55 protein-coding genes and 1 tRNA gene are annotated in these 55,653 nt (G+C 67.4%); 19 read left to right on the forward strand and 37 right to left on the reverse strand.

Features of this window, described 5'->3' with window-relative positions; genetic code table 11:
• Together H556_RS0111065 and H556_RS0111070 are read left to right on the forward strand one after the other, a co-directional pair.
• A partial coding sequence (locus H556_RS0111065; protein WP_029673549.1) for an OmpA family protein occupies positions 1-356 on the forward strand: 356 nt, incomplete at its 5' end.
• 175 nt (positions 357-531) lie between these two features.
• On the forward strand, positions 532-1,848 hold the full coding sequence (locus H556_RS0111070; protein WP_024354488.1) for a UDP-glucose dehydrogenase family protein: 1,317 nt from the start codon (positions 532-534) through the stop codon (positions 1,846-1,848).
• A gap of 10 nt (positions 1,849-1,858) precedes the next feature.
• On the opposite strand, the gene H556_RS16740 is transcribed toward H556_RS0111070, so the two are convergent.
• Positions 1,859-1,981: a hypothetical protein gene (locus H556_RS16740; protein ID WP_272866969.1), complete on the reverse strand. Its 123-nt coding sequence runs from the start codon at positions 1,979-1,981 to the stop codon at positions 1,859-1,861.
• Positions 1,982-2,103: 122 nt separating this feature from the next.
• A complete protein-coding gene (locus H556_RS0111080; RefSeq protein ID WP_024354490.1) occupies positions 2,104-2,778 on the reverse strand; it encodes a YiaD family glycine zipper/OmpA-like lipoprotein in 675 nt (224 codons plus the stop codon).
• Positions 2,779-3,001: 223 nt separating this feature from the next.
• Here H556_RS0111080 and H556_RS0111085 point away from each other — a divergent pair, with 223 nt between their 5' ends.
• Together H556_RS0111085 and H556_RS0111090 are read left to right on the forward strand one after the other, a co-directional pair.
• Positions 3,002-3,424 (forward strand): Hsp20 family protein, encoded by a 423-nt coding sequence (locus H556_RS0111085; protein ID WP_024354491.1) that lies wholly within the window; start codon positions 3,002-3,004, stop codon positions 3,422-3,424.
• Between the two features lie 59 nt (positions 3,425-3,483).
• A complete protein-coding gene (locus tag H556_RS0111090) occupies positions 3,484-3,738 on the forward strand; it encodes a DUF1150 family protein (RefSeq protein ID WP_003169641.1) in 255 nt (84 codons plus the stop codon).
• A 54-nt stretch (positions 3,739-3,792) separates the two neighbouring features.
• Here H556_RS0111090 and ptsN read toward each other — a convergent pair whose 3' ends face one another.
• The 11 genes from ptsN to rplU form a co-directional block, all read right to left on the reverse strand.
• The gene (ptsN, locus tag H556_RS0111095) at positions 3,793-4,257 is read right to left on the reverse strand and encodes a PTS IIA-like nitrogen regulatory protein PtsN (protein ID WP_024354492.1); all 465 of its coding nucleotides are present in this window, start codon (positions 4,255-4,257) and stop codon (positions 3,793-3,795) included.
• A 79-nt stretch (positions 4,258-4,336) separates the two neighbouring features.
• Entirely contained in the window at positions 4,337-4,984 is a 648-nt protein-coding gene (gene hpf, locus H556_RS0111100) for a ribosome hibernation-promoting factor, HPF/YfiA family (protein WP_024354493.1), read from the reverse strand.
• 76 nt (positions 4,985-5,060) lie between these two features.
• Complete coding sequence (gene rpoN / locus H556_RS0111105; protein ID WP_024354494.1) at positions 5,061-6,578, reverse strand: RNA polymerase factor sigma-54; 1,518 nt, start codon at positions 6,576-6,578, stop codon at positions 5,061-5,063.
• 112 nt (positions 6,579-6,690) lie between these two features.
• A complete protein-coding gene (gene lptB / locus H556_RS0111110; protein ID WP_024354495.1) occupies positions 6,691-7,491 on the reverse strand; it encodes an LPS export ABC transporter ATP-binding protein in 801 nt (266 codons plus the stop codon).
• A gap of 6 nt (positions 7,492-7,497) precedes the next feature.
• Complete coding sequence (locus tag H556_RS0111115; protein WP_024354496.1) at positions 7,498-7,995, reverse strand: LptA/OstA family protein; 498 nt, start codon at positions 7,993-7,995, stop codon at positions 7,498-7,500.
• The gene (gene lptC / locus H556_RS0111120; RefSeq protein WP_024354497.1) at positions 7,992-8,654 is read right to left on the reverse strand and encodes an LPS export ABC transporter periplasmic protein LptC; all 663 of its coding nucleotides are present in this window, start codon (positions 8,652-8,654) and stop codon (positions 7,992-7,994) included. Before lptC ends, H556_RS0111115 begins: the two co-directional genes overlap by 4 nt.
• 22 nt (positions 8,655-8,676) lie before the next feature.
• Positions 8,677-9,291 (reverse strand): ribonuclease D, encoded by a 615-nt coding sequence (locus H556_RS0111125; protein ID WP_024354498.1) that lies wholly within the window; start codon positions 9,289-9,291, stop codon positions 8,677-8,679.
• A gap of 175 nt (positions 9,292-9,466) precedes the next feature.
• Positions 9,467-9,553 (reverse strand) — tRNA-Leu (locus H556_RS0111130).
• Between the two features lie 124 nt (positions 9,554-9,677).
• Positions 9,678-10,211, reverse strand: a complete 534-nt coding sequence (locus tag H556_RS0111135; RefSeq protein ID WP_024354499.1) for a GNAT family N-acetyltransferase — start codon at positions 10,209-10,211, stop codon at positions 9,678-9,680.
• Positions 10,212-10,388: 177 nt separating this feature from the next.
• Positions 10,389-10,673, reverse strand: coding sequence for a 50S ribosomal protein L27 (gene rpmA, locus H556_RS0111140; RefSeq protein ID WP_024354500.1), 285 nt, complete (start codon positions 10,671-10,673; stop codon positions 10,389-10,391).
• A 96-nt stretch (positions 10,674-10,769) separates the two neighbouring features.
• On the reverse strand, positions 10,770-11,258 hold the full coding sequence (gene rplU, locus H556_RS0111145; protein ID WP_003169630.1) for a 50S ribosomal protein L21: 489 nt from the start codon (positions 11,256-11,258) through the stop codon (positions 10,770-10,772).
• Positions 11,259-11,552: 294 nt separating this feature from the next.
• On the opposite strand from rplU, the gene H556_RS0111150 reads away from it, so the two are divergent.
• From H556_RS0111150 to H556_RS0111165, 4 genes are all read left to right on the forward strand, one after another.
• Positions 11,553-12,221 carry a hypothetical protein gene (locus H556_RS0111150; protein WP_024354501.1) on the forward strand — a complete coding sequence of 223 codons (669 nt, stop codon included), beginning with the start codon at positions 11,553-11,555 and terminating at the stop codon, positions 12,219-12,221.
• A gap of 86 nt (positions 12,222-12,307) precedes the next feature.
• Positions 12,308-13,294, forward strand: a complete 987-nt coding sequence (locus tag H556_RS0111155; RefSeq protein WP_024354502.1) for a cation diffusion facilitator family transporter — start codon at positions 12,308-12,310, stop codon at positions 13,292-13,294.
• 49 nt (positions 13,295-13,343) lie between these two features.
• A complete protein-coding gene (locus H556_RS0111160; RefSeq protein WP_024354503.1) occupies positions 13,344-14,438 on the forward strand; it encodes a CobW family GTP-binding protein in 1,095 nt (364 codons plus the stop codon).
• The gene (locus H556_RS0111165; protein WP_024354504.1) at positions 14,435-14,644 is read left to right on the forward strand and encodes a DUF2093 domain-containing protein; all 210 of its coding nucleotides are present in this window, start codon (positions 14,435-14,437) and stop codon (positions 14,642-14,644) included. The genes H556_RS0111160 and H556_RS0111165 overlap by 4 nt, the downstream gene beginning before the upstream one ends.
• A gap of 60 nt (positions 14,645-14,704) precedes the next feature.
• Here the strand turns inward: H556_RS0111165 and H556_RS0111170 are convergent, their stop codons facing one another.
• Positions 14,705-15,391, reverse strand: a complete 687-nt coding sequence (locus H556_RS0111170; protein WP_024354505.1) for an alpha/beta fold hydrolase — start codon at positions 15,389-15,391, stop codon at positions 14,705-14,707.
• 143 nt (positions 15,392-15,534) lie between these two features.
• On the opposite strand from H556_RS0111170, the gene H556_RS0111175 reads away from it, so the two are divergent.
• The 3 genes from H556_RS0111175 to H556_RS0111185 all read left to right on the forward strand — a co-directional run bounded on the left by H556_RS0111175 (position 15,535) and on the right by H556_RS0111185 (position 19,315).
• Complete coding sequence (locus tag H556_RS0111175) at positions 15,535-16,500, forward strand: WD40 repeat domain-containing protein (protein ID WP_024354506.1); 966 nt, start codon at positions 15,535-15,537, stop codon at positions 16,498-16,500.
• A gap of 40 nt (positions 16,501-16,540) precedes the next feature.
• Positions 16,541-17,248, forward strand: coding sequence for a monofunctional biosynthetic peptidoglycan transglycosylase (gene mtgA, locus H556_RS0111180; RefSeq protein WP_024354507.1), 708 nt, complete (start codon positions 16,541-16,543; stop codon positions 17,246-17,248).
• A 174-nt stretch (positions 17,249-17,422) separates the two neighbouring features.
• The gene (locus H556_RS0111185) at positions 17,423-19,315 is read left to right on the forward strand and encodes a TadE/TadG family type IV pilus assembly protein (protein WP_051130267.1); all 1,893 of its coding nucleotides are present in this window, start codon (positions 17,423-17,425) and stop codon (positions 19,313-19,315) included.
• A gap of 90 nt (positions 19,316-19,405) precedes the next feature.
• Here the strand turns inward: H556_RS0111185 and H556_RS0111190 are convergent, their stop codons facing one another.
• From H556_RS0111190 to H556_RS0111220, 7 genes are all read right to left on the reverse strand, one after another.
• Positions 19,406-20,428: an isopenicillin N synthase family dioxygenase gene (locus tag H556_RS0111190; RefSeq protein WP_024354509.1), complete on the reverse strand. Its 1,023-nt coding sequence runs from the start codon at positions 20,426-20,428 to the stop codon at positions 19,406-19,408.
• Positions 20,429-20,482: 54 nt separating this feature from the next.
• A complete protein-coding gene (locus tag H556_RS0111195; protein WP_245559474.1) occupies positions 20,483-21,259 on the reverse strand; it encodes a DUF4908 domain-containing protein in 777 nt (258 codons plus the stop codon).
• 129 nt (positions 21,260-21,388) lie between these two features.
• Positions 21,389-22,114 carry an acetoacetyl-CoA reductase gene (gene phbB, locus H556_RS0111200; protein ID WP_003169616.1) on the reverse strand — a complete coding sequence of 242 codons (726 nt, stop codon included), beginning with the start codon at positions 22,112-22,114 and terminating at the stop codon, positions 21,389-21,391.
• A gap of 101 nt (positions 22,115-22,215) precedes the next feature.
• Positions 22,216-23,286 carry an NAD(P)-dependent alcohol dehydrogenase gene (locus tag H556_RS0111205; RefSeq protein ID WP_024354511.1) on the reverse strand — a complete coding sequence of 357 codons (1,071 nt, stop codon included), beginning with the start codon at positions 23,284-23,286 and terminating at the stop codon, positions 22,216-22,218.
• A gap of 4 nt (positions 23,287-23,290) precedes the next feature.
• Positions 23,291-24,058 carry a DUF72 domain-containing protein gene (locus H556_RS0111210; RefSeq protein WP_024354512.1) on the reverse strand — a complete coding sequence of 256 codons (768 nt, stop codon included), beginning with the start codon at positions 24,056-24,058 and terminating at the stop codon, positions 23,291-23,293.
• A 105-nt stretch (positions 24,059-24,163) separates the two neighbouring features.
• A complete protein-coding gene (locus H556_RS0111215; RefSeq protein ID WP_024354513.1) occupies positions 24,164-24,406 on the reverse strand; it encodes a hypothetical protein in 243 nt (80 codons plus the stop codon).
• Positions 24,407-24,511: 105 nt separating this feature from the next.
• Positions 24,512-25,294 carry a hypothetical protein gene (locus tag H556_RS0111220; protein ID WP_155802473.1) on the reverse strand — a complete coding sequence of 261 codons (783 nt, stop codon included), beginning with the start codon at positions 25,292-25,294 and terminating at the stop codon, positions 24,512-24,514.
• Positions 25,295-25,449: 155 nt separating this feature from the next.
• Here H556_RS0111220 and H556_RS0111225 point away from each other — a divergent pair, with 155 nt between their 5' ends.
• Positions 25,450-25,812, forward strand: coding sequence for a hypothetical protein (locus H556_RS0111225; protein WP_134581616.1), 363 nt, complete (start codon positions 25,450-25,452; stop codon positions 25,810-25,812).
• An 85-nt stretch (positions 25,813-25,897) separates the two neighbouring features.
• Positions 25,898-26,692 carry a TSUP family transporter gene (locus H556_RS0111230; RefSeq protein ID WP_024354516.1) on the forward strand — a complete coding sequence of 265 codons (795 nt, stop codon included), beginning with the start codon at positions 25,898-25,900 and terminating at the stop codon, positions 26,690-26,692.
• Here H556_RS0111230 and H556_RS0111235 read toward each other — a convergent pair.
• Both H556_RS0111235 and H556_RS0111240 read right to left on the reverse strand, forming a co-directional pair.
• On the reverse strand, positions 26,689-28,050 hold the full coding sequence (locus H556_RS0111235) for a glutamate--cysteine ligase (protein ID WP_024354517.1): 1,362 nt from the start codon (positions 28,048-28,050) through the stop codon (positions 26,689-26,691). The two genes, H556_RS0111230 and H556_RS0111235, sit on opposite strands and share 4 nt — an antisense overlap.
• 71 nt (positions 28,051-28,121) lie before the next feature.
• A complete protein-coding gene (locus H556_RS0111240; RefSeq protein WP_024354518.1) occupies positions 28,122-28,841 on the reverse strand; it encodes a 16S rRNA (uracil(1498)-N(3))-methyltransferase in 720 nt (239 codons plus the stop codon).
• Between H556_RS0111240 and H556_RS0111245 the strand changes: the two genes are divergently transcribed.
• Both H556_RS0111245 and H556_RS0111250 read left to right on the forward strand, forming a co-directional pair.
• Positions 28,827-29,327 carry a hypothetical protein gene (locus H556_RS0111245; protein WP_155802474.1) on the forward strand — a complete coding sequence of 167 codons (501 nt, stop codon included), beginning with the start codon at positions 28,827-28,829 and terminating at the stop codon, positions 29,325-29,327. The genes H556_RS0111240 and H556_RS0111245 overlap by 15 nt on opposite strands.
• 49 nt (positions 29,328-29,376) lie before the next feature.
• Positions 29,377-30,894, forward strand: a complete 1,518-nt coding sequence (locus H556_RS0111250) for an ABC1 kinase family protein (RefSeq protein ID WP_024354520.1) — start codon at positions 29,377-29,379, stop codon at positions 30,892-30,894.
• On the opposite strand, the gene H556_RS0111255 is transcribed toward H556_RS0111250, so the two are convergent.
• The 5 genes from H556_RS0111255 to H556_RS0111275 form a co-directional block, all read right to left on the reverse strand.
• Positions 30,895-32,058 (reverse strand): acyl-CoA dehydrogenase family protein, encoded by a 1,164-nt coding sequence (locus H556_RS0111255; protein ID WP_024354521.1) that lies wholly within the window; start codon positions 32,056-32,058, stop codon positions 30,895-30,897.
• Positions 32,059-32,260: 202 nt separating this feature from the next.
• Entirely contained in the window at positions 32,261-34,042 is a 1,782-nt protein-coding gene (locus tag H556_RS0111260; RefSeq protein WP_024354522.1) for an acyl-CoA dehydrogenase C-terminal domain-containing protein, read from the reverse strand.
• A 4-nt stretch (positions 34,043-34,046) separates the two neighbouring features.
• Entirely contained in the window at positions 34,047-34,535 is a 489-nt protein-coding gene (locus H556_RS0111265) for a MerR family transcriptional regulator (RefSeq protein ID WP_024354523.1), read from the reverse strand.
• 179 nt (positions 34,536-34,714) lie between these two features.
• Positions 34,715-35,128, reverse strand: coding sequence for a DoxX family protein (locus tag H556_RS0111270; RefSeq protein WP_024354524.1), 414 nt, complete (start codon positions 35,126-35,128; stop codon positions 34,715-34,717).
• Between the two features lie 203 nt (positions 35,129-35,331).
• The gene (locus tag H556_RS0111275; RefSeq protein WP_024354525.1) at positions 35,332-36,783 is read right to left on the reverse strand and encodes a protein adenylyltransferase SelO family protein; all 1,452 of its coding nucleotides are present in this window, start codon (positions 36,781-36,783) and stop codon (positions 35,332-35,334) included.
• Positions 36,784-37,005: 222 nt separating this feature from the next.
• Between H556_RS0111275 and nhaA the strand changes: the two genes are divergently transcribed.
• Positions 37,006-38,217, forward strand: coding sequence for a Na+/H+ antiporter NhaA (nhaA, locus tag H556_RS0111280; protein ID WP_024354526.1), 1,212 nt, complete (start codon positions 37,006-37,008; stop codon positions 38,215-38,217).
• Positions 38,218-38,449: 232 nt separating this feature from the next.
• Positions 38,450-41,098, forward strand: coding sequence for a TonB-dependent receptor (locus H556_RS0111285; RefSeq protein ID WP_024354527.1), 2,649 nt, complete (start codon positions 38,450-38,452; stop codon positions 41,096-41,098).
• Between the two features lie 140 nt (positions 41,099-41,238).
• On the opposite strand, the gene H556_RS0111290 is transcribed toward H556_RS0111285, so the two are convergent.
• From H556_RS0111290 to H556_RS0111330, 9 genes are all read right to left on the reverse strand, one after another.
• Positions 41,239-44,328 (reverse strand): efflux RND transporter permease subunit, encoded by a 3,090-nt coding sequence (locus H556_RS0111290; RefSeq protein ID WP_024354528.1) that lies wholly within the window; start codon positions 44,326-44,328, stop codon positions 41,239-41,241.
• Positions 44,329-44,337: 9 nt separating this feature from the next.
• Positions 44,338-45,501 (reverse strand): efflux RND transporter periplasmic adaptor subunit, encoded by a 1,164-nt coding sequence (locus H556_RS0111295; RefSeq protein WP_024354529.1) that lies wholly within the window; start codon positions 45,499-45,501, stop codon positions 44,338-44,340.
• Positions 45,502-45,682: 181 nt separating this feature from the next.
• Positions 45,683-46,174, reverse strand: coding sequence for a DUF6491 family protein (locus H556_RS0111300; RefSeq protein WP_024354530.1), 492 nt, complete (start codon positions 46,172-46,174; stop codon positions 45,683-45,685).
• A 30-nt stretch (positions 46,175-46,204) separates the two neighbouring features.
• On the reverse strand, positions 46,205-48,031 hold the full coding sequence (gene mnmC1 / locus H556_RS0111305; RefSeq protein WP_029673558.1) for an FAD-dependent 5-carboxymethylaminomethyl-2-thiouridine(34) oxidoreductase MnmC1: 1,827 nt from the start codon (positions 48,029-48,031) through the stop codon (positions 46,205-46,207).
• 145 nt (positions 48,032-48,176) lie between these two features.
• Positions 48,177-48,443 carry a hypothetical protein gene (locus tag H556_RS0111310; RefSeq protein ID WP_024354532.1) on the reverse strand — a complete coding sequence of 89 codons (267 nt, stop codon included), beginning with the start codon at positions 48,441-48,443 and terminating at the stop codon, positions 48,177-48,179.
• A 151-nt stretch (positions 48,444-48,594) separates the two neighbouring features.
• Positions 48,595-48,918 (reverse strand): hypothetical protein, encoded by a 324-nt coding sequence (locus tag H556_RS0111315; RefSeq protein WP_024354533.1) that lies wholly within the window; start codon positions 48,916-48,918, stop codon positions 48,595-48,597.
• A 96-nt stretch (positions 48,919-49,014) separates the two neighbouring features.
• Complete coding sequence (gene motA / locus H556_RS0111320) at positions 49,015-49,884, reverse strand: flagellar motor stator protein MotA (protein ID WP_003170169.1); 870 nt, start codon at positions 49,882-49,884, stop codon at positions 49,015-49,017.
• 259 nt (positions 49,885-50,143) lie between these two features.
• Positions 50,144-51,943: a long-chain-acyl-CoA synthetase gene (locus H556_RS0111325; RefSeq protein ID WP_024354534.1), complete on the reverse strand. Its 1,800-nt coding sequence runs from the start codon at positions 51,941-51,943 to the stop codon at positions 50,144-50,146.
• A 259-nt stretch (positions 51,944-52,202) separates the two neighbouring features.
• Positions 52,203-53,534, reverse strand: a complete 1,332-nt coding sequence (locus H556_RS0111330; RefSeq protein WP_024354535.1) for a PQQ-dependent sugar dehydrogenase — start codon at positions 53,532-53,534, stop codon at positions 52,203-52,205.
• Between the two features lie 330 nt (positions 53,535-53,864).
• Here H556_RS0111330 and H556_RS0111335 point away from each other — a divergent pair, with 330 nt between their 5' ends.
• Both H556_RS0111335 and H556_RS0111340 read left to right on the forward strand, forming a co-directional pair.
• Entirely contained in the window at positions 53,865-54,800 is a 936-nt protein-coding gene (locus tag H556_RS0111335) for an ABC transporter ATP-binding protein (RefSeq protein WP_024354536.1), read from the forward strand.
• Positions 54,800-55,567 (forward strand): ABC transporter permease, encoded by a 768-nt coding sequence (locus H556_RS0111340; RefSeq protein WP_024354537.1) that lies wholly within the window; start codon positions 54,800-54,802, stop codon positions 55,565-55,567. The genes H556_RS0111335 and H556_RS0111340 overlap by 1 nt, the downstream gene beginning before the upstream one ends.
• Positions 55,568-55,653 lie beyond the last annotated feature (86 nt).

Genomic DNA, 55,653 nt, shown 5'->3' on the forward strand with positions numbered 1-55,653 from the left:
CGCCGCCTCCGGCCAAGCCGGCTGCGCGTCAGTTCGTGGTCTACTTCGACTTCGACCGTTCGGACCTGACGGCGGAAGCCCGCTCGGTGGTGACGCAAGCCGCCAACTACGCCAAGTCGGGCGCTCCGACGCGCGTGCTGGTGGTCGGCCACACCGACACCTCGGGCAACGCGGCCTACAACATGGGCCTGTCCAACCGCCGTGCGCGCACCGTGGCTGACGCCCTGGTCGCTCAAGGCGTCAACGGCGGGGGGATCTCGCTGGACGGCAAGGGCGAGACCCAGCCGGCCAAGGCCACCGGCGACGGCGTGCGTGAGCCGCTGAACCGCCGCGCCACCGTCGACATCAACTTCTAAGGCTCAAGGGGGCCGGCTCATCCCGGCCCCCGCGACCGAAGAAGCGTCGATAAGATCAAGGACGGTCAGCCCGCATGGGCCGATCGTCCTTTTTCTTTGCGCCAAAGCGGCCCTTGCTGGCGCCCGTCATCATCGACGGCTATCTGCTGAAGACGACTTCAAGAGGAGTGCTTTGATGCGCGTCGCCATGATCGGAACGGGCTATGTCGGCCTGGTGTCTGGGGCCTGTTTCGCCGATTTCGGCCACACGGTGACCTGCGTCGACAAGGACGCCTCCAAGATCGACCGGCTGCACCAGAACATCATGCCCATCTATGAGCCGGGCCTGGACGATCTGGTGGCGACCAACGTCAAGGGGGGGCGCCTGTCCTTCGCCACGGACGGCGCCGAGGCCATCCGCTCGGCCGACGCCGTCTTCATCGCCGTGGGCACGCCCTCGCGGCGCGGCGACGGCCATGCGGACCTGTCCTACGTCTATGCGGCGGCCGAGGAGATCGCCGATCTGATGCAGGGCTTCACCGTCGTGGTGACCAAGTCCACCGTCCCGGTCGGCACCGGGGACGAGATCGAGCGCATCATCCGCGAACGCCGCCCCGACGCCGACTTCGCCGTCGTCTCCAACCCCGAATTCCTGCGCGAAGGCGCCGCCATCGGCGATTTCAAGCGGCCGGACCGCGTCGTCGTCGGTACGGATAACGAGCGCGCGCGCGCCGTCATGGCCGAACTCTATCGCCCGCTGAACCTGAACGAGACGCCGATCATGTTCACCGGCCGCCGCACCTCCGAACTGATCAAATATGCGGCCAACGCCTTCCTGGCGATGAAGATCACTTTCATCAACGAGGTCGCCGACCTGTGCGAGGCGGTCGGCGCCGATGTGCAGCAGGTGGCCCGCGGCATCGGTCTGGACAACCGCATCGGCTCGAAGTTCCTGCACGCCGGGCCGGGCTACGGCGGTTCGTGCTTTCCCAAGGACACCCTGGCCCTGGTGCGCACGGCGACCGACGCCGGCTCGCCGGTTCGTCTCATCGAGACGACGGTGGCCATCAACGACGCCCGCAAGAAGGCGATGGCCGACCGCGTGGCCAAGGCGCTTGGCGGCGATCTGAAGGGCAGGACGGTCGCCCTGCTGGGTCTGACCTTCAAGCCGAACACCGACGACATGCGCGATGCGCCGTCCTTGGATGTCGCGCCGGCCCTGATCGCGCGCGGGGCGACGGTTCACGCCTATGACCCCGAGGGCATGGAGGAAGCCGCCAAGCTTCTGGACGGGGTGGTCTTCAAGAACGGCCCCTATGACGCGGTCGAGGGCGCCGACGTGGTGGTGATCCTGACCGAATGGAACCAGTTCCGCGCCCTGGATCTGGACCGGGTCAAGCTGCTGTTGAAGCAGCCGGTCATGGTCGATCTGCGCAACGTCTATCGCCCGGACGACATGAAGGCGCGGGGCTTCCGCTATACGTCGATCGGTCGTCCCGACCACGCCGCCTGATCAGCGGGTTCTAGAAGAACAGGGCCCGTCCCGCTGCAATGACGACGGCGGCTGTCACCACGGCGGCGAACGCCGCCGTGGCGCCAAGCCTCAACGCCCTGCCCAGCGCCCGACCCGGCGCGTCGTCATCCATGTGAATCTCCCTGATTGCGAACACCAAAGCCGTGCGGGCAGGGAACCGCAAGGGTGTACAGGGCAAAGAAAAAGGGCGGCCCGGTCACGGGCCGCCCTCCATCCTCGACAAAGGCGTCGGGATCAGCCGGTGAACGGACGGATCAGGATTTCGACGCGGCGGTTCTGGGCCTTGCCCTCGACCGTATCGTTCGAGGCGATCGGATTGCGGGCGCTCATGCCGGCGACGTAGAGGCGCTCGCGCATCACGCCGCGGTCGATCAGATAGGAGGCGACCGACGACGCCCGGCGTTCCGACAGCGGCTGGTTGATCGCATCGCCGCCCGAGGCGTCGGTATGGCCGATCACGTCGACCATCGAGCGATCATATTCGTTCAGCACCCGTGCGACATCGTCCAGCACCGGCAGGAAGCGGGTGTCCAGCGACGACTGGTTGGTGGCGAAGGTCACGTCCGAGGGCATGCGCAGCACCAGGTTGTCGCCCTGGCGCCCCACGCCGACGCCGGTGCCCGAAAGCTCGGCTTCCAGCGCGCGTTGCTGGCGGTCCATGTACTGGCCGACCCCGGCCCCGGCCAGGGCGCCGACGCCTGCGCCGATGAGGGCGTTCTTGCGGCCCTGCTCGCCGCTGGAGGTGTTGGTCAGATAGCCCAGCAGGGCGCCGCCGACGGCGCCGGCGATCGCGCCCGTGCCGGTGTTGTTGCGACGCGGCGCAGAGCTGTAGGGGTCAGTGGTGGTGCAGGCGGCGGCGCCCAGCAGGGCGGCGATGCTCAGGCCTGTGACGGCAAGCTTGGCGCGCATAGGTGATCCTTTCGATAGTGATCCGGTCGCAGAAACGCAGGCCATATGGTGAAGGTTCCAATCTGTACCCGTCATGAACGGAACCGGCAGGGTTTTCACAGCGGTTGCGACCTCGGCGAGCGTTGACCGCACGGCCCCGGCCCCCCATCTGTAACAGCGGCCGGGCGCTTTGCCGATCGCGGGAGGCGCCGGACGGCCGAGGTCGCTTTTCCATGAGGACCCCATGACCACCCGCGCCGTGCTGTTCGACAGCCCCTTCCTGCTGGGCTTCGACCAAACCCGAGCCCTGATCGACCGCGCCGCCAAGGCGGCGGGCGAGAGCTATCCGCCCTATAACGTCGAACAGATCGGCGATGCGGCCGTCCGCATCACCCTGGCGGTGGCCGGATTCACGCCGGACGACCTTTCCGTCACCGTCGAAGGACGCCAGCTGACCATTACCGGCAAGCGCGAGGACGCAGGCCGCGACCCGCAGGCCTTCCTGCATCGGGGCATCGCCGCGCGCGGCTTCGTGCGCAGCTTCGTTCTGGCCGACGGGCTGGAGATTTCCGGCGCCCGGCTGGAGCACGGCCTGTTGCACGTCGAGCTGATCCGCCCGGAGCAGGAAAAGCTGGTGCGGCGCATCCCCATCACCACGACGGGCTGAACCAGCCGTCGAACCGCTCGGCTTTCCGGGCGTTCAGTCAAGCGTAAGGAGGCGGTCTTATGACGCCCATCATGACTAAAAAGGACTTCGCCGGTTTCGGCGCCCCTGATCTTGTTTACGTCCGCGCCATCCGCGCCTCGGATGTGATGGCCGACGCCCACGTGGAGCCGGCGGCCGATATCGAGATCGATCCCGATCAGATCCTCTACGCGGTGCACGGCGCCGACGGCGAGCGTCTGGCCGTCATGCTGGATCGCGAAACCGCCTTCGCCGCGGCCGTGGCGCACGAGCTGGAGCCGGTCTCGGTCCATTGATTTCTTTGGAAGAATAAAGGCGCGGGCCTCCTGGGCGCCGCGCCTTTTCGTTGGTCAGGCGGCCGTCTTGGACACGTCCTTGACGAACAGGGCGCGGATGGCGTCCACGGTCCGCGCCTGACGCAGTTGCTCGCGCAGTTCCGGCGAGCGCAGGGCGCGCGACACCGCCGCCAGGGCGCGCAGATGCTCGGCCCCGGCGTCCGTCGGCGCGAACAGGGCGAACAACAGGTCCACCGGACGATCGTCCAGCGATTCATAGGCCACCGGCGTGTCCAGCCGCACGAAGACGGCGCACACCTGCTCCAGACCCTTTATGCGGGCGTGCGGGACGGCGACGCCCGAGCCCAGGCCGGTCGAGCCCAGAGCTTCGCGTTCCAGCAGGGCCTCGAAGGTGCGCTCGGCGTCCATGCCGGTCGCGCTGGCGAAAGCTTCGGCGACGGCGTGCAGCGCCTGACGCTTGGATGACGCGCCGCCGCGCAGGACGATCCCGTCCGGCGACAACAAATCAGCAATGTCCATGACTACCCCGAAATCGGTACCCGACATGTGCGGAAGGGCGAGGGCCTTCTAGCGCCTTCGCCCCTCCAGCGGAAGTCTCTCAGCCGACCCGTTTCGCCGCGCCGTTCACCGTGCGCTCCGGGTCGATCCAGCCGACGTTGCCGTCCGGGCGACGATAGACCACGGCCAGGCCGCCGTGGGCGGCGTTGCGGAACATCACCAGCGGATAGCCGGTCATGTCCAGTTCGGCCACGGCGCGACCGACCGTGAGGGTGCGGATTTCGGCCTGGGTCTCGGCGATCACCATGCCCACGGGGGGCGGTTCATCGGGGCGACCCGCATCGCCGAATTCTTCATCCTCGACTGAATCGGGATCGCGGAAGACGGTCATGGCGGCGACTTCACGCGCAGCGTCTTCGGTCTTCTCGGGCGACAGGCCCTTGGGACCGATATGGTGATCCTTCAGGCGGCGCTTATAGCGGCGGACCCGCTTCTCCAGCTTGTCCAGACTGTCAGCGAAAGCAGCCTGGGCGTCGCCGCCGAACCCGGTCGTCACCAGCGACTGACCCGAGGCGAGACGCACCCAGCAATCGACGCGGAAGCCATGGCGATCCTTCGAGACCACGACCTCGGCGTCCTGGGCGCCGCGGGCGAAATATTTGCCGATGCCCTCTTCGAGTTCCTGGGAGATGCGCGAGCCTAGCGCTTCGCCGACATCCACTTGTTTGCCGCTGACTTGTATCTGCATAGCCATACAACGCGACGGACCGCGTTTGGTGTCAACGTCGATCACCGATTTGTGGTGAAGCTTGGCGGGGCCGTGATCAGGCGGTCTTGAGCAGGCGACGGCGCTGGACCGACGACGGAATTTTCAAGGCTTCCCGATACTTGGCGACCGTGCGCCGGGCGATGTCGATGCCGGCCTCATTGAGGATTTCGACGATCCGATCGTCGCTCAGCACTTCGCCGTCCGCGTCCTCGCCGTCGATCATGGTCTTTATCCGGCGACGCACCGCTTCGGCCGAATGTGCGGCGCCGCCGTCGCTGGACTGGATGGCGGCGGTGAAGAAGAATTTCAGCTCGAACACCCCGCGCGGGGTGGAGACGTATTTGTTCGAGGTGACGCGGCTGACGGTGGATTCGTGCATCTCGATGGCTTCCGCCACCGTCTTCAGCGTCAGCGGGCGCAGGAACTCGACGCCGAAGGCCAGGAAGGCGTCCTGCTGGCGCACGATCTCGGACGAGACCTTGAGGATGGTCTTGGCGCGCTGGTCCAGCGACTTGACCAGCCAACTGGCCTGGGCGGCGCAGTCGGCGACGAAGGTCTTCTCCGTGTCGGACCGGGCGCCCGCCGCGATCACCGAATGATAGCGCTTGTCCATCAGTAGCCGGGGCAGGGTGTCGGCGTTCAGCTCGACCCGCCAGCCGCCCGCTGGATCCGGGCGCACATGAACGTCGGGCACCACGGTCTGCGCCGGTTCGCCGCCGAACCCCGCGCCGGGGCGCGGCGTCAGGCCCTTAAGCTCGGCGATCATCTCGCCCAGGTCCTCGGCGTCGACGCCGCAGGCCTTGCGCAGGGCGGTCAGGTCGCGCCGCGCCAGAAGCTCCAGATTGTCCAGCAGGGCGCCCATCGCCGGATCGAAGCGGTTGCGCTCGACCAGTTGCAGCGTCAGGCATTCGGCGATCGAACGGGCCATCACCCCCGTCGGCTCGAACCCGTGGCAGACGCTCAGAATTGCCTCCACGCGGCTGATATCCACGCCCAGCCGCTCGGCGATTTCACCCAGATCGACGCGCAGATAGCCGCCTTCGTCCGTGGCGTCGATCAGGGTCAGGGCGATGCCGTGGTCGGCCGCCGACAGGCCCGCCGCCGAGGCCTGGGCCTGCAGATGCTCCCACAGGGTCAGGTCGCGATGATCGGGGCGCTCGCGCTCTTCGCCGTCAGCCATGCCGCCGGCGCCCGTGCGGGACCAGTCGTTCAGGCCGGGCTGGGCGGCGCCGTCCTCCTGACGGTCGCTGACCCGTTCGCCAGGCGCGGCGTCGCCGTACAGGTCGTCCGAGGCGGCGTCCATGTTCTGGGCGTGGGCGTCGGACCCTTCGACGAATCTCAGTTCCGCCTCGTCGCCGCCGTCAGCCGAGGCGGCGTCGTTGGCGGCGTCCGGCGCGCCGTCGTTTCCGGCGTCGGTCTCGTCGCGTTGCAGCAGGGGATTGCGTTCCAGCTCAGCCTCGACGAAGGCCTCAAGCTCCAGGTTCGACAGTTGCAGCAGCTTGATCGCCTGCTGCAGCTGGGGCGTGATGACCAGCCCCTGCCCCTGCCTGACCTCCAGCCTCTGACCGATCACGTCGCTTCAACCCCGCATGCAGGCGCTGTTGGCCCGCTTCTTGCTGGGGATCATGGCGCAGAGCCGTTAACGGGGGATGAGCGGGGCTTTACCTTGGCCCTGCGGCTCGGCCTCAGCCGTACATCTCGCCCAGATAGACGCGGCGCACCTCGGCGTCGGCGACGGCTTCTTCAGCTGTGCCCTCGAACAGCAGAGAGCCGGACGAGATGATCGAGACGCGGTCGATGATGTCCAGCGTCTCGCGCACATTGTGGTCGGTGATCAGCACGCCGATGCCCTGGCTCGACAGATAGCGGATCACCTGGCGGATATCGGCGATGGCCAGCGGGTCGATGCCCGCGAACGGCTCGTCCAGCAGCATGAAGCTGGGTCGCGCGGCCAGGGCGCGGGCGATCTCGACGCGGCGCCGCTCGCCGCCCGACAGGCCGGTGGCCGGGGCGTGGCGCAGGTGGTCGATGCGCAGCTCCTCCAGCAGGCGGGTGGTCTCGTCGCGAACCCCGGCGGCGGTCTTCTCGCGCAGTTCGACCACGGCCTTGACGTTCTGCTCGACCGTCATGCCGCGGAAGATGGAGGCTTCCTGCGCCAGATAGCCCAGGCCCATGCGCGCGCGCTGGTACATGGGCTGCTGGGTGATGTCCTCATTGTCCAGCCAGATCGAGCCGCTGTCGGCGGGGATCAGGCCGGTGATCATGTAGAAGCAGGTCGTCTTGCCCGCCCCGTTCGGCCCCAGCAGGCCGCAGACCTCGCCGCGCTGGACGTTCAGCGAGACGTCGCGCACCACCTGCCGCTGGCCGAAGCTGCGGGCGATGTGTTCGACGCGCAGACCCGTCGGATACGCGTTTTCGACCGCCGGCGCCGTCGGTTCGACGACGGGGCCGTCCAGGTTCAGGGCGGAGAGTTCCTTGCGCGCCACGCCGCCTCAGTTCCCTTGCGGATAGAAGACGCCCTGGACGCGGCCGTTGCCGCCGCCGCCCTCGATACGCGCCGTCTCGGTGCGGACGTTGTAGACGAGGCGGCTGCCGGTCAGCACGCTCTTTCCCTGGGTCAGGATCACGTCGCCGGTCACCACGACGTTGCCGTCGTTCAGGGTGTAGACGGCGCGGTCGCCCTTCATGCTCTGGTCCGGGGTGACGAAGTAGACGCCGCCGCTGGCCTCGATACGGTTCAGGTCGCCATTGGACGTAAAGCCCCGGATGGCGTCGGCCCGCAGGCGGTTGCCGCCCTGCGTCACCTCGGCCCGGCCGCGAAGCGAGAAGCCGTCGGGCGTATATTCGCCGCTGTCGGCGCCGTACTGGACCGGCTGGCGGCTGGCGTCGGCGCGGGTGCTGGCGTTCTGGGCTCCCGAAACGGCGGGCAGCATCAGGGCGGTCAGCAGGGCGGCGCCCGCGATCGTCAGCTTGGACTTGGACAGTTTCATCGGTCGGCTCCGGCGGGATTGATCGTCCCGGTTACCTTGTTTTCGCCCTGGCCGTTGAAGACGACCCTCTGGCCCTGATCATAGATCGCATAAGACGAAGCATCGATGCTTCCAAGGGGGCCGCGACCCTGCACCCCCTTGTCGCCGGTGACGACGCCGGTGTCGGTGTCCACCACCGCTTCGGGCGTGGTCAGCTCCCAGCCCGTGCCGCCATCGGAAATCTTCACGTTCGGGCCGATGACGACCTTGCGCTGGGCTTCCAGATAGGTCCCGCCGTCGGCGCTCAGTTCCGTCGTCTTGCGCGCGCCCAGGTTCAGCCTCAGCAACGGGCCGACCAGGCGGAAATGGCCGCTTGCCGGATCGCGCACCGCCCCCTGGGCCCCGATAACGAAGGAGCGTCCCTGCGCGTCCTGGCCGTGGAACATCGGATTATCCAGGCGGATCTCGCGGCTTTCGCTGGCCTTGCGCTCGACCCCCGACATGACGGTGCGGAACACGGTCCAGGTCAGGGCGCCGCCCGCCAGCATCAGGATGACGATGGGCAGGACGCGCCGATACAGCTTTACCCGCCGCGAGCGCGTGCGCCAGCGTTCGCCGGCGCGGGCGACGCGCACCTCGTCGGCGCGCTTCTGCTCGTCCTGGGCGTGCTGTTCGCTCATCGGCGTTTCAGGTCCGATCCTTCTAGGCGTGGGCGAAGATGTCGATCTCGTCCCAACCGGCTAGGTCGAGGCGCGAACGCATGGGCAGGAAGTCGAAGCAGGCCTGGGCCAGCTCCATGCGGCCTTCGCGCACCAGCATCTCGTTCAGCCGGTTCATGATGACGTGCAGGTAGAGAACGTCCGAGGCGGCGTAGTCCAGCTGCGCCTGGCTCAGTTCGGCCGCGCCCCAGTCCGAGCTCTGCTGCGCCTTGGACATGTCGACCCCGGCCAGTTCGCGCGACACGTCCTTCAGGCCGTGGCGGTCGGTATAGGTGCGCGCCAGCTTGGACGCGATCTTGGTGCAGTAGACCGGCCGCGTCTCGACGCCCAGGTGCAGCTCGAACATGCCGATGTCGAAACGGCCGAAGTGGAATATCTTCAGCACCTTGGGATCGGTCAGCAGCCGCTTCAGGTTGGGGCAGTCATAGGCCGGGCGGTTCAGGCGCACGACGTGGGCGTTTCCGTCGCCCGACGACAGCTGCACCACGCACAGCGGATCGCGGCGGAAGCGCAGGCCCATCGTCTCGGAATCGATCGCCACCTCAGGGCCCAGGTCCAGGCCGTCGGGCAGATCGCCTTCGTGGAAATAAACCGTCATGCGCGCAAACTCGTTCGTCGTTCAGGCCGCAACATAGACGAACCGCGCGCCACCGCCAGAACACAGGCGCCGGAACTCAGGCTCGACTTCGCCGTCGCGGCCGCAGGGGAGGGGATATCAGGGCCGAAATGACAAACGGCGCCGCATCCTATCGGATACAGCGCCGCTTGAGAAATGGTGCCCAGGAGAAGACTCGAACTTCCACGACCGTTAAGCCACTGGCACCTGAAGCCAGCGCGTCTACCAATTCCGCCACCTGGGCCCGGTGGGTCGCCCCGCCGAGGGCCGGACTAATAGGGGGGACCCTCGGGGCGGTCAACAGGCTTTTTTCGCTTTCGTGAAAAAACTGCGCCGTTGACCAAAAGCTCCGGGAAATCCGCGCACTATCAGGCCAGCCAGACCATCATCCGCGTATCGGCGCTCTCGCCCCGCGCGCGGCTGAAGGCCGGACGGGTCTCGCCGGTATACAGGAACCCCGCCTTTTCCAGCACCCGGCCCGAGGCGGGGTTGTCGGCAAAGTGGCCCGCCATCAGGGCGCGGCGCTTCCATCGCGTCGAGGCCCAGACCAGAGCGCCTTGCAGCGCCTCGGTCGCATAGCCGCGGCCCCAGAATTCGCGTCCGATCCAGTATCCGGTCTCGGGCACGGCGTCGGCGTCGTGGAACATGCCGACGACGCCCACGGGGCCGTGGTCCTCGTGCTCGATCAGGAAGGTGTTGGCCTTCTTCGGGTCCTGCGACGCCACCTGCAGCACGAAGTCCTCGGCATGGTCGACGCCGAAGGGGTGGGGCATCCGCTTGGTCATGCGGGCGATGTCGTGGTCATTGGCCAGGGCCGCGATCCGCGACACGTCCTGGGCGCCGGGGGCGCGCAGCAGCAGGCGCCGCGTCTCGACGACGGGAGAGGTTTCGATCACGCACATGGTTCGGCCTCGATGTCTTCGGCGCCGCCTCCTTGGAGGGCTCGGACGGCTTTCGAGGCGGGGAAACGCAAACGGGGAGCCTGGTGATCCAGACTCCCCGCGGAATATTTTCCCTTGGTCCGGATCGGCTGCTGTCGAGAGCAACGCGATCCGGGGAAATACTGTCCTGGCTTCGCGTTACTCGGCGGCCATCGCCTGGGCGTCGTCGTTGGCCGGGAGAATCGACACGTAACAACGGCCGCCACGTTTGGTCGTGAACTGCACCGAGCCGGTCACAGTGGCGAACAGGGTGTGGTCGCGGCCCAGGCCGACGTTCGTGCCCGGGTGGAATTTGGTGCCGCGCTGACGCACGAGGATGTTGCCGGCCAGCACGTGCTCGCCGCCGAACTTCTTCACGCCAAGGCGCTTCGACTCTGAGTCGCGGCCGTTACGCGACGAACCGCCAGATTTCTTGTGAGCCATCTTGCTGCTCCTCTTCCTTGGTGCGCTACCGCCCGTTCGGGCTGCTTGAGCGCTCCATCTGTCCTGCTAGGCGCTGATCCAGCGCCGGTGAAAAACTTAGGCTTCGGCGCCTTCGGCGGCGTCAGCCTTGGCGGCCTTCTTGGCCGGAGCCTTCTTGGCCTTCGGGGCCTCGGCTTCGACAGCCTCGACGCGCGGGGCCAGGCCGCGGGCGCGGGCGTTGATCTCAGCCTTGGTGATCAACTCGACCTTGCCGTCCCACTTGGCCTTCTCGCCGGCGCCTTCGATGCCGGTGATGCGCAGGACCGATTCCATCTGGCGATGGCCGTTCGTGCGGCGATAGCCCTGACGACGGATCTTCTTGAAGATCTTGATCTTCTCGCCCTTACGGGTCTCGATCAGCGTGGCTGCGACAGCGGCGCCGTCGATCAGCGGAGCGCCGACCGTAACACCCTTGTCGCCGCCCAGCATGAGGACTTCACCGAAATTGACGGCAGCGCCAGCGTCGCCGTCGATCTTCTCGACAACAATCACATCGCCCGGTTGAACCCGGTACTGCTTTCCGCCGGTCTTGATCACCGCGTACATTAGGAAGCCTCAGCGTGAACGCAAAAATGGATGCGCCCGCCAGGAGACCCTGCGGGCGAAGAGCGGCGACATATACGGATGGTCACGGAAGAGTCAACGTGAAACGGACGCCCAAGGGGGCAAAACCCGCCTGAAACGGGTTCTGAGTCGACTCTGTGGCTGCGATGCACGGGCGTGCAAGCGTGGGGCGAGTTCGAAGCCCCTTATATATGAAGACGCGACGTGGCGCCGCGGACGAAGATTCTTCGCCGATTCTTCTCGACCGTTATAAGGTAACACTCTAAGGGAGCGGCCATGTCCTCTCCCGATCTCGCCGAGCCGGTGCTGCTGTCGCTTCTGGGCGGCGGCTTCGTCGCGGCCTTCCTGCACGCGGCCCTGCCGACCCACTGGCTGCCGTTCGTCCTGGTCGGACGGGCGCAGCGCTGGAGCGTGGCGCGGGTGATGACGACCGTGGTGACGGCCGGATTGGCCCATATCGCATCCACGGCCCTGGTGGGATCGCTGATCGTGGCGGCGGGCCTGGCGTTGAACCGCTGGGTCGAGGGCCTGCTGCCGCATCTGTCGGCGGGCCTGCTGTTCCTGTTCGGCGCCTTCTATCTGGCCAAGGCGTCGTTGAAGCGTACGGCGACGGCGGGCGGACCGGCGATGGACGCGGGCGAGGGGGCCGGGCCTGCCGTCTCCGATCGGGCGGCCTTTCTGGGGCTGGTGCTGATGATGGCGGTGACGCCGGGCGAAGTGCTTCTGCCTATCTATCTGTCTTCGGCGACCGAAGGCTTCTGGGCTCTGGGCCTTCTGACGCTGGTGTTTGCGGCGGGGACGGTGCTGGGCATGACCCTGCTGGCGGCGCTGGCGACGGCGGGTTACTCCATCCTGCGGCTGGAGCGGTGGGCGCGCTATGAAGGAGCCATTCTGGGCGGGGCCCTGATCCTGATCGGCTTCCTGGTGCTGACGCATCAGCACTGAGTTTCGATAGGTTATATATTTACATTCAAAGACTTGTGTCTTGCGGGGCTTGACCTTGCCGCGTGGGAAGACCTAGCTGGGCGGACATGGCGCACGAACACGCACACGGTCATGAAGGCCACGATCATTCCCACGGCCCAGGGCATGGCCAGGGTCATTCGCACAGCCACAGCCACAGCCACAGCCACGGCCTGGGCGGTCACCATCACGGGCCGACCGACACCGGCGACTGGCGCTACGCCGTCGGACTGATCGTTAACCTGGCCTTCGTCGCGGTTGAGTTCATAGCGGGCTTCATCGCCGACTCCACCGCCCTGATGGCGGATGCGGGGCACAATCTTTCAGACGTTCTCGGCCTGGCGATGGCGGGCGGCGCGGCCTGGCTGGCCCGGCGCGCGGCGGGGGCCAGACGCACCTACGGCTACGGCAAGGCGACGGTGCTGGCGGCGCTGGGCAACGCCCTGCTGCTGATCTTCGCCTGCGGCGCCATCGCCTTCGAGGCGGTGCGTCGTCTGGCCGAGCCCGCGCCGGTGGCCTCGGGCATGATCATCGCCGTGGCGGGGATCGGCTTCATCATCAATCTGGGCACGGCCCTGATGTTCATGAAGGACCAGCACAAGGACCTGAACGTGCGCGGCGCCTATCTGCACATGATGGCCGACGCCGGGGTCTCGCTGGGCGTGGTCATCGCCGGCGTCGTCATTCTGTTCACCGGCTGGGCCATGATCGACGGGATCGTCAGCCTGATCATCGTCGCCGTCATCATGATCGGGACCTGGGGGCTGCTGAAGGATTCGGTGAATCTGGCGCTGGACGCCGCGCCCAACGGCCTCGACGTGGCCGAGATCCGCAGCGCGCTTCTGGCCCTGCCGGGGGTGACGGCGGTGCACGACCTGCACGTGTGGGGCCTGTCGACCACCGACGCCGCCCTGACCGCCCATCTGGTGCATCAGCGCCCCGACCCCGACGCCCTTCTGGCCGAGGCGCAAGGGCTGGCGCGCGGCCGCTTCGACATCAGCCACACGACGCTGCAGCTGGAAACGGGCGTCCTGCCGGATTGTCCGGCCTGCTGAACGGTTTCGCCTCTTCCCAAGGCGGCCCTCAGCCGCCATCTAGCGAGCCATGACCCAGAAGACACCCGTGACCGTCCTCACCGGCTACCTCGGCGCCGGCAAGACCACCCTGCTGAACCGCATCCTCACCGAGGACCACGGCAAGCGCTACGCCGTCATCGTCAATGAGTTCGGCGAGATCGGCATCGACAACGACCTGGTGGTCGGCGCCGACGAGGATGTGTTCGAGATGAACAACGGCTGCGTCTGCTGCACGGTGCGCGGCGACCTGATCCGCGTGGTCAACGGCCTGATGAAGCGCCAGCGCCCCGGCAAGCCCGCCTTCGACGCCATCATCGTCGAGACGACCGGCCTGGCCGACCCCGGCCCGGTGGCCCAGACCTTCTTCGTCGACGACGAGGTCAAGGCCAAGACCCAGCTGGACAGCGTCACCGCCCTGGTCGACGCCAAACACGTCATGGCGCGTCTGGATGACTCGAAAGAGGCGCGCGAGCAGGTCGCGTTCGCCGACCGCATCATCCTGAACAAGATCGATCTGGTGGACGAGGCCGCTCTGGCCGAGGTCGAAGGCCGCCTGCGTGCGCTGAACCCTCTGGCTCCCATCGTCCGCGCCGAGCGTTCGAACGTGCCGCTGGATCAGGTGCTGGGCCTGCACGCCTTCGATCTGGACCGCATCCTTGAGGTCAAGCCGGACTTCGTGAATCCGCCCCACGGCGCCGAAGGCCACGTTCATGACGAACACTGCGGCCACGGGCATGACCATGCCGAGGATCATGTTCACGACGAGCATTGCGGTCATGACCATGACCACGATCATGCGCACGGCCCACGCGGTCACGCCCACAACGACGACATCAAGGGCATCTCCCTGACGCTGGACCGCCCGCTGAACGGGGCCAAATTCACCGCCTGGCTGGACCGCCTGCTGGGCGAGCAGGGCCAGAACATCCTGCGCGCCAAGGGCATCATCGACGTTCAGGGCGAGGACCGCCGTCTGGTCTTCCAGGCCGTGCACATGATCCTCGAAGGCGACCTTCAGCAGCCCTGGGGCGAGAAGGAACGTCGCTGGAGCCGCGCCGTCTTCATCGGCCGCGATCTGGACGAGGCCGAACTCAAGGCCGGGTTCGAGGCCTGCGCGGCATGAACCCGCCGCCCCGCCCGCGCGCAGAAGCCAAGCTGATCTACGGCACGCCCGAGTTCGAGATCGTGCAGCACGGCGACCACGTGCGTTGCGCGGTCTCGGGCGCGCCGATCCCGCTGGAGGCCCTCAACTACTGGAGCGTCGAGCTTCAGGAGGCCTACGCGTCCGGCGAACTGATGACGAAGCGCTGGGTCGAAACGCATAAATAAACCCTCACCCTTTCGCCTGTACCAATCGCTGACGCTCTTGGAGGCTCAAGCCCTCTCCCATCAGGAGAGGGTGTTCAGCCATTCCGTCATAACCCGCGCCAGCGCCTTCGGCTGTTCCAGCGGGATCATGTGGCCGCTGTGCGTCACCGTCTTCAGCGTCGAACCTTTGATCCCGCGATGCAGCTCCTCCGCCTCTTCAGCGCTGCGCAGCCGATCCGCATCCGCCGCCACGATCAGCGTCGGCTGAACAATCTCGCCCAGCCGGTCCAGATCGCCCGCCCGCGCCATCGCCGACTGGCGGTGAAACACCTCGCCGCCTAACCGCAAGCCCATGTCCCGCACCCGCGCGATCATCGCCTCGTCGTTCGCCAGATCGGGGTGCAGGGACGAGACGATGGCCGGACGGCTCAACCCCTTGAACGCCCTCGGCGGCGCCTTCAGCGACGAGCGCCGCTGGCGGATCAACTCTTCCGTATCCCCGCGCGCCGAGGTGGCGATCAGGATCAGGGCCTCGACCCGCTCCGGCGCGATCCGCGCCAGCTCCCGCGCCACATAGCCGCCCATGGAGAAGCCCACGGCGACGAACCGCTCCGGCGCATCGCTCAGGATGGCCGCCGCCATGCTCTCGATGTTCTCGCCCCGGCTGAGGTCGGTGGCGACCAGCGACCCGAACGGGGCCAGATCGTCGGTCATATCGTGCCAAAGGGTCGCATCGGCCATGAAGCCGGGAATGAGCAGCAGGGTCATGGTCCCCTCATAGACCCGCCACGCGACAGACGCGACGCAGGACGCGACAAGCTGGAGCGAAGATCTGAGCTCACATGCGTTCGCATGTGAACCGATTTCGCTCTATGAGGCCCGTCTGACTTTCTCGCTTTTTGTGAGCCGACATGACGACCTTCTCCTTCGACGCCCAGGTCACCGCCGCCCTGTTCGACAAGACGGGCGCGATCTTCGCCCTGGGCGACGGCTCGGTGCGGTTCGAGAGCGGCGCTCGCAGCGAGGTCCATGACGGCGCCGTCCTGTGCGCCTGCGTCCACCCCTCGGGCGAGGGGATCGTCACCGGCGGCGACGACGGCAAGCTGGTCTGGAGCCGCGAGGGCGAGGCCGTGCTGCTGGCCCAGACCAAGGGGCAATGGATCGACGCCGTCGCCGCCTCGGCCGAGTCGGGCCTGATCGCCTTTTCCTCGGGCCGCGCGCTGACGGTGCTGGACAGCAAGGACGTGGCTTTCCGCCGCGAGTTCCAGCATGAGCGCACCGTCTCGGGCGTAGCCTTCGACCCCAAGGGCCGCCGCATCGCCGCCTCGACCTATGGCGGCGCCTGGCTGTGGTACGCCCGCATCGAGCAGCAGCAGCCGACGAAGCTGGCCTGGGCCGGGTCGCACCTGGCGGTCGGCTTCTCGACCGACGGCGCCTTCGTCGTCACCTCCATGCAGGACAACCAACTGCACGGCTGGCGCCTGAAGGATCAGAAGAACATGCGGATGGGCGGCTATCCGTCCAAGATCAAGAGCTTCGCCTTCATGGCCAAGGGCCAGCTTCTGGCCACCTCGGGCGCGCAGGGCGTGGTGCTGTGGCCCTTCGTGGGCGCCAACGGCCCGATGGGCCGCGAGGCGACCGAGATCGGCTTCGACGAGACGACGCTGATCGCCCAGGTCGCCGCCGCCCCCGCCCACGGCCGTCTGGCGGCGGGCCTGGAAGACGGGCGCGTCTGGTGGGCTGATCCGGCCGGGCGCGGCCTTCAGTTCGTCAAGCAGGACAAGGGCGCCCCCATCACCGCCCTGGCCATGAGTTCCGGCGCCGCCCGCATCGCCTGGGCGGATGAAGACGGTCACGCGGGCGTGGCTTCGCTCTGATCGCGCTTGCGCTGAAGCTTGGCTGAGGCAGGATGACGGCATGACCCGCGCAAAGGGCCGCAGGCGGCGGCCGATCCTGACCCTGCTCGTGATCCTGGCTCTGTTCCCGTTGGCCGGGGTGGCGGTGCATCGCTTTTTGCCGCCTCTCGCCACGATCCTGATGGTCCAGCAGGCGGCGGCCGGGCGTGGCATGGACTATCGCTGGCGCTCGCTGGACCGCATCTCGCCGCGTCTGGTCGAGGCGGTGATCGCCGCCGAGGACGCCCGGTTCTGCCAGCACCACGGCTTCGACGTCGAGGCCATCCAGAAGGCGCTGGAGGCCAACGAGCGCGCCGAGCAGCGCGGCTCGGGCAAGGTGCGCGGCGGCTCGACCATCAGCCAGCAGACCGCCAAGAACGTCTTCCTGTGGCCCGGCCGCGACTGGGTCCGCAAGGGGCTGGAGGCGGGCTATACCGGCCTGATCGAGATCGGCTGGGGCAAGCGGCGGATCATGGAGATGTATCTGAACGTCGCCGAATGGGCGCCGGGCGTCTATGGCGCGGAGGCCGCCTCGCGCCACTGGTTCAACAAGAGCGCGGACAAGCTGACGGCCGCCGAGGCCGCGCGCCTGGCCGCCATCCTGCCCAGCCCGCGCCGCTACAACGCGGCCGCGCCCGGCCCCTACGTTCGCCGCCGCGCCGCCCGCATCCATGCGGCCATGGGCACGGTGCGCCAGCAGGGGCTGGACGCCTGCGTCGATCGCCGCTGAAGCCTGCCGTTTCGCAACCCGCCGTTAACCGTGAACTTGGGGCCAAGCCTTAACGGACCCGCGTCATGCTAGGCGGACTGCGGACCTGGGCGTCTGCGCGCGAGACGGGATTTCACGGTGAAACACGGTCTGAAACGAGCTGGGCGGGGTCTACGCCTCTTCGTCCGCCGCCTGATGCGCCAGACCCAGGGCAATGTCGCCCTGATGTTCGCTATCGCCCTGCCGATCCTGATGATGATCACCCTGGGCGCCATCGACCTGCATCAGGCGTCCAAGGTGAAGGCCGAGCTTCAGGACGCGCTGGACGCCGCCGCCCTGGCCGCCGCCCGTTCGGTCTATGCTGACGACGCCAACATCAACCGGGTGGGCATGGCCGCGCTGAAGGCCAATATGCCGCGCTATTTCCAGGCTGGTTCGGCGGATACGGCGACCTTTGTCCTGGCGAACAACCGAGTGACTGGCGAGGCGCGTGTCAATGTGAAGGTGCTGGTCGCCAACGTCTTCCTGCCGCCCTACGGCAAGCTTCTGGACGACTATCTGCCGGTCGGCACCCGCTCCGAAGTCCTGCGCGCCTCGCGCAACGTCGAGGTGGCGATGGCGCTGGACATCACGGGGTCGATGGACAACTGCACGCGCAACTGTCCGCCGACGTCCAAGCTTCAGGACCTGCAGGCGGCGGCCAAGGATCTGATCGACATCGTGGTTCAGGACCAGCAGACGCCCTTCTACTCCAAGGTGGCGCTGGTCCCGTATGCGGCGGGGGTGAACGTCGGGTCGCTGGCGGCTCAGGCGCGTGGGCCGCTGGACAGCACGACCCGTTCCGTCACGGCCGCGTCGTGGGTGAGCGGGACGGTGCGCACGATCACGAGCATTTCGCGGGCCTCGCCAACGACCATCACCTCCAACGGCCACGGTTTCGTCAACGGCGATCGGGTGGTGCTGTGGAACGTCCAGGACATCGCGGGCCTGAATGGGGTTCCCTATGAGGTGGTGAGGATCTCCAACAACCAGTTCCAGCTCAGGACGCTGTCGGCGTCGGGCGCGGCCTCCAGCTATCAGGGCTCGTCCACCAGCACGACGAAATCGGCCTATGTCGCCAGATGCGTGCGCAGCGACTGCGGCCTGACGGTCACTGTCGCGAGCCACGGCCTGTCGGTGAACGACCATGTCCGCCTGACCAGCATGGGCGGCCTGGCCCAGTTGAACGAGGCGGGGTTCCGCGTGGCGAGCGTCAGCGGATCGCAACTGGTTCTGGATACGACGCGCAGTCTGGGTCTGGTCCGAACCTCAAAGGGCGGCGTCTCCTATTCCAGCGGCGGTCAGCTGATGAACGGGCGCGACGGCGCTGAATGGCGCGTCTTCTCCACGGCGGACGGCTACGTCAACGTGCTCGCCTCCAGCACCTGCGTCAGCGAGCGCGTCGGGGCCGAGCGCTATACAGAGGCGCGGCCGTCCACCGCTTATGTCGGCCGCAGCTATCTGGATTCGGGCAACGCCTGCCCCAGCGCCGCCATTACCCCGCTGACGGCCAGCGCCAGCGCCCTGAAGACCAAGATCGACCAGATGCGCGGCGGCGGCTCGACCGCAGGCCAGATCGGCATCGCCTGGGCCTGGTATATGGTGTCGCCCAACTTCGCCTCCCTGTTCGACGGGGCGGGCAAGCCGGGCGCCTATGCGCCGACGGAGACGCTTAAGGTCGCCATCCTGATGACCGACGGCGAGTTCAACACGCCCTTCCGCGACGGGGTCATCGGCCTGGACGCAGGAACGGGCAGCGGCGCCCTGAACACCCACATCAACCTGAACTCCTCCAACGGCGATCCTTTCGCCCAGTCGGTCGAACTGTGCCGGGCGATGCACGCGCAAGGCGTGGTGGTCTATACGGTCGGCTTCGACCTGGGCAGCGACACGGGCAGGCCGAACGTCATCGACAGCGCCCTGGACGTCATGGAGGCCTGCGCCACCAACAAGAACACCCACTTCTTCCAGGCCAACAGCGGCGCCGATCTGAAGGAAGCCTTCCGCGCCATCGGCCGCGACATCACCCGCCTGCGCATCGCCCGCTGAGGCGGGGTCTCGCCAAGGCATGGCGGGGGGGCAAAAAAGGGCCGGCGGATCGCTCCGTCGGCCCTTTATCGTTGCCATCGTTCCGCCCGGTCAGATCAGGCGGATTTCCTTCAGGCGCTCGGTCAGGAAGTCCTCGGCCAGGATGGTCTTGCCCGCATAGCGGTCCGGGTTTTCCGCCGTGATCGTCGACGGCAGGGTCTCGATCGGGAAATCCGGGTTGAAGTGCAGGAAGAAGGGCGTCGAATAGCGGGCGAAGCCGCGACGCTCGGGCGCCGGATTGACCACGCGGTGCGTCGTCGACGGCAGGACGTGGTTGACCAGCCGCTGCAGCATATCGCCGATGTTGACCACCAGCGCGCCCGGCGGCGGGGCGATGTCCAGCCACTCTCCGTCCGAGTCCTTCAGTTGCAGCCCGGCCTCTTCGGCGCCCAGCAGCAGGGTGATGACGTTGATGTCCTCATGGGCGCCCGCGCGCACGCCCTCGGCGTCGGCCGGGATCGGCGGATAGTGCAGCAGGCGCAGCACGCTGTTGCCCAGCTGGACCTTGTCCTCGAAATAGGCGTCGTCCAGCTTCAGATAGCGGGCGATGGCCTTCAGGATGCGACGGCCCAGTTCGTCCAGACCTTCGTACAGACCGTAGACGTGCGGACGGAAGCCTTCGACCTCGGTCGGCCAGACGTTGTCGCGCATGTATTTGCGGTAGGGGTGGCCCTCCGGCAGTTCGCGGCCGGTGTGCCAGAATTCCTTCAGGTCGACCGCCTTGGCGCCCTTGGCCGCCTCGACGCCGAAGGGGGTCAGGCCGCGCGCCCCGCCGGTGCCGGGCTGGTGGTATTGGCGCTTCACATCCTCGGGCAGGGCGAAGAAGGCCTTGGCGTCGCCCACAGCGGCGTCGATCAGTCCCTGATCCAGACCATGATCGGCGATGACGGCAAAGCCGTAGCGGGCGAACGAAGCGCCCAGGGCATCCGAAAAACCCTGAAAGTCGGCGTCATAGTCCTTCATCGACACCGGGACGATGGCGCGGGTCTTGGCCTGATCTTCGGCGGAGACGGCGGTGAGGGAAGAGGTCACTGTGAAATCAGCCTCTGTGATGGTGAGTATGGCGGCCCTCATACGCCCAATGGGCGCGAAAGGGCAGATGGGACAATTGGCGCCTTTGGTCCCAGGTCAGTCCTGCGGGATCACCGCCCGGATGACGCGCGCCGAGGACGGCCGTCCGGCGATGCCCCGGCGCGGATCGACCACCACGCGCAGGTCGCCGCCGGAATAGGTCACCGACGAGCGCTGCCCCTCGATGACGGTGATGCTGCGCAGCCGGTCCAGGAAGGGGCGGGCGCTGGGCGAGCGGGCGATGCGGACCACGGCGTCGGTGGTGACGATCAGGGCCTCGATGCACAGGGCCTCGGATTCCTGGCCGTCCACATTGATGCGGACCAGCCGGCCCATCGCCTCGGAGACCAGGCCGCTGCGGCGCGCCATCAGATTGAACATCTGCACCGGCCCCAGCGACGGCGGCGCCAGGCTGACCGGCGGCCCGGCCAGCGACACCGGCGAACCGCCGGGCGTCCGCGTCGTATAGACGGTGATGCCGCCCCCGGCGGTGACGCGCAGCACCTGATCCCCGGCGTCGTTGCGATAGATGGTGTCGCCGCGCGGCGCCGAGGACGGGCGCAGGGCCCAGGTCTCGGTCGAGCGCTCGAACCGCAGCAGGGTCAGCGACCCGGCCTGATCCAGCACAAAAGCCTGCCCCGCCTCCGAGACATAGCGTCCGGGCTGCGGGGTGGTGCGGATGACCGACTGGTCGCGGATCGCCCGGCTCTGCTCGGCCTGGGCGTTGGAACGCGTCTGAGCCTGCGCCTCGGCCGCTGCGATCCCGCAGGCCAGGACGATGGCCAGGGCGATGGCCAGTCCGGCCGTCGCCCCGCTGCGGCGCCAGGCGCGCACGCAGACGCTCCCCGCGACACGAGGCGTCGCGAGGAGGACGGCAGGCGGATTCTCCGCCACGGCTTGGACCGCAGACCTCATGCTTTCAGAGGTGATATGCGCGAACGGCGGATTTTGGGCGAACGCGGCTTATCCAACCAGGTACTGCCCGCCGTTGAGCGACAGGGTGCAGCCTGTGACATATCCGGCACGCTCGCCCGACAGCCAGGACACCATGTCGGCGATCTCCTCGCCCTTGCCCAGGCGACCGACCGGAATCTGGGCGACGATGGCGTCCAGCACCTTCTGGTCCATCGCCCCGACCATTTCGGTGTCGATATAGCCCGGGGCGATGCAGTTGACGGTCACGCCCTTGCGCGCGTTCTCCAGCGCCAGCGCCTTGGTGAAGCCGATCATCCCGGCCTTGGCGGCGGAATAGTTGGTCTGGCCGATCTGGCCCTTCTGGCCGTTGATCGAAGAGATGTTGACGATGCGGCCGAAGCCCCGGTCGCGCATGCCGTTGATCACCTGGCGCGTCATGTTGAACACGCTGTCCATGTTGACGCGAATCACGTCGGACCACTGATCGGCGCTCATCTTGTGGAAGAAGCCGTCGCGGGTGATCCCGGCGTTGTTGACCAGCACGTCGATCGGGCCCAGCTGCGCCTCGACCTCCTGCACGGCGCGCGCGCAGTCGTCGAACGAGCCGACGTTGCCCTTCACCACCATGACGCCCAGTTCGCGGGCGGTGGCCTCTGCGGCCTCGGTGTTGCCGGAATAGCCGGCCGCGACCTGAAACCCGTCTTCCTTCAGTCGTTGAACGATCGCCTTGCCGATGCCCCGGGTGCCCCCGGTGACGAATGCGGTACGCGTCATGACGTCTCCCTGTCCTGTGCGGCGGCCGTCGTGGTCGCGACGCCGTCCGCCTCCCTTGGACGCCAGCCTTAGCGCGGCGCGCGTCGAACGAGAAGACGGGGTTACGCCGTCGCGGCCAAGCGGCCCATGTCGATGACGAAGCGATAGCGCACGTCCGACCGCTCCATCCGTTCATAAGCCTGGTTGATCTGGTCAGGGGCGATCACTTCAATATCGCACACGATCCCGTGTTCGCCGCAGAAGTCGAGCATCTCCTGAGTCTCGCGGATTCCGCCGATCAGCGAGCCGGCGATGCGGCGGCGGCGCCACAGCAGGGGCATGGCGAAGACCGGCAGCCCCTCTGTCGTCAGCCCCAGCATCACCATGGTCCCGTCACGCGCCAGCAGATTGACGTGGCTGGCGATCTCATGCGTGGCCGAAACGGTGTTGATGATCAGGTCGAACTGTTCGGCCGCCGCCTTCATGGCGTCTGCGTCCGAGTTGATCAGGAAGTGTCGGGCGCCCATCCGCTCGGCGTCGGCCTTCTTGCGGTCCGAGGTCGACAGCACCGTCACCTCGGCGCCCAGGGCGGCGGCGAGCTTGACCGCCATATGGCCCAGCCCGCCCAGGCCGATCACCGCCACCTTCGAGCCCGGCCCCACGCCCCAGGTCTTCAGCGGGGACCAGGTGGTCACGCCCGCGCACAGCAACGGCGCCGCCGCATCCAGCGGCAGGCTGTCGGGGATCTTCAGCACGAAGGCCTGATCGACGGTGATCCGGTCCGAATAACCGCCCTGGGTGATCGTCTGGCCGACGCCTGCGCCCTTGAGGTCGCGCGAGCCGTAGGTCTGGGTCATGCTTGGCTCGCAATACTGCTCCAGCCCCTCGCGGCAGGCCGAGCAGGTCCGGCAGCTGTCCACCATGCAGCCGACGCCGACGCGGTCGCCTTCCTTGAAGCGCGTGACGTTCGCGCCGACCGCCGTCACCACCCCGGCGATCTCATGACCCGGCACGATGGGATAGCGCGTTCCGCCCAGATCGTTCTTCACCACATGCAGGTCCGAGTGGCAGACGCCGCAGTATTTGATCTCGATCGCCACGTCGTCCGGCCCCGGATCGCGCCGCTCGAAGCTATAGGGGCTCAGCGGCTGGTCGGCGGCGGTCGCGGCGAAGGCGCGTGTGGCGATGGGCATGGATTCAGTCCTTCAGCTTGGCGTCCCGGAGTTGGGCGATCAGCGCCTGGGCCGCCGCCGGGTTCCGCACCTTGGCCCCCGAGATAAAGTAGGCGAAGACATCGCCCCGCCCGGCCCAGCCGCGCGCCTGTGCCGCCACCGCGTCTAGCTCGCCGGAGGTCATGCCCGTCGGCTCGTCCTCGCGGCTGGACATCAGCCGGGCGTAGGTAAAGTCCGCCGTCGCCTCGTCGATCTGCGGCCAGGTCGGCTCCTCGTCGTCGACCGCATAGACGATGGCCGCGCCATACTTCCTCGCCAGATCATAGAACTGTTCGGTGGCGAAGGTCGGGTTGCGCACCTCCAGCGCGTGGCGCAGCCGCACGCCGTCCTTCTCCTTCGGCAGCAGCTTCAGAAAGCCCTCGAAGTCCTCCGGATCGAATTTCTTGGTCCCCATGAACTGCCAGTTGATCGGCCCCAGCTTGTCGCCCAGCACCGTCAGCCCCTGCGACAGGAAGCGCTCAAAGCTCTCGGCGCCGTCGGCCAGGACCTTTCTATTGGTGCAATAGCGGCTGGCCTTGACCGCAAAGACGAAACCGTCCGGCGTCTCGTCGCGCCACTTCGCCCAGCTGTCGGGCTTGAAGGTCGAATAATAGGTGCCGTTGATCTCGATCGAGGTCAGCGCCCGACTGGCGAACTCCAACTCCCGCTTCTGCACCAGCCCCTGCGGATAAAAGACCCCCCGCCACGGCTCGAACGTCCAGCCGCCGACGCCGATATGGATGGATCCTGTCATGGCCGCGCCTCCTGATGCAGGCCGCTTGATCGCAGAAATCAGCGGCGGCGGCTACGGAAAGCGGATGGTGTGAAGGTCTGAAAGGGGTGGGAAGCGGACGTTCCGTCAGCCCCATCCTCCGGCCATCTCGGCAATGCTGCCCACGCCGAAACCCGCCCCCACCAAAGCAACGAATATCCCGGCTGAAATCAGGGACCACCTGATGTGTCGGCGTTCAGGCTTTCGCTGATGCGCCAATGCCCACCAAACAGGTAGGAAGTGAGCCGCGCCGACGAACCACGTAACAACCGCCGCGATCCAGATCGCGATGAAGACATACAACATGGCTTGGGCTAACGGGGTCATCATCTGTTGTCGCCCATCAGACGAACGGCTGCAACGGGTCGTGAAGCGAAGTCCGCCTCAATCCAGCTTCCGGACATTGAGCGAGCCAGCCACACGGGCGCCCTCGCCTCAGCCTGAAACGCAATCTCCCGCCCCGCCGAAGACCACCGCGCGCGGATTGGGCGGGCGCAGGCGGGCCAGCACGTCGCGGCGGCTGGGCGGTCGGCCCCAGCGGGTGAAGTCCAGGCCGTAGCGCCTCAGCGTCGCCTCATGCGGCAACCACAGCGAATGGCGCGACAGCCAGGCCGCGCGGGGCGTCGTCTCGCCGGGGATCGTGACCTGGGTCTGAATGTCCGACAGCCCGATCTGGGCGGCGGCGCACGCCAGAATGCCGGGGTCGGCGCCTCGCGCGGCGTAAAGGGCGCGCAGCCGTCGCGCGCCCCGGGCGATCTCGTCCGGAACGGCCTCGTTCAGCGTCTGATAGTTGGCCTCGATCACCGGCGAGGAGTGGTGGAAGCTGACGAAGCCCGCCCGCTCTATGGTGCGCGTCGCCCCGGCGGCGAAGATGGCGTTGGCGCAGGCGGAGGTGCACTGGCCCCGCACCGTCACCGGCAGGCGCCGCGCCAGGATCACCTCGGCCGCGTCCAGCGCGGCGTTCTCGTCGCCGCCGCCGCTGTCGATCACCAGGCCCTCGACGCTTTCGTCCGACAGGGCCAGGGCCAGGGCGGCGCCCGAGGCCGGGCTGAAGGCCCCGCGAAACACCACGCGCGGCCCCTCGCGCGACAGCAGCCACTGGGGCCGCGCCGGGCCGGCGGACATTTCGGTCGTGGCTGGCGATGCGGGCGACGCCGTCGCCGCCTGCGGCGAGGCGACGGCGATCAGGGCGGAGGTCACGGCGGCGATCAACGACACAGGCTTATGAGCCTCCTTGCAGGACCGCCACCATGCGCCCGCCTAGGCGTCTGTGTCCAAGCCAAAGATGAGGGCCCGGCGCCGCGCCCCGTGGCGAAGAGGTTGGCCTCCCCGCCAACTCGTGCATAGTGATGCTCGACAAACGGAGGTCGGTCATGTTGTTGGCGGTTCTGTTCTACGGCGTTACGGCGTTTGGCGGCCAGACGGGGGCCCAGCCCGCGCCGCCGTCCAACCATCAGGTCATCCGCCCCAGCGCCGACCGGGCGGACCCAACCATGTGGCGCTTTCAGGACATGGATGATCGCCGCATGATCGACGAGATGCGCCGCGAGCGCGTCCGACAGAACTACGAAGCCGCCGTGATCAATCAGCGCCGGCTGCTGGCCGACGAGCTGGACAAGCTGATCGCCGCCAATGAATGCGGTCAGGCGACGGACCTGGCCCAGCGCGCCGGCTATCGCGACATCCGCGAAGGCGTCGCCAGCGCCTGTCAGGCCAGGGCCGGTTCGAGCTCCTAAGGCTTCGTCGCCGATTTAAACGCCAGAGCGTGGCGGTTCGCCGCCTGCGGGGCTATAGCGCCAGCCTGACCGGAGTGCTGTGCGCGTGTTCGAACTGACGCCTGAAATCATCGCCCTGTTGGGCGTCGCGTCGGTGATCGCCGGCTTCATTGACGCCATCGCCGGGGGCGGGGGGCTGATCTCGCTTCCGGCCCTGCTGTCGGTGGGGCTGAACCCGGTCGCCGCCATCGCCACCAACAAGGTTCAAGGCAGCGTCGGCACGGCCAGCGCCCTGTGGAACTTCTGGCGCAAGGGGCGGGTGGATTTCCGCCTGATCCGCTGGCCGCTGGCGCTGGTCGCGATCGGATCGGGACTGGGCGCCTTCGCCGTGACCCTGGTGGATACGCGCTGGCTGATGATCCTGCTGCCGGTGCTGCTGATCGGCATCGCGCTTTATTTCCTGCTCGGACCCAAGGCGGCGGACGAGGACGCCCACGCCCGGCTGACGCCGCTGGCCTACGCCTTTGTGGCGGGCGGGATCGGCTTTTACGACGGCTTCTTCGGGCCGGGGACGGGGTCGTTCTTCGCGTTGAGCCTCGTCATGCTGCTGGGCATGGGGCTGACGCGGGCGACGGCGCACACCAAGGCGCTGAACCTGATGAGCAATGTCGTCGGCATCGTCGTTCTGGCCGTCGGCGGCCATATCGTCTGGGTGCTGGCCGGGATTATGGCGGTGGGTCAGTTCATCGGCGGGCGGCTGGGTTCGCACGCGGCCATGCGCTTCGGTCCGCGCCTGATCCGGCCGCTGCTGGTGGTGATTTCGCTGGCCATGACGGCGCGGCTGCTGTCCGACCCCGCCAATCCGCTCAGGGCCATGATCGCGGGCTGGCTGGGTCTTTAATAGGCGTAATCGCGATAGACGCGGCTGATGTCGCCGCCCCATTCGCCGTTGTACAACTCCAGCAGGCGATCGGCCGAGGTCACGCCGCTGTCGGCGATGTCTTCCAACTCGGTGATGTAGCCGCGCTCGTCCACCATGCCGCCGCTGAAGCGGGCGCGGTTCTTCAGGCCCTGCTTGGCGATGTTGACCATGTCGACGGCGATGTCGCGCGCGCTGCGGCCGCCCACCTCGGCCTTCAGGCCCAGCCGCGTCACGTCGCGGCGCAGGCGCTCGTGGTCGGCGATGTCCCAGTCCTTGCACAGGTCCCAGGCCGCGGCCAGCGACGGCGCGTCGTACAGGATCCCGGCCCACAGGGCGGGCAGGGCGCAGATGCGGCTCCACGGCCCGCCGTCGGCGCCGCGCATCTCCAGATACTGTTTCAGCCGCACCTCGGGGAACAGGGTGGTCAGGTGGTCGGCCCAGTCCTGAACTGTGGCCCGGTCGCCCGGCAGGGCGTCCAGCTTTCCGTCCATGAAGGCGCGGAACGACTGGCCCGACAGGTCGACATAGGTCTCGCCGCGCTTGGCGAAATACATCGGCGCGTCCAGCGCATAGTCGGCGTAGCGCTCATAGCCGAAGCCGTCCTCGAACACGAAGTCCAGCATCCCGGTGCGATCCGGGTCGGTGTCGGTCCAGACGTTGGCGCGCGCCGAGACGAAGCCGTTCGGCCTGCCCTCGGTGAAGGGGCTGTTGGCGAACAGGGCGGTGGCGATGGGCTGAAGCGCCAGCGAGGTGCGGAACTTCATCACCATGTCGGCTTCGCTGTCGAAGTCGAGGTTCGCCTGAATGGTGCAGGTCCGCAGCATCATATCCAGGCCCAGCCTGCCCTTCTTGGGCATATAGGCGCGCATGATGTCATAGCGGCCCTTGGGCATGACGGGGATGTCCTCGCGTCGCCACATCGGGTCGAAACCCAGCCCGAGGAAGCCCAGATTCAGCTGATCCGCGACCTGTTTGACCTCCATCAGGTGCTGGCCGGTCTCGTTGCAGATGTCGTGAATGTCCTTCAGCGGGGCGCCTGACAGTTCGAACTGTCCGCCCGGCTCCAGGCTGATCGAGGCGCTGAAACCCTCGGCGTTCTTGCGCTCCAGGGCGATGACGTGATCGCCCTCCAGCACGGGCGTCCAGCCGAAGCGCGTCAGCCCGTCCAGCATGGCCTTGATGCCGCCGGGGCCGTCATAGGCCGGGCGACGCAGCGTCGACTTGTCGAAGCCGAACTTCTCGTGCTCCGCGCCGATGCGCCATTGGTCCTTGGGCTTCTCGCCCTTCGACATGGCGTGGATCAGCTGGTCTCTGGAAAGGGGCGCCGTGTCGGACATCTGTAACCTCTGCTGTCGCGGCTAGATGGGCCAGCCAGCGGCCGGGCTCAAGGGGGGGGCGGCGGAAACTTCTAGCGATCCCAGTCGCCGACCGCCGCCTGCCACAGCGTCATGGCGGCGATGGCGGCGGTGTCGGCTCTCAGGATGCGCGGACCCAGCGAGACGGCGGTGGTGAAGGGCAGGGACCGCAGCCGCTCGCCCTCCTCGGGCGAGAACCCGCCCTCCGGCCCGATCAGTATGGCCCACTTGCCGTCGCCCGCGTGCGTCAGCGCCGACACCGCGGGCGCGCCGCCTGTCTCGTCGCAGAACATCAGCCGACGCCCGTCCTCCCAGCCGTCCAGCAGGGCGTCCAGCTTCACCGGATCATCCACCGCCGGCACGTCCATACGGCCGGTCTGCTCGGCGGCCTCCTTGGCGATGGCGTCCAGCCGGTCCAGCCGCAGACGGTCGGCGTTGGTACGGTGGGTCAGCGCCAGCCGCACCCGCCTGGCGCCCAGTTCGGCGGCCTTCTCGACGATGGTCTCGACACGGGCCTTCTTCACCACGGCGACGATCAGCTCCAGATCGGGGCCGTAGGCCTGCGGCCGCATCTGTTCCTCGGCGCGCAGGATGACGCCTTTCTTCAGCACCTCGGCGACGCTGACGCGCCACTCCCCGTCGCGGCCGTTGAAGACCAGCAGTTCGTCGCCCGCCTTCAACCGCATCACCTGCGTCAGATAGCGCGACTGGTCGAGCGTGGGCGCCACGGCGGCGCCGGGGGCGAGGTCGCCCTGAACATGAAGACGGATCATGTGACAGACTTAGCGAGGGCGGACACGATCGTCATCCCGGTCCGGCAGAATGCCGGTGAAATCCGTCTTGCGGATGGTCGCGCCCTCATTCACTTATCATGGTTATATGTTGGAGGCCCTGAAATGCTGCGAGAACTGGAGCGTCGGGCGGGGCCTTTTGCAGCCATCGCTGTAACAGGGATTGTCGCGGCCGGGACCTATGCGCAGTTCGCCTTGCCTTATCACCGGGGCGGAGCAGAGCCGGTGGGATGCTATTTTTATGACGCGCTCTTCATTGGCGTCAGGTGTGCTCCGGACATGCCGGGCATGCTTGCTGGAGGGTTGACCATCAGTTGGTATTTGACATGGGGCGTGTACTGGCTGGCGTTGGCTGCAGTGATGCCGCCGTTCTTCGGCGTGCCGGTGCTGGGCCTGTGGGGCCTTGTGATCCGAAGCGGGGCGCGCTGGATCTGGAGCAAACGTTCACAGCCTGCCTTGCATCCCTGAGAACGGATGTATGAAGGGAACGCGGCCGTTTCGCCCGCGTTCGTCTGTCATGTTCACAACCTTGGCCGTTGCGGCGCGCGATCGAAAACGACTGGCCGAGATTTCCGGCGTCGCCGCCCGTTTCGGGCTGGAGGCCGTGCTGCTGCGCCTCGGCCTCGGCGGCGGGGGCGCGGACGAGACGGACGGGCCGGAGCCCCTGCCGCGCCGCACCCGTCAGGCGCTGGAGGCGCTGGGCCCCACCTTCGTTAAGCTGGGCCAGATTCTGTCCACCCGCTCGGACCTGCTGCCCGCTGACTGGATCGCCGAGTTCGAACAGCTTCAGAGCGCCGGTCCCACCCTCGACTTCGAGACGCTGCGGCCCGAGGTCGAGGCCGCGCTCGGCGGGCCGCCGGAGCAGGTCTTCGCCCGTTTCGACGCGGCGCCCCTGGCCGCCGCCTCCATCGCCCAGGTGCACCGCGCCGCCCTGCACGACGGGACTGAGGTGGTGGTCAAGATCCGCCGCCCCGGCGTGCGTCCGCGCGTCGAGGCCGACCTGCGCCTGATCGCCGAACTGGCCCGCCGCGCCGAACAGTCCAGCGCCGAGATCGCCCGCTATCGCCCGCGCGCCCTGATCGCCCAACTGACCGAGGCCATGCTGGACGAGCTGGATTTCACCACCGAGGGCCGCAACGTCGACCGCTTCGCCGCCGACTTCGCCCGCAACCGCGATGTGGTCATCCCCGCCGTCTATTGGGAACACACGACCGACAGCGTGCTGGTGCAGGACTATCTCGACGGCGTCCCGCCCATAGACGCCGCACGGCTGAGGGCGGCGGGCGTCGATCCGCACCGACTGGCTCGCGTCGGCGCCGAGGCCGTGCTGGACATGGTGCTGGTCAACGGCCGCTTTCACGCCGATCCGCACCCTGGAAACCTGCGCGGTCTGTCGGGCGACCGGGTGGGGCTGCTGGACTTCGGCATGGTCGGGACCGTGACCCCGCGCCGCCGCGCCGAGCTGATCAGCTTCGTCCAGTCGCTGGCCGCCGGCGACGGCGCCCGCATGGCCGAGGTGCTGGCCGACTGGACCGAAGGGACGGACGTTTCGCGCAGCAGCCTGACCGCCGGGGCCGAACGGCTGATCGCCCGCCACGGTCAGGGCGCGGTCGACCTGCCCGCCATCGTCGCCGATCTGATGGGACTGATGCGGCAGGAAAGGGTAGCCGCCCCGCCGGATCTGGTGCTGATCCTCAAGGCGCTGGTGACGATCGAGGGCGTGCTGTCGCGCGTCGATCCCGATTTCGATCTGGTCCAGACCATGAAGGGCGCCTGGAGCCGCGCCCTCTTCTCCAGCCGTAGTCCCGAGGCACTGCGCAACCGCCTGATCGGCGCCTTGCTGGACCTGTCGGCGGCCAGCGACGACCTGCCCCGCCTGATCCGCGCCGCCTCGCGCCGCCTGGCGGCCGAGCCCGCCACGACGGCGACTTCGGACAAGGAAACCGCCCGGTCGATCGTCTCGGCCGGGCGGTGGATCGCCGCTTCGATTGTCATCTCAGGCGCCCTGATCGCGGGCGCCCTGCTGCTGCGCTGACTACAGCGTCCGCGCGATCAGCAGCTTCATGATTTCGTTCGTGCCGCCGTAGATGCGCTGGACGCGGGCGTCCTTGTACAGCTGGGCGATCGGATATTCGGTCATGTATCCATAGCCGCCGAAGAGCTGCAGCATCTCGTCGATGGTCTCGCCCTGAATGTCCGTCACCCAGTATTTGGCCATCGAGGCCGTGGCGGCGTCCAGTTCGCCCTTCAGGTGCAGAGCAATGCAGTGGTCGACGAAGACCTTGGCCACGGTCAGCTTGGTCTTGATCTCGGCCAGCTTGAACTGGGTGTTCTGGAAGTCGATGACGCGCTTGTCGAAGGCCTTGCGTTCCTTGACGTAAGCCAGCGTCGCCTCCAGCCCGCGCTCGGCGGCGGCCACGCCCTGAACAGCGATGTTCAGCCGCTCCTGCGGCAGTTGCTGCATCAGCTGGACGAAGCCCTGGCCCTCGGTGTCGCCGATGACGTTGTCCAGCGGAACCTTCACATCGTTGAAGAACAGCTCGGAGGTGTCGTTCGCCTCCATGCCGATCTTGTGCAGGTTGCGGCCGCGCTCGAAGCCCTCGGCCCCATCGGTCTCAAGGCAGATCAGGCTGGTGCCCTTGGCGCCCTCGGCCGGGTCGGTCTTGGCGACGACGATGATGAAGTTGGCCAGCTGGCCGTTGGTGATGAAGGTCTTGGAGCCGTTCAGGACATAGCAGTCGCCCTGTTTGACGGCGGTGGTCTTCACCCCTTGCAGGTCGGAGCCTGCGCCCGGCTCGGTCATGGCGATGGCGCCGACCAGTTCGCCCGACTGCAGGCGCGGCAGCCAGCGCGCCTTCTGCTCGGCCGTGCCGTAGTGCCAGATGTAGGGCATGACGATGGCGTTGTGCAGCGAGACGCCGAAGTGGTCCGCGCCCTTCCAGCCCAGTTGGCGCATCAGCACCACTTCGTGCCGATAGTCGCCGCCGAAGCCGCCGTCCTCTTCCGGCAGCGACAGGCCCAGCAGGCCCGCATCGCCCGCCGCATTCCACAGCCCGCGCGGCACCGAGGAGGCGGCGATCCACTGCTGGAACTTCTCTTGCGGCGCGTGCTCCTCGATCCATTTGGCGACGGAGTCGGAGAAGAGGACGATCTCCTCCTCGCGCATGAAATCGGGTTCGGGGCTGCCTAGGACGTTCATGAAAGGCGATCCTGCTTTCTCCCTCCCCTTCATGGGGAGGGTGGCTGAGGCCGCCAGGCCGAAGCCGGGTGGGGGCGGCAAGGCAAGGCAGACTCTCTGTGGCGGAGGGACGGGCGCGGCGTGTGTCTCGCCATGCCCTCCCCACCCGGTCGTCGCTACGCGCCGACCACCCTCCCCATGAAGGGGAGGGAGACGTTCATGCTCAGAACGCCTCGGCGGGCATCTGCATCAGCACCTCGGCGCCGGACTTCAGCTTCTTCAGGTGCGCCCCGGCGTCGGGCAGGATGCGCTCGACGAAGTAGCGGCCGGTCATCAGCTTGTTGGCGTAATAAGGATCGGCGTCCCCGGCCGCGATCTTCTCTTGCGCCGCCTTGGCCATCTGGGCCCACAGGAAGGCGTAGGCCGTCAGGCCGAAGATGTGCAGGTAGTCGGTCGAGGCCGCCGCCGCATTGTCCGGGTTCGCCATGCCGTTCTGCATCAGCCACATGGTGGCTTCCTGCAGCTTCTTCTTGGCGTCGGCCAGGCCCTCGACGAAGGGCTTGATCGCCTCGTCATCGCCGTTCTCGCTGACGAAGGCGTCGATGTCGGCGAACCAGCTCATGATGGCGCGGCCGCCGTTGGCGGGCAGCTTGCGGCCCACCAGATCCAGCGCCTGAATGCCGTTGGTGCCTTCATAGATCATGGTGATCCGCGCATCGCGCAGATACTGCGAGGCGGGGAAGTGCTCGGTGTAGCCCGAACCGCCGTGGACCTGCATCGCCAACGAGGCGACGTGGAAGCCCTTGTCGGTCAGATAGGCCTTCAGAACCGGCGTGATCAGGCCCATGTAGTCCTTGGCCTTGGTGGCGACGGCTTCGTCGGCGGCCTTCTGAAGGTCGGCCTGCAGCGCGGTCCACAGGATGAAGGCGCGGCCGCCTTCGACGAAGGCCTTGGCTTCCAGAAGCATGCGGCGCACGTCCGGGTGGACCATGATCGGGTCGGCTGGGCCGTCCGGGTTCTTCGGTCCGGTCAGGCTGCGGCCCTGCAGGCGGTCGTTGGCGAACTCGACGGCGGCCTGATAGGCGGCGTCGCCGATGGCCAGCCCTTGCAGGCCGGTGCCCAGGCGGGCCTCGTTCATGACCACGAACATGTTGTTCATGCCGCGGCCTTCTTCGCCGATCAGCCAGCCCTTGGCGTTCTCATAGGCCATGACGCAGGTGGCGTTGCCGTGGATGCCCATCTTGTGCTCAAGGCCCGCGCAGGCCACGCCGTTGCGCTCGCCCAGCGACCCGTCCTCGTTCACCAGGAACTTGGGCACGACGAACAGGGACAGGCCCTTGATGCCCGGAACCGCGCCTTCGACGCGGGCCAGCACCGTGTGGATGATGTTGTCGGCGAAGTCGTGCTCGCCCGCCGAGATCCAGATCTTCTGGCCGGTGATTGAATAGGAGCCGTCGTCGTTCTTGACCGCCTTGGTGCGGACCATGCCGAGGTCCGTGCCGCACTGCGGCTCGGTCAGGTTCATGGTGCCGGTCCATTCGCCCGACGCCATCTTCGGCAGGTATTTCTGCTTGATCTCGTCCGAAGCGCTGGCCTCGATGCCGTGGAAGGCGCCGCTGGTCAGGCCCGGATACATGGAGAAGGCGGCGCTGGCGGCGGCGGTGAACTGGCCGACTGCGCTCGACACCACCGAGGGCATGCCCTGACCGCCGAACTCGGTGCTAAAGCCCAGCGAGGGCCAGCCCGCCTCGACCATCTGGTGATAGGCTTCCTTCCACCCCTTGGGCGTCGTCACCACGTCGCCGTCGATGTGACAGCCTTCCAGATCGCCGGGACGGTTGATCGGGGCGATGACCTCTTCGGCGAACTTGCCGCCTTCCTCGATGATCTGGTCGATCAGGTCGCGCGACAGATCGGCGTCGGGCAGCTGGTTGCCGTAGTTCTCGACCTGCAGAACGTCATGCAGGACGAAGGACAGGTCGCGGACGGGCGCCTTATAGGTCATGGGATCACGCTCTCGCTTTGAAGGTCAGGAAATGGTCGTCGGGGTCGTTGAGACGCTCGCTCAGCAGGCTGGCGTAGGCCTCAGCGCCCGGCAGAAGGTCGGGGCGGTGTTCGCTCAGGGTCTTTTCCATCCAGGCGCAGGCGGCCTCGGCCGTCTCGATGGCGCCTTCGATGTCTTCCAGCTGCTGCTTCAGCGCCTCGATGCGGGCGCGATGGCGGGGCAGGGCGATGGCCATCTGATGGACGTTGTGGTCCTTCTGGTCATACAGATCCAGCATCTCCTGGATCTCGACCAGGGTGAAGCCGATGCGGCGGCCGCGCATGATCAGCTTCAGCCGGGCGCGGTCGCGCGGGCCATAGACCCGAGTCTGCCCCTTGCGCGACGGCGTCAGCAGGCCCTTGTCCTCATAGAAACGAAGGGCGCGCGCGGTCGCGCCGAACTCACGGCATAGCTGCCGTATGGAATAGGTGCGATGTTCGTCTGCGATCGACATGGTCTCGTCATAACTTGACGCGGACGTAAAGGGAAGCTTTTCGCGTGACGGCTACGAAGTTGTGAACGGCTCAAAAGAAAAGGCCGCGACCGGGGACGGGTCGCGGCCTTCGTATTCGCAGGCCCTCAGGGGGAGGGGGAGAAGCGGGCCTGCAAATCGGTTCGGGAAGGCGCGTCGGCTCAGCGGCGACGCAGCCACAGCACCGGCGCCGTAATGGCGATCAGGAAGACGTTGGTCAGGCTCAGGCCCAGGTCCAGGTTGAAGGCGTGGACGCCCAGGGCGATCGCCTCCAGCACCAGCAGGCCCGCCGCCGCCGTCAGCAGCAGCGGGCGGCCGAACCGCCATGAGATCAGCGGCGTCAGCACCATCAGGGCCAGCGCCATCTCGGCGACGCCGACGCCGCGCACAAAGGTCTCGCTGACGAGGGCCGGCCACTGCATCAGCACGATGAGGTTCTGCATCGGCTCGGACAGCTTGGCGTAGCCGGCGGCGAGGAAGAACATGGCGATCCAGCCCTGGAACGTCCAAAGCGCGATGTTCAGATAGTCGGCGCGGGCGCGCGCCTGATGGGGCGTCAAGGTGGTCGTCGTCATGGCCGTAACCGTTAATTTGCAACAGTCACAAGATCAGTTCTTGTAGCCGCTTTTCAAGCGCTGGAAACAATCTGTGATCACGGTGGCGGAAGGTCGTGGCGACAGAGGGGCTGAAACCACAATTCCCCGTAACCCAGCCGGGATCATCCGCCTCTAAGCCGAGCCGTATTTCGAGTCAACGGTCGATGACATCAATTGATGACTTAGAGGCTCCAGGCCGCCTTCGCCGTCTCCAGCCGGGCCAGTTTGCTCTTCAGCGGCGCCCAGTCGTCGTCGGCGTCAATGGCGCTCCACAGGGCCTCGACCTCGTCGATCAACAGCTCTTCGGGTTCGGGCGCGGCGAACATCGGATGCTCCAGCCGCTCGGGCCGGTCGGGCTCATGCTCCATCAGGGCGAAGCGGAAGGCGTCGAAGGCCTCGCCCTGATAGGTCTTGCCGCGCACCCCGCCCAGCGCCCGCGCCGCCGAGCTGAAACCGCCGAACCAGTCGAAGAAGAGCGGCTCCCAGCGTAGGGCCTCCTTCTTCTCGCGCGCCAGCGCCAGGGTCGCGTCCAGCAGCCGCTGGTCCGCCGCCTCGCCCAGGCTCTGCACCCCCAGCCGGTTCAGGAAGGCTGCCCGCAGATGGCGGATATAGGACGGGCCGAAACCGTTCAGCGCCGCCGCCAAGGACTCCGGCTCGGCGATCAGCTTCAGACAACCCGCCAACTGGGTCAGGTTCCAGAACACCGCCTCGGGCTGGCGCGCGAAGGCATAGAGGCCGTTCTGGTCGAAATAGGCGGCGGTGAAGCCCGGCTCATAGTGGGGCAGGAAGCGCCACGGGCCATAGTCGAAGCTTTCGCCGGTGACGTTCAGATTGTCGGTGTTCAGCACCCCGTGCACGAAGCCGGCCGCGATCCATTTCGCCGTCAGCGCCGCCGAGGCCTCCACCACCGCCCCCAGAAAGCCCGTCGCGTCTCCCGCCGGGATCGCCGGATGATAGAGGCTGCGCGCGTGCTCCATCAGCGCCTCGATCTGGTCCTTACGACCATAGTATGCGGCGCGCTGGAAGGTCCCGAAGCGGATATGGCTGTGCGACAGCCGCACCATGACGGCCGAGCGCGTCGGCGACGGCTCGTCGTGCCTCTCCAGATCCTCGCCCGTCTCGATCAGCGACAGGATGCGGCAGGTCGGAACGCCGAGGCTCTCCAGCATGGCCGCCGCCAGCGCCTCGCGCACCCCGCCCTTCAGCGTCAGCCGCCCGTCCGCATGACGCGACCACGGCGTCTGGCCCGAGCCTTTGGTCCCCAGGTCGAGAAGGCGGGGATTTTGAGTGTCCCTATCGCCTTGCTCGCGGAGCAAGGCTGCTTCAGGGACTTCTCTCATCTGCGCCGCCAGAAAGCCGCGCCCGTCGCCGATGTCGGGATTGTACACGCGGAACTGGTGGCCGTGGTAGCGCATGGCCACGGGGCCGGGCTGGCCGGGCAGGGGCTCGAAACGGCCGAAGTGGGCGATCCATTCGGCGTCGCTCAGCGTCTCCAGCCCCACCGTCGCCGCCGCCCGGTCGTTGCGCAGGCGCAAGGTCGTCTGCGGGAAGTCGGCCGACTTCACGGCGTCGCCGTAGTCGGCGCCCAGTTCAAAAAAGCGGGGTTCGGGGCGATAGGCGGGGGAGACGGGCATGGGGCGCAGATGCCCCTTCGCCGCGCATTTCGCAACCGCGAGGCCGATCCGGCGTGGCGGGGTTGAACCTTACGGCCCGATCCGTATTTTCACCGGCAGAGATCAGGCCCCGCGCGGCATCGCCCAGGGGTCAGGCTGGCGCCGCCTTGCGTGCGAATCCGGTCCGGCGTCCGTCGATAACCTGACGCCACGACAGACCCTCTCACTGTTTCGGAGACCTTCGTGGCCAGAAAACACACGCTCGCCTTTCTCAAGACCGAGGCCGGTTCCGGCGCCGTCCTCGGCTTCGCGGCTCTTGCGGCGCTGATCGTCGCCAATTCGCCCTGGTCGGCCGATTATTTCGACTGGCTTAAGAGCGTTCACGCCGTCCAGATCGGGCCGCTGCGGCTGGAGGAGACGGTGTCCGACTGGATCAAGGAAGGCCTGATGGCGGTCTTCTTCCTGATCGTCGGTCTGGAGATCAAATACGAAATTCTCAAGGGCGAACTCAGCAATCCCAAGAAGCTGGCCCTGCCCATCCTGGCGGCTCTGGGCGGCATGGCGGTTCCGGGCCTGGTCTATCTGGCCGTCGCTGGAACGCTGGGCGGACCGCATCAGGGCTGGCCCATTCCGCTGGCCACCGACATCGCCTTCGCCCTGGCCGTCTTCGCCGTCGTGGGGCGCAGCCTGCCCGCGTCGCTGCGCGTCTTCCTGCTGACCCTGGCCATCGTCGACGACCTGGGCGCCATCGCCCTGATCGCCATCCTGTTCAGTCAGGGCGTTCAGTGGGTTCCGCTGCTGGCGGCGCTGGGGGTCATCGCCGTCTTCGCTGTGCTGGGCCGCCGCCGGATGGCCGCGGCCTTCTGGGTGCTGGGCTTCGCCGCCGTCTGGTATCTGACGGTGCTGTCCGGCCTGTCGACGTCGCTGACGGCCGTGGCCTTCGCCCTGATCGTGCCGGTCGATCCGCGCCGCGAGACGTCTCAGAGCCCGCTCAAGGACGCCATGCACGACCTGCACCCCTATGTGGCCTATCTGGTCCTGCCGCTGTTCGCCTTCGCCAAGGCGGGCGTCTCCTTCGCCGGTCTGTCGCTGGAGCAGGCTTTCGCCCCGCTCGTCATCGCCATCGCCCTGGGCCTGTTCATCGGCAAGCAGGTCGGCGTCTTCGGGGTGGCCTGGCTGGCGGTCAAGCTGGGCCTGGGCGACAAGCCGTCGGGCGCGGGCTGGATGCAGATCTACGGCGTCAGCCTGCTGTGCGGCATCGGCTTCACCATGAGCCTGTTCATCGGCGTGCTGGCCTTCCCCGGCGCCGTGGACTCCGTCGAGCAGATCGAAGTCAAGCTGGGCGTCATCGGCGGCTCGCTGCTGTCCGGTCTGGCTGCGGCCGTGATTCTGTCGCTGGCCGACGCAGCGCAGAAGAAAAGACGCCATTTGAAATCAGTCGCTTCGGCTGAGTGATCGCTGATAACATTGACCTAACGTCAGTATATTTGTCGCTTTATCGCCACAGGTGAGGCGAGGGTGAGGGAAATTATCGTTCCTCAGGTGGCCTTTGCTTGTCGGTGACTCGGGCATGGACTACCCCTTTGTGCTGAGAACCCGCGCCGTTCAATGAGCGCGGATCATCAGGGACAGGAATCGCGCGCGGCCGCGAAATGCGGCCGGGCCCACAGAGTCGGGGAGCCGCCTTATGCGTTTGAACCACATCCTTCGCTGCACCGCTTCGGTCGCCGTCGTCGGCGTCGCAGCCTTCGGCTTCGCGGGGGCCGCCGCCGCCCAGGACGGGCCGACCACGGTCGACGACATCATCGTCACCGCCCAGAAGCGTGAGCAGAGCCTGCAGGACGTGCCGATCGTGGTCACCACCCTGTCGCAGGCGGCGCTGGAAGGCGCCGGGGTCCGCGACATCAAGGATCTGCAGATCCTGACGCCGGGCATGACCGTGACCTCGACCCAGTCGGAAACCGCCACCACCGCCCGTATCCGCGGCGTCGGCACCGTGGGCGACAACCCCGGCCTGGAAAGCTCGGTCGGCGTGGTGATCGACGGCGTCTACCGCTCGCGCAACGGCGTCGGCTTCGGCGACCTGGGCGAACTGAGCCGCATCGAGGTGCTGAAGGGGCCGCAGGGCACCCTGTTCGGCAAGAACACCTCGGCGGGCGTCATCAACATCATCTCCGAGGCGCCGTCCTTCACGCCGGGCTTCGAGGCCGAGGCCACCTACGGCAACTTCGGCGCCTGGGGCATCGCCGGCTCGGTCACCGGCCCGCTCAGCGACAAGGTCGCCGGCCGCCTCTACATGGCCAAGCGCGAGCGCGACGGCTTCTACGACGTCGTCACCGGCGCCGGCCCGCGTCAGGAAACGGACGACCAGAATCAGAACTTCTGGACCGCGCGCGGCCAGCTGCTGATCCTGCCGTCGGACGACATCTCGATCCGCCTGATCGCCGACTATTCCAAGCGCGATGAATACTGCTGCGTCTCGACCCAGGTTCGCACCGGCCCGACCGTGGCCTTCATCAATGCGGTCGGCGGTCAACAGGCCGCCCCGGCGCCGGGCTTCGGCGAGCTGCCCTTCTCGCGCACGGCCTACGCCAACCGCGGCACCGGCCAGACCATGGAAGACATGGGCTTCTCGGCCGAAGCCAACATCGACATCCCGTCGTGGAACGCCACCTTCACCTCGCTCAGCTCCTGGCGGAACTGGTCGGGCGTCAACGGCATGGACCTCGACTACACCACCGCCGATCTGCTCTATCGTCCGCACGACGGCGGCTACGGCTTCGAGCTGGACAACCTGACCCAGGAAGTCCGTCTGGCCGGCGCCACGGATCGTATCGACTGGCTGGTCGGCGCCTTCATGACGCGCGAGACCATCAACCGCGACGACAGCTACTGGTACGGCGCGGGCTACACGCCCTTCATGTCGCTGTTGATCTCCAGCCAGCTGAACGCCGGTTCGAGCGCCATCCCGATCAGCCCGAACATCGTCGGCTGCCTGACCCGTCCGGGCACGACGGCGCAGTTCCTGACCGGCTGTCTGGCGACCGGCGGCATGGCGCCTTCCGGCCCGACGGCGCCGACCGGCCCCGGCTTCGGCGCAGGTCATGGCGTTCAGGACCACTACCGTCAGACGACGGAATCCTTCGCCATCTTCACCAACAACACCCTGCATCTGACCGACAAGTTCGATGTCACCCTGGGCCTGCGCTACACGCTGGACGACAAGAGCCTGTCGGGCGTCCAGGACAATCTGGGGACCAACGGCGCGGCCTGCGGCGGCGCTCTGGGCAACATCGCCGCCATGACCGGGGCGCTGATGGGCGCTGGCCTGCCTCAGGCCGCCGCCCAGTCCACGGCCGGGCGTCTGGCCTCCAACCTGTGCCTGCCCTGGGCCAACCCCATGTTCGACAACCGTCGCATCGGCGAAGGTCACAGCAACGGCGAGTTCAGCGGCACGGTGAAGGGCAGCTATCGCTTCAACGACAGCGTGATGGCCTACGCCTCTTATGCGCGGGGCTATAAGTCGTTCGGCTACAATATGGACCGGGTGCAGGGACCGACGGCGGCCAATCCGCTGCCGATCAACCCCAGCAACTCCCTGCTGTTCCCGTCCGAGACGGTCGACAGCTTCGAGATCGGGCTGAAGAACACCCTGTTCAACCGCTCGGTGCTGTTCAACATCACCTACTTCAATCAGAAGTTCGAGGATTTCCAGCTCAACACCTTCCTGGGCACGGCCTTCGTGGTCGAATCCATTCCTGAGCTGACGTCCGAGGGCGTCGACGCCGACTTCGTCTGGTTCACCCCGGTCGAGGGCCTGTCGTTCTCGGGCGGCGTGACCTACACGGACACCAAATACGGCGACTTCACCGCCGCCGACCTGGCCAACCCCGGCAACTTCCCGCAGCTGTCGCTGCTGCCGGGCGCCCGCGCTTCATTTGCGCCGGAATGGTCGGCCACGGCCGCCGTGGCGTTCGACCGTTCGATCGGTTCGGGGATGAAGGTGGGTCTGAACCTGTCGGCGAAGTACTCGACCGAGTTCAACACCGGCTCGGACCTGCTGCCGTACAAGATGCAGGACGCCATGACCCTGCTGAACGGCCGCATCACCCTGGGCGCCGAAGACGACCGCTGGGCGCTGGACCTGTGGGCCCAGAACCTGACGGACGAAGAGTACAAGCAGGTGGCCATCAACGCCCCGCTGCAAGGCTCGGCCTTCCAGACCACGGTCCAGCCGAACGGCACCTACTACAACCCGGCGCTGGACACCCAGACCTACAACGCCTTCATGGGCCAGCCGCGCACCTACGGCGTGACCCTGCGCGTCCGCTACTGATCTAAGCGGAGCGTCTGACAATAGGGGCGGGCCGGAGCGATCCGGCCCGCCCTTTTTCTTACGGCGCGCGCTCGCGCCCACGAAAAAGCCCCCGGCCATGCGACCGGGGGCTTTCCTGTCTTCAGCGCTTGAGGCGCGCCTCACTCCGCCGGGGCGTGGCTTTCTCCGGCCATCCGCCGCTGCCCGGCGAACATCCGGTTCAGCATCCGCCGTCCGAAGCCGGCGATGTCGTCGACGATGGTGAACACCGCCGGGATGTAGAGCAGCGACAGGAAGGTCGAGGAGATCAGCCCGCCCAGGACGGCCACGGCCATCGGCGAGCGGAACTCCACGTCGGCGCCCCAGCCGATGGCGATGGGCACCATGCCCGCCCCCATCGCGAAGGTGGTCATCAGGATGGGCCGGGCCCGCTTGTGGGCGGCGTCCATGATGGCGTCGAAACGGTTCAGTCCGCTCTTCTCGGCCATGATGATGTAGTCGACCAGCAGGATGGAGTTCTTGGCCGCGATCCCCATCAGCATCAGCACCCCGATCAGGGCCGACATCGAGAAGCTCTTGCCCGCGATCACCAGGGCGATGAAGGCGCCGCCGATGGCCAGGGGCAGGGCCGCCATGATGGTGACCGGATAGGCGAAGCTTTTGAACAGCAGGGTCAGCACCGCATACATCAGCAGGATGCCGGACAGGAAGGCGATGCCGAAGCCCACCAGCATCTCCTGGATGAACTCGGCGTCCCCGGCCGGGACCTGTCGCACGCCGTTCGGCAGGCTCTTGACCGAGGGCAGGCGGTTGACCGCCTGACCGGCGGCGCCGGTGGTGATGCCGTCCAGCTCGGCCGTGATAGAGGCGATGCGCGACCGATCCTGGCGGCTGACCGTGGCCGGCCCGGCGCCGAACTCGATGTCGGCCACCGCGCTCAGCGGCACCGAGGCGCCCGAGGCGGTCGGCACCCGCAGGCTTTCCAGCACGTTCAGGTCCTCGCGCGCCGCCTCGGTCAGTTGCAGGCGAATGGGGATCTGACGGTCGCCCAGATTATACTTCGGCAGGTTCTGATCGACGTCGCCGATGGTGGCGACGCGCACCGCCTGCGAGATGGCCCCCGCCGAAACGCCCAGCAGGGCCGCCTCGTCGGGGCGCGGCGTGACCAGGATTTCCGGGCGGGCGATGGCGGCCGTATTGACCACATTGGCCAGCCCCTTCACGCCGCGCATCTCGTCCTCGACCTTACGCGCAGCCGCCTCCAGCGTCGCCGGATCGTCGCCCAGGATGGAGAAGGTGTAGCTGGTGCCGTCGCCGGGGCCGCCGCCCTGCTGGGCGATGCCGGCGCGGATGCGGGCGCCGGGGATCTGCTTCAGCTCATCGACCATGACGCGGGCGAAGGCCTGCTGGCTCAGCTCGCGCTTACCCTTGGCGACCATATCGGCGTAGACGTTGGCCTGATTGACCGACTGGCCGCCGACGGCGGCGTAGACCGAGGTGACCTCGGGCCGGGCGTTCAGCTTCTGGGTCACCTGCTGCACCACGGCGTCGGTCTGGCGCAGGGTGGCGCCCGGCGGCAGTTCGATCTGGAAGGCGGCGCGGCCTTCGTCGGCGGGCGACATGAACTCGAACGACATCTTGGCGACCACGGACAGGCCGATGGAGCCGAACAGGAAGGCCCCGCCCATGACGAAGACGATCCAGCGATGGCGCAGGCACCACTTCAGCGCCCGTAGATAGCCCCCCATCCAGAAGGGGTCCTTGTCCTCATGGTGGGTGTGCTTGAGCATATAGGCCGCCATCAGCGGCGTCAGCAGACGCGCCACCACCAGAGAGAAGAAGACGCTGATGCAGGCCGCCAGCGCAAAGGCCTTGAAGAACTGGCCGATGATGCCGGGCATGAAGCCCACGGGCGCGAACACGGCGATGATGGTGCCGGTGGTCGCCACGACCGCCAGGCCGATCTCGTCGGCGGCCTCGAAGGCGGCGTCATAGGGCGGCTTGCCGTCGCGCATGTGGCGGACGATGTTCTCAATCTCCACGATGGCGTCGTCGACCAGAATGCCGATTGTCAGCGAAAGCGCCAGCAGCGTCACCACGTTCAGCGACTGGTCCATCGGCCCCAGGATGGCGAAGGTCGGGATCAGCGACATCGGCATGGCCGTCGCCGCGATCAGGGTCGCCCGCCAGTCGCGCAGGAATATCCACACCACGATGACCGCCAGCACGGCGCCCAGGATCAGCGCTTCCAGCGAAGCGAGGTAGGATTCCTCGATGTATTTCACGCTGGACGTGACCTGTTCGATGGTCAGGTCCGGGTGGGCTTCGTCGATCTTGGCGACCTCGGCGCGGACCTTTTCCGAGACCTTGACCTCGCTGGCCTCGCGCGAGCGCAGGAAGTTGAAGGTCACGGCCTCCTGGCCGTTGTAGCGGGCCAGACGGCGCGGCTCGCTCCACTTGTCGACCACCACGCCCAGATCGCCCAGGCGCACGTTCTTGCCGTCGCCGACCGGCACAAGGGTCTCGCGCAGTTGTTCGACCGAACCGGCGGCGCCCAGCGTTCGCACCGCGCGCTCAGACCCGGCGATGGTGACGCGCCCGCCCGGCAGATTGTTGTTGACGTTGGTCAGGGCCTGGCTGACCTGAGCCGCCGTGACGCCGTAGGCGCTGAGCCGTTGCGGGTCCAGCTCGACGCGGATCTCGCGATCCACTCCGCCCGAGCGGTTGACCTCTCCGACGCCGCCCAGGGCCAGCAGGGCGCGGCTCATCTCATTGTCGATGAACCAGCTGATCTGCTCGGGAGTCATCGTTTCCGAGCGCACGACGTAGGTGATCAGGGCGTCGCCGGTGATGTCGATGCGCTGGACCGTCGGCTCCTGCATGTCCTGGGGCAGGCTGGCGCGCACCCCGCTCATGGCGTTGCGCACGTCGTTGGTGGCGCGCTCGGTGTCGGTGCCCAGTTCGAACTCGATGGTGGTCGAGGACACCCCGTCGGAGACGTTGGAATAGATATGGCGCACGCCCGACAGGCCGGCGATCGAATCCTCGATCACCCGCGTGACCTGCACCTCCATCTCGGTCGGGGCGGCGCCGGGGCGCGCGGCCGTGACCGCCACCAGCGGGAAGTCGATGTCGGGGTTGTTGTTGATCCGCATCCCGGCGAAGCCGGTCACCCCGCCCAGCGTCAGCAGCAGGAACAGCAGGATGACGGGGATGGGGTTCTTGATCGCCCAGGCGGAAATCTGGTTCATGGCCGGGCCTTATTTCTTGGCGGGCGCGGAGGCCGGAGCCGGGGCGGTCGCAGCGGCGGGCGCCGCAGCCGGTTTGGGCGCGGCCACCGTCACCTTGTCCCCGTCGTTCAGGAAGCCTGCGCCGGCCACCACGACCCGCATCCCGGCGTCCACCCCCTCGACCGAGGTCTGGTCGTCGTTGCGCGCCAGCACGGTCACCGGGGCGAAGCGCACCGAGGAGTCGGCGTTCAGCACGAACACCCCCGAGCGGTTGCTGCGGTACAGAACGGCGTCGGTCGGCACCACGGTCGCCGGGCGGGCGCCCGCTTCGATCGCGGCGCGGGCGAACATGCCGGGCTTCAGCGCGCTGCCGGGGGCCAGGCTGATGCGCGCTAGGCCCAGACGGGTCTGCGGATCGACCTCAGGCGTGACGATGCGCACCGTGCCTGTCGTCGATCCGGCCTGGCTGGAGGTGATGGCCGCGCTCTGACCGGCCTGGATCAGCGGCAGTTCCGTCTCCGGCACCTGCGCGTCCAGCTCCAGACGGCCGTCGCGCACCATGCGGAACAGTTCGGTTCCGGCTTCGATGATCTGGCCCTTGGTGACGCTGCGCCTGATGATGAGGCCGCTGACGGGCGCGCGGATGGTGGCCTGCGACAGCCGGGTCTGGGTCTCTGACAGCGAGGCGCGCGCCGAGGCCAGATTGGCCGCCGAGGCGCGCTGGTTGGCCAGGGCCGTGTCCAGCGCCGCCTGGCTGAGGAAGCCCCGCTCCTTCAGCTCCTGCGCGCGGGAAAGGGCGGCGTCGTCGCGCGCGGCGTTGGCCTCGGCGGTCTGCACCGCCGCCTGCTGCTGACGCACCTGGGCGCGCAGCAGCACGTCGTTCATCTGCACCAGCGGCTGTCCCTGGCGGACATAGGAGCCCTCGTCGACATACAGGGTCGTCGCGGTCAGCCCGCCGGTTTCGGCGCCGACCGGCACCTCTTCCCAGGCGGTGACGGTGCCTGAGGCGACCACGGTGCGGGGCAGGGCGACCGTGGTCGCCGTCGCTGCGCTGACGGTCTGGCGCGAGGCGCCGGCCTCCTTGTCCTTGGGGGCGTCGCCGTGTCCGCCGCAGGCGGCCAGGGTCAGGCTGGCGGTCAGCGCCACGGCCAGGGCGCCGGTCAGTCGGGCCGAAAAGCGTCGAGAGGTCGCCACGTGGGGATATCCTGGGAGATTGAGCGTTCAGTCGGGCGCGCGCCAACCTTCTGTCCGGCGTCGCGGGCATAGCAACGCTGTTTAGCCCTTCGGCGATCCCCGCTCAAACGACTCGATCGCAATTACACAGAAGTAATCTGCGGGCGGCCGGATCGGGAGGCGCTGCGATCAGGGACGGGGGTCAGGGGCGATCCCGCGCCGGCAGGGCGGCGACTTCAGCGTCGGTCAGACCCTTGACCATACGAACGCTGCACGGCGTGTTGTCGAAGTCGCGGGGCGCCGAGACGATGCGGGTCCAGTCGCCCACGCACAGGCTGGTCAGGCCGCCGTTCGGCTTGAAGCCGATGGCCAGCGCATTCTCCAGGTCCGGGCAGGCGCCAAGCGTCTCCAACTGATAGACCGACTTCATTCCCGTGCGCACATAGACGTTGCGCCCGTCGTTCGAGACGCGGAAATTGCGAATGTCGCGCTGGAAGATGCATTGGCGCGCCGTCGTATTCGCGGCGGTCTGGCCGCCGCTGCCGCCGCCGTTGACGGGCGCGCAACTGGCGATGGTGAAGCTGGCGACCAGAAGGGCCGGAGCCATAGCGAGACGAAGGATCATGACGCTGCCTCGGTTGAAGTCGATCACGGCGGTGCGCCCGGTCTGAACCAGGCCGGTGGCGTTATGCACGACAACGCCGGGCGCGCCTGCTGGTTTCGCTCAAACCGCGTTATCGCCTTCGGTCAGCCAACGGGTCGCCGACAGCCGACGCGCCGCCTCGGCGCTCAGGGGCGAGGGCCGCCCCATCGCCAGGGCCGCCAGATGCTCGCCCAGCAGCGGCGCGACGCAGAAGCCGCGCGACCCCATCCCGGTCAGGACGAACAGGCCGGGGCGCCATTCGCCGCACAGGGGCAGGCGGTCGGGCGTCGTGGCGCGAACGGCCGCGCGGCGCCCCCGCGCCTCGGCAGGCGCGGCGTCCACGCGCGCGGCGCATAAGGGCAGGGCGGCGCCGAGGGTCGCCCGGTTGCGGCCGCTGGCCTCGTCCGACGCTTCGGGCGCCTCGACGCCCCGGTCGTGGGTGGCGCCGTACAGCATCCCCCGCCCGGTCGGCGCGGCATAGCCGCCCCAGGCGGCTGGGACGCTCGGGGCAGACAGCGTTTCGTCTTCGATCCAGTCCGCCTGTCCGGCCACGGGCGACAACGGCAGGTCGGACGCCAGCCGGGCCGTCCCCCAGCCCGCCGCCAGCACCACGGCGTCCGCCTCGATCAGCACGGCGTCGTCTTCGTCCCGAACACGCCAGCCCTCCGCCAGCGGCTCCAGCCGCGCCACGCGCCCTGCGACCCGTTCTGCGCCCGCCAGCCACGGCTCCAGTATGGCGTCGGAGCGCACCGCCAGCGCCTGCGCCATCATCAGCCCGCCGCGCGCGGTAGGCTCGCCCAGATGTCGCGAACAGGCGGCCGCGTCCAGCCGCTGCATCGCCCCTTCGGGCCACAGGTCCTGAGCGGCGATCTTGTCGAAGCGGACGGGGTCGCGCGGCGCCTGCTCCAGTTGCAGCACCCCTTCGGCGACCACGGCGCCGGGCAGGGCGCGGTACAGGCTCCCCGCCCGCTCCAGCGCCTGGGCGTGGAAACCGGCGATCAGGGCGTCGCCCGCATCCAGCCGGGGCGTGACCAGCGACGCGGGAAAACCCGAGGCCCCCGCGCCCGCTCGTTCGGCCTCGATGACGGTGACGCGCGCGCCCTCGGCGATCAGGGCGCGCGCGACAGCCGCCCCGGCGATCCCGGCGCCGACGACGGCGACGTGGACAGGGCGTTCCGGCCGGGGCTCGCCCGCCATCCGCGCCTCCAGCCGCTCGCGCTTGCGTCCATGGCCGGGCTTTTTCTCGACCGTGAAGCCATGCTCGGCCAGACCGCGCCGCACGGCTCCCGCGACGGTGAAGGTGGCCAGCCGAGCGCCCGGCGCCGAGCGCGCCGCGACCAGGGCCAGAATGTCGGGCGACCACATGCCGGGGTTCAGCGCCGGCGAAAATCCATCCAGAAACCAGGCGTCGGCGCCGCCCGACCACTGCTCCAGCGCCCACCGCGCGTCGCCGACGGCCAGGTCGATCGTCGCCCCCCAATGCGGCAGGTCCAGCCGGTGAAACCCCGGTGTCCCGGCGGGCCAGACCGCCAGCAGCCCGGCGGCCGTCTCGGCCAGTTCCGGCCAGGCGGCCAGCGCCCGCGCCGCCTCTTCGCGCGCCAGGGGGAAGCCCTCGATGGAGAAGACCTTGAGCCGCCCGTTCTCGGGCCGCGTCCGCCGCCACAGATCCAGCAGGGCGACGATGTTCAGCCCGGTGCCGAAACCCAGTTCGCCTACGGTGAAGGCGGATCGCCCGCTCCACGCCTCCGGCAGTCCGCAGCCCTGCAGGAAGACCGCGCGCGTCTCGGCCAGCCCGTCGTCCTTGGAGAAGTAGACGTCGCCGAATCGGCCCGAGCGGGGCGAGCCGTCCTCGGCCCACACCAGTTGCGGGGAGGCGTCGTCAGGCGCGATGTCGACGGGATCGGTCATGACGGCCGGTCTATCGACCCGCGCGACCGGGCGAAAGCGGGCCAGAGCTATGGGCCAGAACTAGGGGCAAGAAAAAAAGGGACCGTCCGAAGACGATCCCTTTCTCCATCACGGTCCGGAGACCGCGATTTAAGACTGTGAAGTCTTAGGCAGCCGGAGCGGCCGGAGCAGCAGCGGCGTCGGCAGCCGGAGCAGCAGCGTCGGCGGCCTTGGCGGCTTCGCCAGCGGCTTCGCCAGCAGCGGCGGCAGCGTCGGTGGCGGCGGCGTCGGCCGTAGCAGCGGCGTCGGCAGCGGTGTCGGCGGCGGCGGTGGCGTCGGCAGCGGCGTCTTCAGCCTTGTCGGTGGCGGCGGGTTGGCAAGCAGCCAGGGCCAGAGCGGCGGCCGAAGCGGCGATCAGAGCGGTGATGCGCATAGTTTTCTTCCTTCAGAAGGTAAATGCGAGACCATGAACCTCGCTGAGGGAGTGATAACGGCTTCGTGAGGATAAGCGCAAGCGATTTCTCACGCGTTCGTGAAGACGTCGCGAGCGCATCTCGATTGTCGATGCGCCGATACTCCTCGCATCAGCCGCTGTGCGGAGGAGGGGGCTTGGTCGGATCCGTCGGATCATTGGGAAGCGGCGTGGGCGCGGCATCCGGATCCTGAGGCAAGGTCGGCGGCGTCGGGGCCGGAACGCCGTCGCCCGGCGGCGGATTGGCGGGCGACATCGTGTCGGGAGACGCTGTCGTCGCGGGCGGCTGTGCGGGCTGTGCGGGCTGCGAGGACTGGGCGGCGGGCGAGGCCACGCCTTCGGCCTTTTCCGGCGCCCGCTCATTGCAGGCGCTCAACAACAGGACTGCGCCCAGCGCGCTCAGGCTCGGCAGAAAGACTCTTGAGGACGGTCGCATTGGACGGCTCCTTTCAGAAACGGCCGCGCACGCAGCCGTGATCTTCAGAGAACCGTCGTGAACGCTCTGTGTTCCGAAAGTCGCTTCGGACGCCCGTCAGGCGTCCATCGGCGCGGCGGCCAGGGCTTCTTCCATTTCGGTGAAGGACGGCTGGGCGGTCGAGGGAATGTCGCCGCGCCCGATCTCGACCGAGATCTGGGCCGCATTGCCGTGCAGGTGGGCCACCAGCACCGACTGGATGATCTTGTAGTAGGCGCCTTCCTCTTCGACGATGGCGTTCAGGCGCGAGGCGAACGGCCCGACCAGCCCATAGGCCAGGAAGACGCCCAGGAAGGTGCCGACCAGTGCGCCGCCGATCATGCCGCCCAGCACCTCGGGCGGCTCGGTGATCGAGCCCATCGTCTTGATGATGCCCAGCACCGCCGCGACGATGCCCAGCGCCGGCAGGCCGTCGGCCAGGGTCTGCAGGGCATGGGCCGGGGCCAGGGCCTCGTGGTGGTGCTTCTCCAGCTGCTTTTCCATGGCGTCCTCGATCTGGTGCGGATCTTCGAGGTTCATGGTCATCATCCGCAGGGTGTCGCAGATGAAGTCGGTGGCGAAGTGGTCCTTCAGCACCTTGGGATACTTCTGGAAGATGGTGCTCTCGGCCGGCTTTTCGATGTGGCTTTCCAGGGCGATCACGCCCTTGGACTTCATCGTCTTGGTCAGCTGGAACAGCAGGCTCAGCAGATCCTTGTAGTCCTGCTTCTTCCATTTCGGCCCGGCGAAGCATTTGCCCAGCCCGCCCAGGGTGGCCTTGATCACCGGCAGGCTGTTGGAAATCAGGAAGGCCGCGATGCCCGCCCCGAAGATCGCCATCAGCTCATAGGGCAGCGAATAGAGGATGGTCGCCATCTTGCCGCCGTGCAGCAGGAAGCTGCCGAACACCATGGCGAACAGCATGACGATGCCGATGATCTGGAACATGAGGCGAGCGTGCGTCCTGCAGCCGATGGGTCAGGATGCCCTTATCGCGGTTAATGCTTAAGGGCGCGTTTCGGGAATCCCGGTTCGGGACGAAAAGCGCTCAAGCCCTCTCCCTCCCCTTTATGGGGAGGGTGGTCGCGTAGCGACCGGGTGGGGAGGGCTGCGTGATGCATGGCGTGGCGCGTGAACAGCCAAGCCGCCCCACCCCACTTCGCCCTGACGGGCTCAGCCACCCTCCCCATGAAGGGGAGGGAGAAATCTACAGCCGCGTCGCACCGCTCAGGATCGCTTCGCGCGCCTTGGCGGTCAGCTTCTGGTACCCAGCCTTGCCGCCGCGCACCCACACGGGGCCGTCGACCTTGTCCGGGTCGAAGCCGTCGGCGACCAGATCGACCTTGCGGTATTTGAAGGTGCCGGTGGTGTCGGCCGACTTCAGCATCCGCACGAACACCGGCCGCGCATAGGTCGGCAGTTGCTCGTCGGTCCAGGCGGCGAAGGCGGCGGCGTCGAACTTCTCGTCCAGCACCAGGCCGACCATGCCCGCCTTGCCCTCCTGGCCCGGCACCTCGACGCCATAGGCGATGACCTCCTGCACGCCCGGCGCCTCGGACAGGCGCTGCTCGACCTCGGCGGTCGAGACGTTCTCGCCCTTCCAGCGGTAGGTGTCGCCCAGCCGGTCCATGAAATAGAGGTAGCCCTGCCGGTCCTGGCGCATCAGGTCGCCGGTGCGGAACCAGCGGTCGCCCTTCTTGAACACATCGGTCAGGATCTTCTTCTCGGACGCCTTCTTGTCGGCGTAGCCCGAGAAGTCGTGGCGGATGTCGCTGCCGATCTGGCCGATGGCTTCGCCGGTCTCGCCGACGGCGACGGGAACGCACTGACCGTTCGGTCCGCGCAGGGGCTCGCCCGTCTCGGGGTCCAGGGCGATCAGGCGGATGTTGATCTGCGACTTCAGATAGCTCGGCACACGGCCGATGGCGCCCGCCTTGCCGTCGAAGTTGAACAGGGAGACGTTGCCCTCGGTCGAGCCGTAGAATTCCAGAATATCCTTGATGCGGAACCGGCTCTGGAACTCGGGCCAGACGTCGGGGCGCAGGCCGTTGCCGAAGGCCAACCGCAGCTTGTGGTCCCGCTCGTCGGGGGTCTCGGGGCTGTTGACCAGATAGCGGCACAGCTCGCCGATATAGACGAACATCGTTGCGCCCGTCGCCTTCACGTCGGGCCAGAAATGGGTGGCCGAGAAGCGCCGTCGCGTCACCATCCGCCCGCCGTTCAACAGCACCGAGCCGACGCCGACCAGCCCGCCGGTCGAGTGATACAGCGGCAGGACGTTGAACAGCACGTCCTTGGGCGTCGAGGCCGTGGCCCCCGCGAAGGCGCGCATATAGGTGCGCACCCGCGAATGCGGCATCCGCGCCGCCTTGGGCAGGCCCGTGGTGCCCGAGGTGTAGATGTACAGGGCCGTGTCGCGGTTGGTCATGCCCTGACGCAGCGAGCGGTCGGGTCGCACCGAGGAGGCGCTGCGCACGGCGTTGTCCAGATCGCGGCGGCCGTTGGTCTCGTTCTCCTCGCCCAGGCCGTGGACCCAGATCATCAGGTTGCGGTCGACCAGGCCGCGCGCGTCCTCGACCGCCTGCCAGCAGTCCTCGTCCGTCACCACGTTGAAAGCGGTCGAAATGGTCAGGCAGTGGGCCAGAGCCGCGCCGGTCAGATTGTTGTTGATCAGGGCGGTGGCCACCCCGACCTTGGAGAAGCCGAACCAGGCCGCGACGTATTCTACGCGATTATGCATCACCAGGGCGATGACGTCGCTGCGCTTCAGATTGCGGCTCTTGGCCCAGTTGGCGTAGCGGTTCGCCAGGGCCTCGAACTCGCGATAGGTCAGTTTGCGGGTCTCGTCCTCGACGGCGATGTTGGGGCCGAACTTATCGACCGCCTCCTCGATGTCGTCACAGGCCAGGACGTCGCTGTCGAGGGTGATGGGCTTGATGCGCTTCAGAAGCCGGAACAGCCCGCTCGCGAACTTGATGTCACGCCGGATGTTTGCCGCCAGTCCCATGGGTGCGCCGCCTCTTCCCGATTTGCCTTTACCAAGGGTGATGAACGGCGCGGAGCGGCGGGTCAACCGGCGGCGGAGACGCAGGCGGGGCCATTCGACAAAAAGGCAAGCTTTCGCGCCGTTTTCAATGACGTAAGGTCAAGTCGAAGGGCGACGTAACGTCAATCTGATCCATCAATGACGGACGCGTTCACACCGGATCGTCTACAGATGAAATCCGTCGCCGGCCGCCATGACTGACGAAGGTCTGTTTCGCATCTCAGCGTGCGGCAGGGCTCACGCGCCAGACGGCGTCGCCCACGTCGTCGGCGACCAGCAGGGCGCCGCGGCCGTCTACGGCGACCCCCACCGGCCGCCCCATCGCCTCGCCCTGTTGATTGCGGAAGCCGGTCAGCACGTCCTGCGGCGGCCCGTCTGGCCGCCCGTCGCGGAAGGGGACGAAGATGACCTTGTACCCGGACGGCGGGTTGCGGTTCCACGAGCCGTGCTGGCCGATAATCGCCCCATTGCGCCACTGCGGCAGCAGGTCGCCTGTATAGAAGGTCAGGCCCAGCGAGGCTGTGTGCGACCCCAGGGCGTAGTCGGGCCGGATCGCCCTGGCGACCATGTCGGGCCGGGCGGGCGTCACCCTTTCATCGACGATCTGGCCGTAATAGCTCCACGGCCAGCCGTAAAAGCCGCCCGCCGTCACCGAGGTCATATAGTCGGGGACCAGATCGTTTCCCAGGGCGTCGCGCTCATTGACCGAGGTCCAAAGCCGCCCGTCCTGCGGGTTCCAGGCCAGGCCGACGGGGTTTCTCAGCCCCGAGGCGAAGACCCGCCGCGCGCCTGTTGCGACGTCGATCTCCAGGATGGCGGCGCGGTCGACCTCCTCGTCCAGCCCGTTCTCGCCGATGTTGGAGTTGGAGCCGACCCCGACATAGAGCTTGGTCCCGTCGGCCGAGGCGACCAGACTCTTGGTCCAGTGGTGGTTGCGCCCGGCGGGCAGGTCCGCGACCTTGACCGGCGCCGCCCCGATGCGCGTCTGTCCCGTCCGATAGGGGACTTTGACCACGGCGTCGGCGTTGGCGACGTAAAGCGTCTCTCCGACCAGGGCCATGCCGAAGGGCGAGGTCAGGTCGCTTAGAAAGACCGTCTTCGTCTCCGCCGTCCCGTCGCCGTCGGCGTCGCGCAGCAGGCTGATGCGGTCGGCGCTGGGCCGGTCGCCCGACCCGGCGCGCGCCATCACCAACCCCTCGATCCAGCCGCGCAGGCCGCCCTTCTTCGCCTTGGGCTTGGCGGGCCCCTGGGACTCGGCGACCAGCACGTCGCCGTTGGGCAGGACATAGAGCCAGCGCGGATGATCCAGCCCGGTCGTAAAGGCGTTCACCGCCAGTCCCGACGCCGCAACGGGCGTGCGTCCCTGCGGCCAGCCGACGGCGGGGGCGATCTTCACCATCGGCACGCTTTGCGGCTGCGGCGTGGGCAGGTTGGGCGCGGCGCCGAACCCGTCCGTTTCCGGCAGCACGCTTTCGGTCTCGCAGGCCGCGAGGCTGAGCAAGGCCGCGAAGGGGAGGGCGAGCAGGAGGGGGCGAGGAGACATGGCGATCATCCTGAACGGTTCGCGCCGAACTATAACGCCCTTAAAGGCGGATGGCCTCACGCATCACACCCTCTCCCGGCGGGAGAGGGCTTGAGCCTCCAAGAGCGAAGCGATTGGCGAAGGCGAAAGGGTGAGGGGCTTGTCCCTTCAGTCGGCGTAAGCCGTGGCGCAACGACCTACGGTCGATTTCACCCCCCAACCCTCACCCTTTCGCGCCAAGACGATCGCCTTCCGCTCTCGTGCGCTCAAGCCCTCTCCCATCAGGAGAGGGGTGGGCCTGCCTCTTGAGCCGCCCCATCTCGCTCCTTATCTGCCATCCCCGAAGCCGGGAGGGGCTCCATGCCAGCCGTCATTTCCATCGAAGGTCTGACCAAGACCTACAAGTCCGGCCATCAGGCCCTCAAGCGTGTCGATCTGGAGATCGAGAAGGGCGAAATCTTCGCTCTTCTGGGGCCGAACGGGGCGGGCAAGACGACGATGATCTCCATCGTCTGCGGCATTGTCACCCCGTCCAGCGGAACCATCATCGCCGACGGCCATGACATCCAGTCCGACTACCGCGCCGCCCGCACCCGCATCGGTTTGGTGCCGCAGGAGCTGACGACCGACGCCTTCGAGACCGTCTGGGCCACCGTCGCCTTCAGCCGGGGCCTGTTCGGCAAGGCGCCGAACCCGGCCCACATCGAACAGATCCTGCGCGACCTCAGCCTGTGGGACAAGAAGGACGCCAAGATCATGACCCTGTCCGGCGGCATGAAGCGCCGCGTCATGATCGCCAAGGCCCTGAGCCACGAACCGGACATCCTCTTCCTGGACGAGCCGACGGCGGGCGTCGACGTCGAACTGCGCCGCGATATGTGGGCCCTGGTGCGCCGGCTGCGCGATCGCGGCGTGACCATCATCCTGACGACCCACTACATCGAGGAAGCCGAGGAGATGGCCGATCGCGTCGGCGTCATCCTCAAGGGCGAACTGATCCTGGTCGAGAAGACCGCCGACCTGATGCAGAAGCTGGGTCGCAAGACCCTGACCCTGAACCTGCAGGAGCCGCTGGCCGCCCTGCCGCCCGAATTGGCCGACTGGTCTCTGACGCTCAAGAATGACGGCGGCGAGATCGAATACGTCTTCGATTCCAACGCCGAGCGCACCGGCGTCCCGTCCCTGATGCGCCGCCTGTCGGACCTCGGCATCGGCTTCAAGGATCTCAGCACCCGCCAGAGCTCGCTCGAAGACATCTTCGTCGGCTTGGTCCATCAGGATCGGGAGGCCGCGTGATGAGCTTCAACGGATATGGCGTCTGGGCCATCTACCGCTTCGAGATGGCGCGGGCCCTGCGCACCCTGTGGCAGTCGCTGGTGACGCCGGTCATCACGACATCGCTCTATTTCGTCGTCTTTGGCGGCGCCATCGGCAGCCGCATGACCGAGGTGGACGGCGTCCCCTACGGCGCCTTCATCGTGCCGGGGCTGATCATGCTCAGCCTGTTCACCCAGTCGATCTTCAACGCCTCCTTCGGCATCTACTTCCCCAAGTTCACCGGGACGATCTACGAGATTCTGTCCGCGCCCGTCTCGCCGCTGGAGATCGTGCTGGCCTATGTCGGGGCGGCGGCGACCAAATCGGCGATCCTGGGCCTGATCATCCTGGCCACGGCGGCCTTCTTCGTGCCGCTGCAGATATTGCACCCTTTCTGGATGCTGGCTTTCCTGATCCTGATCTCGACCACCTTCGCCCTGTTCGGCTTCATCATCGGGGTCTGGGCGCAGAATTTCGAGCAGCTCCAGTTCATTCCCATGCTGATCGTCACGCCCCTGACCTTCCTGGGCGGCGCCTTCTATTCGATCGAGATGCTGCCGGAGGGCTGGCGCACGCTCGCCCTGTTCAACCCGGTGGTCTATCTGATCTCGGGCTTCCGCTGGGCCTTCTACGGCGTGGGGGACGTCAGCGTTCAGGTCAGCCTGCTGGCCACGCTGGGCTTCTTCTTCGGCTGTCTGGCGGTGGTGGGCTGGATCTTCAAGACCGGCTATCGTCTGAAGAACTGAAGGCCACGAAAGCGCCGAACTCGGCGCTCACCGTTTCGCCCTCTATCGCCTTTTCGACCTGATGCGCGCTCGCCTGAGCGCCGGAG

The organism is Brevundimonas naejangsanensis DSM 23858, assembly GCF_000421705.1.
GTDB classification, from domain to species: Bacteria; Pseudomonadota; Alphaproteobacteria; order Caulobacterales; family Caulobacteraceae; genus Brevundimonas; species Brevundimonas naejangsanensis.

Coding starts and splice junctions, on each gene's coding strand:
- H556_RS0111070 (WP_024354488.1), top strand. CDS start 532: ATGCGCGTCGCCATGATCGGAACGGGCTATGTCGGCCTGGTGTCTGGG.
- H556_RS16740 (WP_272866969.1), bottom strand. CDS start 1,981: ATGGATGACGACGCGCCGGGTCGGGCGCTGGGCAGGGCGTTGAGGCTT.
- H556_RS0111080 (WP_024354490.1), bottom strand. CDS start 2,778: ATGCGCGCCAAGCTTGCCGTCACAGGCCTGAGCATCGCCGCCCTGCTG.
- H556_RS0111085 (WP_024354491.1), top strand. CDS start 3,002: ATGACCACCCGCGCCGTGCTGTTCGACAGCCCCTTCCTGCTGGGCTTC.
- H556_RS0111090 (WP_003169641.1), top strand. CDS start 3,484: ATGACGCCCATCATGACTAAAAAGGACTTCGCCGGTTTCGGCGCCCCT.
- ptsN (WP_024354492.1), bottom strand. CDS start 4,257: ATGGACATTGCTGATTTGTTGTCGCCGGACGGGATCGTCCTGCGCGGC.
- hpf (WP_024354493.1), bottom strand. CDS start 4,984: ATGCAGATACAAGTCAGCGGCAAACAAGTGGATGTCGGCGAAGCGCTA.
- H556_RS0111115 (WP_024354496.1), bottom strand. CDS start 7,995: ATGAAACTGTCCAAGTCCAAGCTGACGATCGCGGGCGCCGCCCTGCTG.
- lptC (WP_024354497.1), bottom strand. CDS start 8,654: ATGAGCGAACAGCACGCCCAGGACGAGCAGAAGCGCGCCGACGAGGTG.
- H556_RS0111125 (WP_024354498.1), bottom strand. CDS start 9,291: ATGACGGTTTATTTCCACGAAGGCGATCTGCCCGACGGCCTGGACCTG.
- H556_RS0111135 (WP_024354499.1), bottom strand. CDS start 10,211: ATGTGCGTGATCGAAACCTCTCCCGTCGTCGAGACGCGGCGCCTGCTG.
- rpmA (WP_024354500.1), bottom strand. CDS start 10,673: ATGGCTCACAAGAAATCTGGCGGTTCGTCGCGTAACGGCCGCGACTCA.
- rplU (WP_003169630.1), bottom strand. CDS start 11,258: ATGTACGCGGTGATCAAGACCGGCGGAAAGCAGTACCGGGTTCAACCG.
- H556_RS0111150 (WP_024354501.1), top strand. CDS start 11,553: ATGTCCTCTCCCGATCTCGCCGAGCCGGTGCTGCTGTCGCTTCTGGGC.
- H556_RS0111155 (WP_024354502.1), top strand. CDS start 12,308: ATGGCGCACGAACACGCACACGGTCATGAAGGCCACGATCATTCCCAC.
- H556_RS0111160 (WP_024354503.1), top strand. CDS start 13,344: ATGACCCAGAAGACACCCGTGACCGTCCTCACCGGCTACCTCGGCGCC.
- H556_RS0111165 (WP_024354504.1), top strand. CDS start 14,435: ATGAACCCGCCGCCCCGCCCGCGCGCAGAAGCCAAGCTGATCTACGGC.
- H556_RS0111170 (WP_024354505.1), bottom strand. CDS start 15,391: ATGACCCTGCTGCTCATTCCCGGCTTCATGGCCGATGCGACCCTTTGG.
- H556_RS0111175 (WP_024354506.1), top strand. CDS start 15,535: ATGACGACCTTCTCCTTCGACGCCCAGGTCACCGCCGCCCTGTTCGAC.
- mtgA (WP_024354507.1), top strand. CDS start 16,541: ATGACCCGCGCAAAGGGCCGCAGGCGGCGGCCGATCCTGACCCTGCTC.
- H556_RS0111185 (WP_051130267.1), top strand. CDS start 17,423: ATGCGCCAGACCCAGGGCAATGTCGCCCTGATGTTCGCTATCGCCCTG.
- H556_RS0111190 (WP_024354509.1), bottom strand. CDS start 20,428: ATGAGGGCCGCCATACTCACCATCACAGAGGCTGATTTCACAGTGACC.
- phbB (WP_003169616.1), bottom strand. CDS start 22,114: ATGACGCGTACCGCATTCGTCACCGGGGGCACCCGGGGCATCGGCAAG.
- H556_RS0111205 (WP_024354511.1), bottom strand. CDS start 23,286: ATGCCCATCGCCACACGCGCCTTCGCCGCGACCGCCGCCGACCAGCCG.
- H556_RS0111210 (WP_024354512.1), bottom strand. CDS start 24,058: ATGACAGGATCCATCCATATCGGCGTCGGCGGCTGGACGTTCGAGCCG.
- H556_RS0111215 (WP_024354513.1), bottom strand. CDS start 24,406: ATGATGACCCCGTTAGCCCAAGCCATGTTGTATGTCTTCATCGCGATC.
- H556_RS0111225 (WP_134581616.1), top strand. CDS start 25,450: ATGTTGTTGGCGGTTCTGTTCTACGGCGTTACGGCGTTTGGCGGCCAG.
- H556_RS0111235 (WP_024354517.1), bottom strand. CDS start 28,050: ATGTCCGACACGGCGCCCCTTTCCAGAGACCAGCTGATCCACGCCATG.
- H556_RS0111245 (WP_155802474.1), top strand. CDS start 28,827: ATGAAGACGGATCATGTGACAGACTTAGCGAGGGCGGACACGATCGTC.
- H556_RS0111240 (WP_024354518.1), bottom strand. CDS start 28,841: ATGATCCGTCTTCATGTTCAGGGCGACCTCGCCCCCGGCGCCGCCGTG.
- H556_RS0111250 (WP_024354520.1), top strand. CDS start 29,377: ATGTTCACAACCTTGGCCGTTGCGGCGCGCGATCGAAAACGACTGGCC.
- H556_RS0111255 (WP_024354521.1), bottom strand. CDS start 32,058: ATGAACGTCCTAGGCAGCCCCGAACCCGATTTCATGCGCGAGGAGGAG.
- H556_RS0111260 (WP_024354522.1), bottom strand. CDS start 34,042: ATGACCTATAAGGCGCCCGTCCGCGACCTGTCCTTCGTCCTGCATGAC.
- H556_RS0111265 (WP_024354523.1), bottom strand. CDS start 34,535: ATGTCGATCGCAGACGAACATCGCACCTATTCCATACGGCAGCTATGC.
- H556_RS0111270 (WP_024354524.1), bottom strand. CDS start 35,128: ATGACGACGACCACCTTGACGCCCCATCAGGCGCGCGCCCGCGCCGAC.
- H556_RS0111275 (WP_024354525.1), bottom strand. CDS start 36,783: ATGCCCGTCTCCCCCGCCTATCGCCCCGAACCCCGCTTTTTTGAACTG.
- H556_RS0111285 (WP_024354527.1), top strand. CDS start 38,450: ATGCGTTTGAACCACATCCTTCGCTGCACCGCTTCGGTCGCCGTCGTC.
- H556_RS0111290 (WP_024354528.1), bottom strand. CDS start 44,328: ATGAACCAGATTTCCGCCTGGGCGATCAAGAACCCCATCCCCGTCATC.
- mnmC1 (WP_029673558.1), bottom strand. CDS start 48,031: ATGACCGATCCCGTCGACATCGCGCCTGACGACGCCTCCCCGCAACTG.
- H556_RS0111310 (WP_024354532.1), bottom strand. CDS start 48,443: ATGCGCATCACCGCTCTGATCGCCGCTTCGGCCGCCGCTCTGGCCCTG.
- H556_RS0111315 (WP_024354533.1), bottom strand. CDS start 48,918: ATGCGACCGTCCTCAAGAGTCTTTCTGCCGAGCCTGAGCGCGCTGGGC.
- motA (WP_003170169.1), bottom strand. CDS start 49,884: ATGTTCCAGATCATCGGCATCGTCATGCTGTTCGCCATGGTGTTCGGC.
- H556_RS0111325 (WP_024354534.1), bottom strand. CDS start 51,943: ATGGGACTGGCGGCAAACATCCGGCGTGACATCAAGTTCGCGAGCGGG.
- H556_RS0111330 (WP_024354535.1), bottom strand. CDS start 53,534: ATGATCGCCATGTCTCCTCGCCCCCTCCTGCTCGCCCTCCCCTTCGCG.
- H556_RS0111335 (WP_024354536.1), top strand. CDS start 53,865: ATGCCAGCCGTCATTTCCATCGAAGGTCTGACCAAGACCTACAAGTCC.
- H556_RS0111340 (WP_024354537.1), top strand. CDS start 54,800: ATGAGCTTCAACGGATATGGCGTCTGGGCCATCTACCGCTTCGAGATG.